At 70.7% G+C, this 43517-nt stretch carries 43 protein-coding genes; 30 read left to right on the top strand and 13 right to left on the bottom strand.

Features of this window, described 5'->3' with window-relative positions; all coding sequences use genetic code 11:
- Positions 1-338: 338 nt before the first annotated feature.
- Positions 339-920, top strand: a complete 582-nt coding sequence (locus ACZ60Q_RS34945; protein ID WP_469641593.1) for a hypothetical protein — start codon at positions 339-341, stop codon at positions 918-920.
- A 52-nt stretch (positions 921-972) separates the two neighbouring features.
- On the opposite strand, the gene ACZ60Q_RS34940 is transcribed toward ACZ60Q_RS34945, so the two are convergent.
- The gene (locus ACZ60Q_RS34940) at positions 973-1284 is read right to left on the bottom strand and encodes a ferredoxin (protein WP_073745426.1); all 312 of its coding nucleotides are present in this window, start codon (positions 1282-1284) and stop codon (positions 973-975) included.
- 240 nt (positions 1285-1524) lie between these two features.
- Between ACZ60Q_RS34940 and arc the strand changes: the two genes are divergently transcribed.
- The 6 genes from arc (at position 1525) to prcA (ending at position 7648) form a co-directional block, all read left to right on the top strand.
- Entirely contained in the window at positions 1525-3291 is a 1767-nt protein-coding gene (arc, locus tag ACZ60Q_RS34935; RefSeq protein ID WP_469641592.1) for a proteasome ATPase, read from the top strand.
- Between the two features lie 236 nt (positions 3292-3527).
- Positions 3528-5039: a depupylase/deamidase Dop gene (gene dop, locus ACZ60Q_RS34930; protein ID WP_469641591.1), complete on the top strand. Its 1512-nt coding sequence runs from the start codon at positions 3528-3530 to the stop codon at positions 5037-5039.
- Positions 5040-5169: 130 nt separating this feature from the next.
- The gene (locus ACZ60Q_RS34925; RefSeq protein WP_030583636.1) at positions 5170-5388 is read left to right on the top strand and encodes a ubiquitin-like protein Pup; all 219 of its coding nucleotides are present in this window, start codon (positions 5170-5172) and stop codon (positions 5386-5388) included.
- A 250-nt stretch (positions 5389-5638) separates the two neighbouring features.
- Complete coding sequence (locus ACZ60Q_RS34920; protein ID WP_469641590.1) at positions 5639-5998, top strand: endonuclease VII domain-containing protein; 360 nt, start codon at positions 5639-5641, stop codon at positions 5996-5998.
- Positions 5950-6795: a proteasome subunit beta gene (gene prcB / locus ACZ60Q_RS34915; protein ID WP_469641589.1), complete on the top strand. Its 846-nt coding sequence runs from the start codon at positions 5950-5952 to the stop codon at positions 6793-6795. Before ACZ60Q_RS34920 ends, prcB begins: the two co-directional genes overlap by 49 nt.
- Positions 6796-6844: 49 nt before the next feature.
- On the top strand, positions 6845-7648 hold the full coding sequence (gene prcA, locus ACZ60Q_RS34910) for a proteasome subunit alpha (protein WP_469641588.1): 804 nt from the start codon (positions 6845-6847) through the stop codon (positions 7646-7648).
- Between the two features lie 54 nt (positions 7649-7702).
- Here the strand turns inward: prcA and ACZ60Q_RS34905 are convergent, their stop codons facing one another.
- A complete protein-coding gene (locus ACZ60Q_RS34905; protein ID WP_469641587.1) occupies positions 7703-8737 on the bottom strand; it encodes a LacI family DNA-binding transcriptional regulator in 1035 nt (344 codons plus the stop codon).
- 134 nt (positions 8738-8871) lie between these two features.
- Between ACZ60Q_RS34905 and ACZ60Q_RS34900 the strand changes: the two genes are divergently transcribed.
- The 12 genes from ACZ60Q_RS34900 (at position 8872) to ACZ60Q_RS34845 (ending at position 21057) form a co-directional block, all read left to right on the top strand.
- The gene (locus ACZ60Q_RS34900; protein WP_469641586.1) at positions 8872-10131 is read left to right on the top strand and encodes an MFS transporter; all 1260 of its coding nucleotides are present in this window, start codon (positions 8872-8874) and stop codon (positions 10129-10131) included.
- 9 nt (positions 10132-10140) lie between these two features.
- Complete coding sequence (gene pafA / locus ACZ60Q_RS34895) at positions 10141-11502, top strand: Pup--protein ligase (protein ID WP_469641585.1); 1362 nt, start codon at positions 10141-10143, stop codon at positions 11500-11502.
- A 149-nt stretch (positions 11503-11651) separates the two neighbouring features.
- A complete protein-coding gene (locus tag ACZ60Q_RS34890; protein ID WP_469641584.1) occupies positions 11652-12590 on the top strand; it encodes an FKBP-type peptidyl-prolyl cis-trans isomerase in 939 nt (312 codons plus the stop codon).
- Between the two features lie 43 nt (positions 12591-12633).
- The gene (locus ACZ60Q_RS34885) at positions 12634-13005 is read left to right on the top strand and encodes an FKBP-type peptidyl-prolyl cis-trans isomerase (protein ID WP_469641583.1); all 372 of its coding nucleotides are present in this window, start codon (positions 12634-12636) and stop codon (positions 13003-13005) included.
- Positions 13006-13168: 163 nt separating this feature from the next.
- Entirely contained in the window at positions 13169-14122 is a 954-nt protein-coding gene (locus ACZ60Q_RS34880) for a helix-turn-helix transcriptional regulator (RefSeq protein WP_469641582.1), read from the top strand.
- Between the two features lie 13 nt (positions 14123-14135).
- Positions 14136-15092, top strand: coding sequence for a helix-turn-helix transcriptional regulator (locus tag ACZ60Q_RS34875; protein WP_469641581.1), 957 nt, complete (start codon positions 14136-14138; stop codon positions 15090-15092).
- Between the two features lie 22 nt (positions 15093-15114).
- A complete protein-coding gene (locus ACZ60Q_RS34870) occupies positions 15115-15423 on the top strand; it encodes a hypothetical protein (protein ID WP_469641580.1) in 309 nt (102 codons plus the stop codon).
- 63 nt (positions 15424-15486) lie between these two features.
- Positions 15487-15684 carry a hypothetical protein gene (locus ACZ60Q_RS34865; protein ID WP_469641579.1) on the top strand — a complete coding sequence of 66 codons (198 nt, stop codon included), beginning with the start codon at positions 15487-15489 and terminating at the stop codon, positions 15682-15684.
- A gap of 218 nt (positions 15685-15902) precedes the next feature.
- On the top strand, positions 15903-16199 hold the full coding sequence (gene tatA / locus ACZ60Q_RS34860; RefSeq protein WP_469641578.1) for a Sec-independent protein translocase subunit TatA: 297 nt from the start codon (positions 15903-15905) through the stop codon (positions 16197-16199).
- Positions 16200-16248: 49 nt separating this feature from the next.
- Positions 16249-17214: a twin-arginine translocase subunit TatC gene (gene tatC, locus ACZ60Q_RS34855; RefSeq protein ID WP_469641577.1), complete on the top strand. Its 966-nt coding sequence runs from the start codon at positions 16249-16251 to the stop codon at positions 17212-17214.
- 18 nt (positions 17215-17232) lie between these two features.
- Positions 17233-18123: a diacylglycerol kinase gene (locus ACZ60Q_RS34850; RefSeq protein ID WP_469641576.1), complete on the top strand. Its 891-nt coding sequence runs from the start codon at positions 17233-17235 to the stop codon at positions 18121-18123.
- Positions 18124-18216: 93 nt separating this feature from the next.
- Complete coding sequence (locus ACZ60Q_RS34845) at positions 18217-21057, top strand: DEAD/DEAH box helicase (RefSeq protein WP_469641575.1); 2841 nt, start codon at positions 18217-18219, stop codon at positions 21055-21057.
- Between the two features lie 301 nt (positions 21058-21358).
- Here the strand turns inward: ACZ60Q_RS34845 and ACZ60Q_RS34840 are convergent, their stop codons facing one another.
- From ACZ60Q_RS34840 to ACZ60Q_RS34830, 3 genes are all read right to left on the bottom strand, one after another.
- Positions 21359-21796 (bottom strand): SPW repeat protein, encoded by a 438-nt coding sequence (locus tag ACZ60Q_RS34840; protein ID WP_469641574.1) that lies wholly within the window; start codon positions 21794-21796, stop codon positions 21359-21361.
- Positions 21797-21909: 113 nt separating this feature from the next.
- Complete coding sequence (locus tag ACZ60Q_RS34835) at positions 21910-22884, bottom strand: ADP-ribosylglycohydrolase family protein (RefSeq protein ID WP_469641573.1); 975 nt, start codon at positions 22882-22884, stop codon at positions 21910-21912.
- Between the two features lie 96 nt (positions 22885-22980).
- Positions 22981-23628: a fasciclin domain-containing protein gene (locus ACZ60Q_RS34830; RefSeq protein ID WP_469641572.1), complete on the bottom strand. Its 648-nt coding sequence runs from the start codon at positions 23626-23628 to the stop codon at positions 22981-22983.
- A 304-nt stretch (positions 23629-23932) separates the two neighbouring features.
- On the opposite strand from ACZ60Q_RS34830, the gene ACZ60Q_RS34825 reads away from it, so the two are divergent.
- Genes ACZ60Q_RS34825 through ACZ60Q_RS34805 form a run of 5 tightly spaced genes read left to right on the top strand, consistent with a single transcriptional unit; the run spans position 23933 to position 29346 of the window.
- Positions 23933-25216: an NAD(P)/FAD-dependent oxidoreductase gene (locus ACZ60Q_RS34825; protein ID WP_469641571.1), complete on the top strand. Its 1284-nt coding sequence runs from the start codon at positions 23933-23935 to the stop codon at positions 25214-25216.
- Positions 25213-25935 (top strand): DUF1365 domain-containing protein, encoded by a 723-nt coding sequence (locus ACZ60Q_RS34820; RefSeq protein WP_469641570.1) that lies wholly within the window; start codon positions 25213-25215, stop codon positions 25933-25935. The genes ACZ60Q_RS34825 and ACZ60Q_RS34820 overlap by 4 nt, the downstream gene beginning before the upstream one ends.
- Positions 25932-27197, top strand: a complete 1266-nt coding sequence (locus ACZ60Q_RS34815; protein ID WP_469641569.1) for a class I SAM-dependent methyltransferase — start codon at positions 25932-25934, stop codon at positions 27195-27197. The genes ACZ60Q_RS34820 and ACZ60Q_RS34815 overlap by 4 nt, the downstream gene beginning before the upstream one ends.
- A complete protein-coding gene (locus ACZ60Q_RS34810; RefSeq protein WP_469641568.1) occupies positions 27194-28546 on the top strand; it encodes a class I SAM-dependent methyltransferase in 1353 nt (450 codons plus the stop codon). Before ACZ60Q_RS34815 ends, ACZ60Q_RS34810 begins: the two co-directional genes overlap by 4 nt.
- Complete coding sequence (locus tag ACZ60Q_RS34805; RefSeq protein WP_469641567.1) at positions 28543-29346, top strand: DUF1295 domain-containing protein; 804 nt, start codon at positions 28543-28545, stop codon at positions 29344-29346. Before ACZ60Q_RS34810 ends, ACZ60Q_RS34805 begins: the two co-directional genes overlap by 4 nt.
- Positions 29347-29413: 67 nt before the next feature.
- Here the strand turns inward: ACZ60Q_RS34805 and ACZ60Q_RS34800 are convergent, their stop codons facing one another.
- From ACZ60Q_RS34800 to ACZ60Q_RS34780, 5 genes are all read right to left on the bottom strand, one after another.
- Positions 29414-30781 (bottom strand): cryptochrome/photolyase family protein, encoded by a 1368-nt coding sequence (locus tag ACZ60Q_RS34800; protein WP_469641566.1) that lies wholly within the window; start codon positions 30779-30781, stop codon positions 29414-29416.
- A gap of 37 nt (positions 30782-30818) precedes the next feature.
- The gene (locus ACZ60Q_RS34795) at positions 30819-31571 is read right to left on the bottom strand and encodes an anti-sigma factor (protein ID WP_469641565.1); all 753 of its coding nucleotides are present in this window, start codon (positions 31569-31571) and stop codon (positions 30819-30821) included.
- Positions 31568-32152 (bottom strand): sigma-70 family RNA polymerase sigma factor, encoded by a 585-nt coding sequence (locus ACZ60Q_RS34790; protein ID WP_469641564.1) that lies wholly within the window; start codon positions 32150-32152, stop codon positions 31568-31570. The genes ACZ60Q_RS34795 and ACZ60Q_RS34790 overlap by 4 nt, the downstream gene beginning before the upstream one ends.
- Positions 32153-32265: 113 nt before the next feature.
- A complete protein-coding gene (locus tag ACZ60Q_RS34785; protein WP_469641563.1) occupies positions 32266-32703 on the bottom strand; it encodes an ABA4-like family protein in 438 nt (145 codons plus the stop codon).
- Positions 32700-33614, bottom strand: coding sequence for a hypothetical protein (locus ACZ60Q_RS34780; protein ID WP_469641596.1), 915 nt, complete (start codon positions 33612-33614; stop codon positions 32700-32702). The genes ACZ60Q_RS34785 and ACZ60Q_RS34780 overlap by 4 nt, the downstream gene beginning before the upstream one ends.
- A gap of 205 nt (positions 33615-33819) precedes the next feature.
- Between ACZ60Q_RS34780 and ACZ60Q_RS34775 the strand changes: the two genes are divergently transcribed.
- Positions 33820-34548 carry a MerR family transcriptional regulator gene (locus tag ACZ60Q_RS34775; protein ID WP_469641562.1) on the top strand — a complete coding sequence of 243 codons (729 nt, stop codon included), beginning with the start codon at positions 33820-33822 and terminating at the stop codon, positions 34546-34548.
- A gap of 279 nt (positions 34549-34827) precedes the next feature.
- On the opposite strand, the gene ACZ60Q_RS34770 is transcribed toward ACZ60Q_RS34775, so the two are convergent.
- Together ACZ60Q_RS34770 and ACZ60Q_RS34765 are read right to left on the bottom strand one after the other, a co-directional pair.
- A complete protein-coding gene (locus tag ACZ60Q_RS34770) occupies positions 34828-35679 on the bottom strand; it encodes a siderophore-interacting protein (RefSeq protein ID WP_469641561.1) in 852 nt (283 codons plus the stop codon).
- A gap of 52 nt (positions 35680-35731) precedes the next feature.
- The gene (locus ACZ60Q_RS34765; protein ID WP_469641595.1) at positions 35732-36640 is read right to left on the bottom strand and encodes a 5'-3' exonuclease; all 909 of its coding nucleotides are present in this window, start codon (positions 36638-36640) and stop codon (positions 35732-35734) included.
- Between the two features lie 320 nt (positions 36641-36960).
- Between ACZ60Q_RS34765 and ACZ60Q_RS34760 the strand changes: the two genes are divergently transcribed.
- The 4 genes from ACZ60Q_RS34760 to ACZ60Q_RS34745 all read left to right on the top strand — a co-directional run bounded on the left by ACZ60Q_RS34760 (position 36961) and on the right by ACZ60Q_RS34745 (position 42147).
- Complete coding sequence (locus ACZ60Q_RS34760; RefSeq protein WP_469641560.1) at positions 36961-38037, top strand: quaternary amine ABC transporter ATP-binding protein; 1077 nt, start codon at positions 36961-36963, stop codon at positions 38035-38037.
- Positions 38030-40651: an ABC transporter permease/substrate binding protein gene (locus ACZ60Q_RS34755; protein WP_469641559.1), complete on the top strand. Its 2622-nt coding sequence runs from the start codon at positions 38030-38032 to the stop codon at positions 40649-40651. Before ACZ60Q_RS34760 ends, ACZ60Q_RS34755 begins: the two co-directional genes overlap by 8 nt.
- Positions 40652-40813: 162 nt before the next feature.
- The gene (locus tag ACZ60Q_RS34750) at positions 40814-41359 is read left to right on the top strand and encodes a helix-turn-helix domain-containing protein (protein WP_469641558.1); all 546 of its coding nucleotides are present in this window, start codon (positions 40814-40816) and stop codon (positions 41357-41359) included.
- Positions 41360-41436: 77 nt separating this feature from the next.
- Entirely contained in the window at positions 41437-42147 is a 711-nt protein-coding gene (locus ACZ60Q_RS34745) for a helical backbone metal receptor (RefSeq protein ID WP_469641557.1), read from the top strand.
- Here the strand turns inward: ACZ60Q_RS34745 and ACZ60Q_RS34740 are convergent.
- A complete protein-coding gene (locus tag ACZ60Q_RS34740; RefSeq protein ID WP_469641556.1) occupies positions 42086-43273 on the bottom strand; it encodes a TDT family transporter in 1188 nt (395 codons plus the stop codon). The two genes, ACZ60Q_RS34745 and ACZ60Q_RS34740, sit on opposite strands and share 62 nt — an antisense overlap.
- Before the next feature lie 70 nt (positions 43274-43343).
- Here ACZ60Q_RS34740 and ACZ60Q_RS34735 point away from each other — a divergent pair.
- Positions 43344-43517 (top strand): helix-turn-helix domain-containing protein (locus ACZ60Q_RS34735; RefSeq protein ID WP_469641594.1); only part of this gene is annotated, 174 nt, incomplete at its 3' end.

Genomic DNA, 43517 nt, shown 5'->3' with positions numbered 1-43517 from the left:
GCGGCGCTGTGCGGGGCGCCACCCAACCTCGCGGCCCCCCCCCGCGCCCCCCCGCCCCCCCCCCGGGGGGGGGGGGGGGGCGGGGGGGCGGGGGGCGCCCCCCCCCCCCCCCCCCCCCCCCCCCCCCCCCCCCCCCCCCCCCGCGCCCGCCCCCCCCCCCCCCCCCCCCCGCCCCCCCCCCCCCCCCCCCCCCCCCCCGCCCCCCCCCCCGCCGCCCACGCCTTTTCGTTGCCCCGCCGTTCCGCCCCGGTGTGAGGTGTGGCACGATGCCGACAACCCCTCGGGGGTGTTCCCCACCCCCTCACCGGGCTTCCAGGAACCATCAGGAGACATACCGCGTGCAGACCCCCGCGCTCCCGGACCTCGCCCACACCGCCGCGAAGCCGGTGCACTGGCTCGCCACGGCCGCGGCGATGGCGGGAGTCGTCGCGCTGGCCGGGCTGCTCCAGCCCCGTACGGCCACCGCGACCGCCACGGACCCCGAGCAGCGGGCCACGACGCGGCACGGCGCCCCCGCCCCCGCCCCTGACCCGGCCGGCGTGGAGTTCCCGCTGGAGTGCGGCGGCGCCGGGACGACCGTCGCCAAGAAGGCCTCCGGGGACCTCGACGGCGACGGACGGCCGGAAACCGTCGCCGTGGTGCACTGCGCCGCCGGTTCGGGGACCCCGCCCGGCGGCATCTACGTCCTGACACGGAGCAGCGGGGCCGCACCCCGGGTCGTGGCGACCCTGGTGGACCCCGCTGACAGGAAGACGGTCGGGGACTTCGCCGTACGCGATGGCCTCGTCTCGGCGACCCTGCTCGGCTACTCCTCGCTCGACGTGCCCCGCTGCTGTCCCGACCAGGAGGAACAGGCCTCCTGGCGATGGAAGGGGAAGGCGTTCGTCCGCACCTCCGGGGAGCTCGCGCGCAGCGTCTGAGCGCGCTCCGCGGGGCTCCGGCCGACGTCGGGGCGCGAGCCCGGCGTATCGGCTAGTCGGCGTCGGGTCCGTACACCTCGACGCTGTCCTTGACGCGTCGCACGTGGATGCAGTCGCCGGGGCACTCCTTGGCCGAATCGACGACGTCCTGGAGCAGCGGCAGCGGCACCGGAGTGGTCGCTCCCGGGTTCTGGAGCAGCTCGTCGTCGCCGCTCTTCACATAGGCCAGGCCGTCGATGTCCAGCTCGAAGACGTCGGGGGCGTACTGCACACAGATGCCGTCGCCCGTACAGAGGTCCTGGTCGATCCAGACCTCCAGGTCCTGCGTGTCACTGTCGCCCGGCGAGTCCTGCTGCACGGTCATGTGTCCTGCCGTTCCTGCGTATCTGAACCAATTGGAGCCAGCCCTGACGGGTGTTGAACAGTTCGACGATACAACCGGCGGCTTTCCGGTGCCGAAGGGTGGGTATTCCCTTGACGTGAGGGAGAGCGCAAGGGTGAAGATCGGACACGCCCCGCAGTCTTTGTGATCTAGGGGTTTCAATCATCACCCACCCAGGTAGGGTCAGGAAGCGTCCAGCTCCCCATGGAGGAGGTGAGGACCGTGGCAGCCCACGACGACGACATCAACCGCGGCATCCGGCCCGCGCGAGGGTCAGAGGACCCAGCCGGCCAGGTTGCCTATCTCGAGCAGGAAATCGCCGTCCTGCGACGTAAGCTCGCCGACTCTCCGCGTCATACGAGGATTCTCGAAGAGCGGATCGTCGAGTTGCAGACGAACCTTGCAGGCGTGTCCGCACAGAACGAGCGGCTCGCCAACACGCTCCGTGAGGCGCGTGACCAGATCGTGGCACTGAAGGAGGAGGTCGACCGGCTCGCGCAGCCGCCGGCCGGTTTCGGAGTCTTCCTGCAGGCCAACGAGGACGGCACCTGCGACATCTTCACCGGGGGCCGCAAGCTCAGGGTGAACGTCAGCCCCAGTGTCGAGCTCCAGGACCTCCGGCGTGGCCAGGAGGTCATGCTCAACGAAGCGCTCAACGTGGTCGAGGCCATGCAGTTCGAGCGCGCCGGGGACATCGTCACCCTCAAGGAGATCCTTGAGGACGGCGAGCGAGCCCTGGTGGTCGGGCACACCGACGAGGAGAGGGTGGTGCGGCTCGCCGAGCCGCTGCTGGACATCACCATCCGCTCGGGCGACGCCCTGCTCCTGGACTCCAGGTCGGGTTACGTCTACGAGGTGGTCCCCAAGAGCGAGGTCGAGGAGCTCGTCCTCGAAGAGGTCCCGGACATCGACTACGACAAGATCGGCGGCCTGGGCGACCAGATCGAGCTGATCCGCGACGCGGTCGAGCTTCCGTACCTGCACCCCGACCTCTTCAAGGAACACGAGCTTCGCCCGCCGAAGGGCATCCTGCTCTACGGTCCGCCCGGCTGCGGCAAGACCCTCATCGCCAAGGCCGTCGCCAATTCGCTCGCCAAGAAGGTCGCCGAGGTCACCGGGCAGCCCACGGGAAAGAGCTACTTCCTCAATATCAAGGGCCCCGAGCTCCTCAACAAGTACGTCGGCGAGACCGAGCGTCACATCCGCCTGGTCTTCCAGCGTGCGAGGGAGAAGGCGAGCGAGGGCACCCCCGTCATCGTCTTCTTCGACGAGATGGAGTCCCTCTTCCGCACCCGCGGCAGTGGCGTCAGCTCGGACGTGGAGAACACCATCGTTCCGCAGCTGCTTGCAGAGATCGACGGGGTGGAGGGTCTGGAGAACGTCATCGTCATCGGCGCCTCCAACCGCGAGGACATGATCGACCCCGCCATCCTGCGACCGGGCCGTCTCGATGTGAAGATCAAGATCGAGCGTCCGGACGCCGAGGCGGCGAAGGACATCTTCGCGAAGTACCTGACCCCAGGGCTTCCGCTGCACGCGGACGATCTGGCCGAGCACGCCGGCTCCCGGCCGGCCGCCGCCAACGCCATGATCCAGTCCGTCGTGGAGCGGATGTACACGGAGTCCGAGGAGAACCGCTTCCTCGAGGTCACGTACGCCAACGGAGACAAGGAAGTCCTGTACTTCAAGGACTTCAACTCGGGCGCGATGATTCAGAACATCGTCGACCGGGCAAAGAAAATGGCCATCAAGGCATTCCTGGAGCAGGGCCAGAAGGGGCTGCGGGTCGCTCATCTCCTGCAGGCCTGCGTGGACGAGTTCAAGGAGAACGAGGACCTGCCGAACACGACCAACCCGGACGACTGGGCCAGGATTTCCGGCAAGAAGGGTGAGCGGATCGTCTTCATCCGCACACTCGTCACCGGAAAGCAGGGTGCGGACACCGGGCGTTCCATCGACACGGTGGCCAATACCGGACAGTACCTGTAATACGCGGACCGGCTGCGGAAGCCCCCAAGGGCGTCCGCGGCCGGTCTTATTCCCCCGTTCCGGCCGTGCCGGAACAATGTCGTAATTGATCTCCCCACCGGCGCAGAGGCGCTCTAGGCTCTGCGGTACCGCCGAGTCGCGCAGTGCGGTGACGGGCACCGCATACGCACCGGACTGAAGCAGCGGTACTTGAGCGTCGTTCCCGGAGGGGGCCGGCGCCGGGCAAGGAGGGCCGCATGACCGTACGGCGAGTAATGGGCATCGAGACGGAGTACGGGATCTCCGTCCCCGGCCACCCCAACGCCAATGCCATGCTCACCTCGTCCCAGATCGTCAACGCCTACGCGGCGGCGATGCACCGGGCGCGTCGCGCCCGCTGGGACTTCGAGGAGGAGAATCCGCTGCGTGACGCGCGAGGCTTCGACCTCGCCCGGGAGACCGCCGACTCCAGTCAGCTGACCGACGAGGACATCGGCCTGGCCAATGTCATCCTCACCAACGGCGCCCGGCTGTACGTCGACCACGCGCACCCCGAATACAGCTCCCCGGAGATCACCAATCCGCGCGACGCGGTGCTCTGGGACAAGGCCGGCGAACGGGTCATGGCGGAGGCCGCGGAGCGGGCGGCCGCCATCCCCGGCGCACAGCCGATCCACCTCTACAAGAACAACACCGACAACAAGGGCGCCTCCTACGGCACGCACGAGAACTACCTCATGCAGCGGCAGACGCCGTTCTCGGACATCGTGCGCCATCTGACGCCGTTCTTCGTCTCGCGCCAGGTCGTCACGGGCGCGGGCCGGGTCGGCATCGGCCAGGACGGCAACGAACACGGCTTCCAGATCAGTCAGCGCGCCGACTACTTCGAGGTCGAGGTCGGCCTGGAGACCACACTCAAGCGCCCCATCATCAACACCCGGGACGAGCCGCACTCCGACGCCGAGAAGTACCGCCGACTCCATGTGATCATCGGCGACGCCAACCTCTCGGAGATCTCCACCTATCTCAAGCTCGGCACCACGTCCCTGGTGCTGTCCATGATCGAGGACGCCTTCATCAACGTCGACCTCGCGGTCGACCAGCCCGTGCGCACCCTGCACCAGGTCTCCCACGACCCGGACCTCCGGCAGCTGATCACGCTCCGCAGCGGCCGGACGCTCACCGCGGTCCAGCTCCAGATGGAGTACTTCGAGCTGGCCCGCAAGTACGTCGACGAGCGGTACGGCGCGGACGCCGACGAACAGACCAAGGACATCCTGACCCGCTGGGAGGACACCCTCAACCGGCTGGAGACCGATCCGATGAGCCTGGCGGGCGAGCTGGACTGGATCGCCAAGCGGGAGCTCATGGAGGGCTACCGCCGCCGCGACGCGCTGGACTGGGACGCGCCCCGGCTGCATCTGGTGGATCTCCAGTACGCGGACGTTCGGCCCGACAAGGGCCTCTACAACCGCCTGGCGGCCCGCGGGAAGATGAAGCGCCTCCTGGACGAGGTCGAGGTCACCAGGGCCCGCACGAAGCCCCCTGAGGACACCAGGGCCTACTTCCGGGGGCGCTGCCTGGAGCAGTACGCCGACGACGTGGCGGCGGCCTCGTGGGACTCGGTGATCTTCGACCTGCCGGACCGCGACTCCCTGCAACGGGTGCCCACCCTGGAACCGCTGCGCGGTACGAAGGAACACGTCAAGGACCTGCTGGACCGCTGCCGGACGGCGGAAGAGCTGGTCCGTGTGCTGTCGGGCGGCTGAAAGGCCTCCGGGCTGGGAATCAATCACCTGAGGCGCGGGCGTTGCATCAACTACGGGGTCAAATGTCGGACCCCGTGGGTAGGGTCTGATCAAGAGCTTCGATTGCTTCGAACCGAGCGGGGTGAGCTACATGGCGACCAAGGACACCGGCGGCGGACAGCAGAAGGCGACGCGTTCCACCGAGGAGGCCGAGGAGCAGGCGCAGGACGCGCAGGCGTCCGAGGACCTCGCCGAGCGCCAGGAGAAGCTGAGCGACGACGTCGACTCGGTTCTGGACGAGATCGACGATGTCCTCGAAGAGAACGCCGAGGATTTCGTGAGGTCATTTGTCCAGAAGGGCGGGGAATAAGGGCTGAATGTTCGACTTCCCGCGGAGGGGCGACGCTCCCGCTGCCGGAAGGCTCTGCCGCGGCGGTCTTTCGCTGGTCACAGGGCCATGCGTGATGGCCTCCGGGCGTATTGCCGGAAGTGCTCTGCCGAGTACCGCCGGCAGCGTCGGGAGGCCAAGGGCAAGTCGGTCCGCGGCAAGGTGCCGGTGCCACGGGAGTAGGAGCGCTGACCGCAGTGCGGCGAGGTGAAGCCGCACGATCAGCGGGAGCGTGACAAGTCGTCCTCCGACGGCTGGTCGAGCTACTGCCGCGCATGCGGGGGCGAAGCGGAATCGGATCAGCTGCTTCCGGCGCAAGTGCGGCCTCGGTCCTGCCGAGCTGGACGCGGCTCAGCAGGGCGTGTGTTGTATCTGTCCAGTCGCTCCGGCTGAGCATGTGGATCACTGTCATGAGACGGGTAGGGTCCGTGGCGTACTGTGCTTCAGCTGCAACGCGGCCCTGGGGCAGTTCGCGGCCCTGGGGCAGTTCAAGGATCGGCCGGATGCCATAAGGCGTGCAGCCGCATATGTGGAGGGAAACGCGTGGAAGCCAACACTCGTAGCACCGGGCGTCTACCAGCTGCCTTCCTGACGCCGGGGTCGTCCTCGTTCATGGACTTCCTGTCCGACCAGTCGCCCGGGATGCTCCCGGGCAACCGGAGCCTGCCGCCGCTCCAGGGGGCCATCGAGGCGCCGCACGGGACGACCATCGTCTCGGCGTCCTTCCCCGGTGGCGTGGTCCTGGCCGGCGACCGGCGCGCCACCATGGGCAACATGATCGCGTCGCGCGACATGCAGAAAGTCTTCCCGGCCGACGAGTACTCCGCGGTGGGCATCGCAGGCACCGCCGGACTGGCTGTGGAGATGGTCAAGCTGTTCCAGCTGGAGCTGGAGCACTTCGAGAAGGTCGAGGGTGCCCAGCTCTCCCTGGAGGGCAAGGCCAACCGCCTCTCCACCATGATCCGCTCCAACCTCGCCATGGCCATGCAGGGCCTCGCCGTGGTGCCCCTCTTCGCCGGTTACGACGTCGACCGCGAGGAGGGCCGCATCTTCTCCTACGACGTCACCGGCGGCCGCACCGAGGAGAGCGGCTACGCGGCCACCGGCTCCGGGTCGATCTTCGCCCGCAACTCGATGAAGAAGCTCTACCACGAGGACCTGGCGGAGGAGCAGGCCCTCACCCTGGTCGTGCAGGCGCTGTACGACGCAGCGGACGACGACTCGGCGACCGGCGGCCCGGACATGGCCCGCCGTATCTTCCCGATCGTCACCGTCATCACCGACGAAGGCTTCCGGAGGCTGACCGACCAGGAGTCCTCCGAGATCGCGCGCTCCATCCTGGAACGCCGACTCGAGCAGCCCGACGGCCCGCGCGCCGCGCTGCTCTGATCCGGACCCCCAGACGCACTCGTCACTGACAGAAAGGGACGGATAGCCGGTGTCGACGCCGTTCTATGTCTCACCCCAGCAGGCCATGGCCGACCGGGCGGAATACGCCCGCAAGGGCATCGCCCGTGGTCGCAGCCTTGTTGTGCTGCAGTATGCCGACGGCATTGTGTTCGTCGGCGAGAACCCGTCCCGTGCCCTGCACAAGTTCAGCGAGATCTATGACCGGATCGGTTTCGCGGCCGCCGGCAAGTACAACGAGTACGAGAACCTCCGCATCGGCGGCGTGCGCTACGCCGATCTGCGCGGATACACCTACGACCGGGACGACGTGACGGCTCGTGGGCTGGCCAATGTCTACGCCCAGACGCTCGGCACCATCTTCTCCAGCGCGGCCGAGAAGCCGTACGAGGTGGAGTTGGTGGTCGCCGAGGTCGGCAGCGCGCCCGAAGGGGATCAGATCTACCGGCTGCCGCACGACGGTTCGATCGTGGACGAGCACGGCTCCGTCGCGGTCGGCGGCAACTCCGAACAGATCAGCAGCTTCCTCGACCAGCGCCACCGCGACGGCATGACGCTGGCCGAGGCGCTCAAGCTGGCCGTCCAGGCGCTCTCGCGGGAGCCGGGCGGCGGTGAGCGGGAGATCCCCGCCGAGCGCCTGGAGGTCGCGGTCCTGGACCGCACCCGTCCCCAGCAGCGCAAGTTCAAGCGGATCGTGGGCCGTCAGCTGGCCCGGCTGCTGGACACGGAAGCCGCCGGCAGCACGCCGACCGACGCCCCGTCCGACACCGAGGACACCGACAGCACGGACAGCACCGACAGCACCCCCGACTCCACGGAGGAGACGGACAAGTAGGCGAGCGGCGCCCCGAGGGCCGCGGTGCCCCCGGGCCGAGGCCCGGGGGCACCCTCATGCCCGGTCGGCGGGCGGCGGCGCCGTGGAACCGCGTACGACCAGCCGGACCGGCAGACCGCCCCGCTCGACGCGGCGGCTGTCCAGCACGGCGAGCAGCGCCTCCATGCCTCGCTCCCCGACCTGCTCCGCCGGCAGCCGTACCGTGGTCAGCTCCGGCTCCAGCGCGGTGGCCAGCGCCAGGTCGTCGAATCCGGTGACCGACAGTTCGTCCGGCACCCGCAGCCCGAGCCTGCGGGCCGCCTTGCAGGCGCCGGCGGCCAGAATGTCGTCGTCGCAGACGATCGCGGTGGGCCGGTACCCGGTGGCCGACAGGGCCTGTTCAACCGCCTTGCGCCCCGCCCGTGCGTCCAGCGGCGCCCGTACGGTGCGCACGGTCGTGTCCCCCGCCGCTCCCAGAGCGTCGTGCAGCGCCTCGGCGCGCACCGCGAACGTCCAGGTGTCCACAGCGGACGCCAGATGCAGGAAGCGGCGGTGGCCGAGCCCCAGCAGATGGTCCGTCACCTGCCGCATCCCGTCGGCGATGTCGAGATTCACATGGGCGGCGGGACCGGTGTCCGAGGGATCGCTGTCCAGCATCACCAGCGGCAGATCCGCCCCGTGCAGCGCGCCCAGCGCGTCGGCGGCCATCGAAGATGCGATGACCCCGTCGAGCGCGGCGCGGGCCGAGGCGAAGGGGTCCCGGGCCGGGCCCGTGCCGTCCGGCGAGGGGTAGAGCACCACGCCGAAGTCGTGTTCGGCGGCGAGCGCCGCCGCCCCGGCGTACACCCGCGCGAAGAACTCGTTGGTGAGCGCGGGCACCACCAGCAGCGCGGTCCTGGTGCGGCCGAGCCGCAGACTGCGCGCCGCCAGATTGGGCCGGTAGCCGATCTCCGCCGCGGCGTCCCGGACCCGCTGGGCCGTAGCCTCCGACACCCTGCCCGGCCACTTCTCACCGAGCACCAGGGAGACCGTCGCCTGGGAGACGCCCGCCGCACGGGCCACGTCGCGGCTGGTGGGCCGGGCGGGGCCGGGCTGCTGCGCGCTGGTCACTCGTGCCTCCGTGCGGGATTTTCCGTAACGCCGCGAGGTGGACCCGCGAACTGCGCACATGGTACGTATGAACCTCGACGTTATACGTAACACCTCGGGGGCGGCACGGTCGGCCGGGGCAGAGAGGGGCGGAAATGGCCGCGGGATATCTGGACATCCTCCGGGCGCGGCATGCCGCCCGGCTGCTGACGGGCACCCTGGTGGGGCGGCTGCCCAACGGCACCGCGCACATCGCGATCGTGCTGTTCACCCGGGCCGAGGGCGGCAGCTACACCCTGGCCGGCGCACTGGCGGCCGCCTACGGACTGGCCACCGCCGTCGGGCAGCCGCTGCTCGGCCGGGCGGTCGACCTCTACGGGCAGCCGCGCGTCCAGCTCCCGGCGGCCGTGGTCTCCGCGCTCGGCATGTCCCTGCTGGCCTTCACCGGCCTCTCCTCGCTCCCGTCGGCCTACCTCGCCGTCGTCGTCGCCGGAGTCGCCACACCGCCGCTGGAGGGCGGCCTGCGGGCCCTGTGGCCCAGCGTCCTCAAGGGGGAGGGCCAGGTGCATCGGGCCTACGCCCTGGACGCCGTGGCGCAGGAGATCATGTTCACCATCGGCCCGCTCCTGGTGACGCTGCTCGTCTCACTCTGGTCGCCGGCCGCCGCCCTGCTCGTCATCAACGCGATCGGCGTCCTCGGCGCGTTGTCGGTCGTCCTGTCCGAGCCCTCGCGCACCTGGCGCTCCGCGCCTCGTGAGGCGCACTGGCTCGGCGCCCTGCGCTCGCCCGGACTCCTCGCGCTGTTCGGCGCGTTCTTCTTCGTCGGGCTCGCCCTCGGCTCCATCACGGTGGCCGCGGTGGCCTACGCCGACGACCACGGCCGGGAATCGGTGTACGGCTGGCTGATGGCCGCACTCGGGCTCGGCGCGCTGATCGGCGGACTGGCCTACGGGGCGCGGCAGTGGGCCGGTGCGCCCGAGAAGCGGCTGCGCGTCATCGTCGGGCTGCTGGCACTGGGCTATCTGCCGTTGACACTCACCCCCTCGCTGCCCGTCATGGCCGCCCTCGCCGCCCTCGCCGGAGTGTTCCTCGCACCGGCCATCGCCTGCTCCTTCATCGTGGTCGACCGGCACGCCCCGCGCGGCACGGTGACCGAGGCGTTCTCCTGGCTCGTCACCACGTTCGGCGTAGGCGCGGCAGTCGGCACGGCCGTCGCGGGACCGGCGGTCGAACTCGGCTCGACCGCCTGGAGCTTCGCCGTCGCGGGGGCCGGGGGAGTGGCCGCCCTGGTGGTCCTGCTCGCCACCGGAAGCGTCCTCGCGGCTCCCTCCCGTACGCCCGCCGTCGTGACGGGATCGGAAAATGATCGGAACGGAGCCGTCGAACCCGGTTTCAGCTCAGGCCATAAGGCGTAATGTTCAGTCATGGACCGCCGCATTTTCGGGCTGGAGAACGAGTACGGCGTCACGTGCACGTTCAGGGGACAGCGCCGACTGTCACCTGACGAAGTGGCGCGCTACCTCTTCCGCCGTGTTGTGTCATGGGGCCGCAGCAGCAATGTCTTTCTGCGGAACGGCGCCCGCCTCTACCTCGACGTGGGATCGCATCCGGAATATGCAACCCCCGAATGCGACGACGTGACCGAACTGGTCACGCACGACAAGGCGGGCGAGCGCATTCTCGAAGGCCTGCTCGTCGACGCCGAACGCCGCCTGCACGAGGAGGGAATCGCGGGCGACGTCTATCTCTTCAAGAACAACACCGACTCGGCGGGAAACTCCTACGGCTGCCACGAGAACTACCTCGTCGCCCGCCACGGAGAATTCTCCCGGCTCGCGGACATCCTCATTCCGTTCCTCGTCACCAGGCAGCTGATCTGCGGTGCGGGCAAGGTGCTCCAGACCCCGCGCGGCGCGGTCTACTGCGTCAGCCAGCGTGCCGAGCACATCTGGGAGGGCGTCAGCTCCGCGACCACCCGCTCCCGGCCGATCATCAACACCCGCGACGAACCCCACGCCGACGCCGAGCGGTACCGCCGCCTCCACGTCATCGTCGGTGACTCGAACATGTCCGAGACGACCATGCTGCTCAAGGTCGGCGCCACCGACCTGGTGCTCCGCATGATCGAGGCGGGCACGGTGATGCGCGACCTGACCCTGGAGAACCCGATCCGGGCGATCCGTGAGGTCAGCCACGACCTCACGGGGCAGCGCAAGGTGCGCCTGGCCAGCGGCCGGGAGGCCTCGGCCATCGAGGTCCAGCGGGAGTACTACGAGAAAGCCGTGGACTTCGTCGAGCGCCGGGGCATCCGCACCGGCACCGTCGAGAAGGTCCTGGAGCTGTGGGGCCGCACCCTGGACGCGGTCGAGGCCGAGGACCTCGACCGGATCGACACCGAGATCGACTGGGTCATGAAGTACAAGCTCATCGAGCGGTACCGGGCCAAGCACAACATGACCATGTCGAATCCGCGGGTTGCCCAGATAGACCTCGCCTACCACGACATCCACCGCCGTCGAGGACTCTTCTACCTCCTGGAGCGCAAGGGGCAGACCGCCCGCATCTGCGACGACCTGAAAATCTTCGAGGGCAAGTCGGTGCCCCCGCAGACCACCCGGGCGCGGCTGCGCGGCGACTTCATCCGCAGGGCCCAGGAGCAGCGGCGGGACTTCACCGTCGACTGGGTCCACCTCAAGCTCAACGACCAGGCGCAGCGCACGGTGTTGTGCAAGGACCCGTTCCGTTCCGTGGACGAGCGGGTGGAGAAGCTGATCGCCGGCATGTGAGCAGACGTCACCGCAGCACGGCCCCGGCCCTCAGGACCCACCGGTCCTGGGGGCCGGGGCCGTCTGTGCGGGGTCCGGCTCCGAGTGAATCGGAGGGCCTAGAGTGTTGCGGGACCGATTCACCGTGCCCCCTGAGATCTGAGGAACCAGTGCGCCGAATTGCCGGCCTTCTTCTCGCCCCCCTCCTGCTGCTGACGGCAGTGGCGTGCGGCAGCGACGACAAGGCCTCCGACTCCGCCTCGTCCAAGAACGGCGTTCCCGCGATCACCGCGGGCGCCAAGTTCGGCGAGAAGCCCACCCTCTCCAAGGGTGAGGGTGACCCGCCCAAGGAGCTGAAGACCGAAGTCATCAGCGAGGGGGACGGCGCGAAGCTCAAGAACGGCGACGCGATCCAGGTCAACTACCTCGGCCAGGCGTGGGACTCCACCAAGCCGTTCGACAACAGCTTCGACCGCAAGCAGCCCTTCGACCTGACGCTCGGCGCGGGCATGGTCATCCAGGGCTGGGACAAGGGCCTGGTCGGCCAGAAGGTCGGCAGCCGCGTCGAGCTGGTCATTCCGCCGGAGCTCGGCTACGGCGAGCAGGGCCAGGGCGACATCAAGCCCAACGCCACGCTCACGTTCGTCGTCGACATCCTGAAGGTCACCCAGATCCCGGCTTCCGCCAAGGGCACCGAGGTCGCCCAGGACAACATCGACCTGCCCAAGGTCGGCGTGAAGACCGACGGCAAGGCCCCGACGGTCACCATCCCCAAGGGCGACCCGCCGAAGAAGCTCGTCTCCAACTACGTCCTGGAGTCCGACGGCGAGGTCGTCAAGGAGTCCGACAGTGTCGTCGTGAACTACGTCGGCATGATCTGGAAGGGCGCCAAGGAGTTCGACAACACGTACACCACGGGCAAGACCCAGACCTTCCCGCTGTCCCAGGTCACCCTCAAGGGTCTGAAGAACGGCCTGGTCGACAAGAAGGTCGGCAGCCGGGTGCTGCTCGTCATCCCGCCGGACCAGGCCTTCGGTGACCAGCAGCAGCAGGCCATTCCGAAGAACTCCACCCTGGTCTTCGCCGTGGACATCCTCGCCAAGGTGTAAGACTGTCCCGGTTGCCCAGTTCATCATTTAGAGGAGCAGTTCAGTGAGCATCGAGAAGCCCGAGGTCGACTTCCCGGGCGGCGAGCCGCCGGCCGACCTGGCGATCAAGGACATCTGGGAGGGCGACGGCCCGGTGGCCCAGGCCGGCCAGACCGTCTCCGTCCACTACGTGGGCGTGGCCTTCTCCACCGGCGAGGAGTTCGACGCCTCCTGGAACCGCGGCACCCCGCTGCAGTTCAAGCTCGGCGCCGGTCAGGTCATCTCCGGCTGGGACCAGGGCGTGCAGGGCATGAAGGTCGGCGGTCGCCGCGAGCTGATCATCCCCGCGCACCTCGCCTACGGCGAGCGCGGCGCCGGCGGCAAGATCGCCCCCGGCGAGACGCTGATCTTCGTCTGCGACCTCGTCGCGGTCTGATCCGTTCCGGTTGTGCGAATGAGGGCCCCCGCCGCACGGCGGGGGTCCTCACCGCTGTCCGGCGGGGCCTGTTACCGCGCTCCGGTCAGCGGCCCGCTTTTTGGTCCCCACACCCCGGGGCGGTACGGTCGACGGTCGTAGAGCAACAAGAGAAAGGGCGTCGATGGCGATTGCCAAGGCCGAGCGGTTGATGAACCTCGCGCTGTGCCTGCTGGGGACCCGGCGCCCGCTCAGCAAGCGCGAACTCCGCGAATCGATCGAGGCCTATCTCGAAGCGGGCTCCGACGAATCCTTCAACCGGATGTTCGAGCGCGACAAGGACGATCTTCGCGAGCTCGGCCTCGTCATCGAGACCGTCGAGAACCTCGACGGCGACACCGGATACCTGGCCCGCCGCGACAGCAACCGGCTGCCCCCGATCACCCTGGACGCCGAGGAGGCCGCGGCCCTCGGCCTCGCCGCCAAGGTCTGGCAACAGGCCCGCCTCGCCGGAGCCGCCAGCGGCGCCCTCCAGAAGCTGCGGGCCGCCGGAATGCCGGAGGCCGAGGACGCCTACGAGGTCCACAGCGCCCTCGAACCCCGCATCCCCGTCCACGAGGCCGCCTTCGAGCCCCTCATGCTGGCCTGCCGCGACCGCCGCCCCGTCACCTTCGACTACCGCAAGGCCAACTCCGCCCGCTCCGAGCAGCGCCAGGTCGAACCCTGGACCCTCGAATGCTGGCGCGGCCACTGGTATCTGGCGGGCTGGGACCGCGAGCGCGGTGCCGAACGCGTCTTCCGGCTCTCCCGCATCACCGGCAAGGTCCGCTCCCGCGCCGGGGCCTTCAGCGCCGAGGTGCCCGACGTCGTCACCGTCCGCGAGACCGTCGAGAGCTGGGCCGGCGAGACCGCGACCCGTACCGCCCGGATCAGGCTGCGCGCCGGAGCCGGCTACCCGCTGCGGTCGCGCGCGATAGCCGTGAGGGAACGCGGCGACGGCTGGGACGAGCTGGAGATCCCGTACGGGCACGGCCTCGACGCCTGGCTCGTCGAGTTCGGCCCGGACGTCGTCGTGGAGGAACCCGCCGATCTGCGGGCCGATGTGGTGGACCGGCTGCGCGCCGTGGCCAAGGACTAGGGGCAGGGAAACGATGGCCACGAACGCGATCGACCAGACCCGCCGGATGCTGTCCCTGGTGACGTATCTGCGCGAGCGCCCCGGCGCCCACGTCCAGGACGTGGCGCGGGCCTTCGGGATCACCGAGGACGAGCTGATCTCGGACCTCGACGTCCTGCCCATGTGCGGCACCAGCTTCCGCGGCGGCGACCTCCTCGACATCGACACCGACGGCGACCGGATCTGGTGGCACAACCCGGACGACGTCGCCGAGCCGCTCCGGCTCGCCGCCGACGAGGCCACCGCGCTGCTCGTCGCCGCCCGCGCCGTCGCCACCCTGCCCGGCCTGCGCGAGAGCGACCGGCTCGCCCTCGTCCGCGCCACCGCCAAAGTGGAGACGGCCGCCGGCGAGTCCGGCGCGGCCAGCTCCCGGCTCTCGGTGACCTTCGAGGCGGAGGGCGGCGTCTTCGCCGACGTCGACCGGGCCATCTCCGAGCGACGCCGGCTCTGGCTGCGCTACTACTCGCCCGCTCGCGACGAACTCACCGAGCGCGAGGTCGACCCGATCCGGCTCTTCGCCGTCGGCCACACCTATATGGAGGGCTGGTGCCGGCTCTCCGAGGCCCGCCGGACCTTCCGGCTGGACCGGGTCGCCGAGATCCGCCTCCTCGACGCCCCCGCCGCCCCGCCCGAGCTGGAGCTGCGCGACCTGTCCGCGGGGCTCGTCCAGCCCGCCGCCGAGGACCCGGAAGTCGTCATCGAGGTCGGCACCGGCGGCCGCTGGGTCGCGGAGTACTACCCGCACGACTCCGCCGAGGAACTGCCCGGCGGCGGCCTGCGGATCACCCTGCGCACCCCGGACCCGGCCTCCCTGCGCCGACTGGCCCTGCGCCTCGGCGGCGACGGCCGCATCGTCACCCCGCCGGAACTCGCGGACAGCGCCCGCGAGGCCGCCCGGGAGGCACTCGCCGCCTACGAGGACGCGGTCTGAGACCCGAGGAGGGGAGACAACGATGAACCGGACGCCCCTGTTTCCGGCCGCCACCGGGATCCGTCCGGCGACCCTGCCCGGCACCGGTCCCGTCCCCGTGCCGGTACCCGCCGCCGTACGGTTCCGGGCCGCCTGCCCCGACTGCCGCGGGCGCTTCGAGCTGGCCGCCTCGGCACTGCGCCTGGCGATCGGCGCCACCAGCCGCACCACCTTCTACACCTTCACCTGCCCCGAGTGCGGCGCCGCGGTCCGTAAACCCGCCGGGGAGCGCATCATCGAACTGCTCACCGGCGGCGGCGTACGGACACTGCGCCTGCACTCCGCCCGGTAGTGACCCGACCACAGCGCCCGCCACAAGCCCCGTGGGCAAGCCCGTAGGAAGAGGGACCGCCGTATGTTCTGGCCCATGCTCGCCATCGCCCTCGGATTCCTGGGCATCGCCGTGCTCGGTGTGCTCGGCGTCAAGGTCTTCGTCGAGGCCCAGCGTCTCGGCCGGCAGGTCACGGTCACCACGGAGCGGATCAACCGGGCGTCCGAAGACCTCGAACAGGCGGCCACCCGCTTCGCGGCCACCGGTGACGGCCTGCGATAACGGGCCCGGGGGCCTGCTGCTCGACAGCGCCGGGGGGTACGCTGCATGGGTCGGCCCAGGCAGGGAGGTGCGGGTCGCAAGCGGGAGTACGCACGGGCATTGCCTCGCGTTCACCCCTGCGGGTTACGATCGCTGGCAAGCGCAACGATCGGACGTATGCCCGGTCGAACGGGTAGCGAGCCCACCCTCCAGCCGCCTCAGTGAGAAGGAAGTCGCACATGATCGGCAATCTGAAGCCCCTCGAGATCGTTCTGATCATCGCTGTCATCCTGCTGCTCTTCGGTGCCAAGAAGCTTCCCGACATGGCGCGTTCGCTCGGCAAGTCGGCCCGCATCCTCAAGAGCGAGGCCAAGGCCATGAAGAAGGACGACGCGGCGACCGCGACGCCCACGACGGAGACCGTCGGGGACCCGACACCCCCGCAGTCCACCACCGCGCGCACCATCCAGGCCGCCCCGGGAGACGTCACCAGCTCCCGCCCGGTCAGCGAGGCCAAGCCCACCACCCAGAGCTGACAGCTGACGCGCTCCGCCGACAGCCGCCGCACGAGACGAGGGAAGTGGGTTGCTCAAGTCTGCCCGCAAGCAGGAGAAGGACGACGAGGGGCGGATGCCTCTCCTCGATCACCTGCGTGAGCTGCGTAACCGGCTGCTGAAGGCCGTGCTGGCGATCGTCGTGGTGATGATCGTGGCGGCGTTCTACCAGAAGGAGATCTACGAGTTCCTTCTGGCTCCCATCCAGGAGTCCGTCGGCTGTAGGAACGGTGTGGTCATCACCGTCGACGGCAAGTCCTGCGCACTGCTGAAGACCGACACCCTGATCGGGCCGTTCACCAACGCACTCAAGGTCGCGCTGATGTCCGGTGTCCTGCTGGCGACCCCGGTCTGGCTCTACCAGCTGTGGGCCTTCGTCGCCCCGGGACTGCACAAGGGCGAGAAGCGCTACGCCTACGCCTTCGCCGTCGTCGGCGCACCGCTCTTCCTGGCCGGCGGCTACCTCGCCTATGTGATCCTGCCGCAGACCGCCGAGATCATGCTCGGCTTCAGCCCCGATGATGTGCAGAACCAGATCGGTCTCGACAGCTATCTGGACCTGCTCGTTCGTATGGTGATCATCTTCGGGCTCGCCTTCGAGCTTCCGCTGCTGCTCATCGCGCTGAACATGACCGGAATCGTCTCCGGAAAGCGCATGCTCACCTGGTGGCGTGGGATGGTCGTCGGCCTCACCGCTTTCGCGGCCATCGCGACCCCCGGCGGCGAACCGGTCTCCATGCTGCTTCTCGCCGGCCCGCTCGCTGTCCTCTACTTCATCGCCGTCGGCTTCTCCCTGCTGAACGACAAGCGGCGCAACCGCAGGAACCCCGACGCCGAGCTCAGCGACGACGAGGCCTCGGATCTCGATCTGACGCCCGAGCCCGTCGGCAGCATCGAGAACGTCTCCGGCTCCCGCCCGGCACTTCCGGGCCAGGCGTCCGCTGAGGCGGACGGTCCGGGATCGCACCGGCTCAACGGTTACGACGACGTCACCTGACCTTGTAGGGTCCGGCGGGTGACCAGCGAGATCACCCTCTTCGTCAATCCCACCGCAGGACGCGGCCGGGGCGCGCAGGCCGCGCAGCCGGCCGCTTCCGCGTTGCGGGACGCCGGATTCTCCGTCCGTACGGTGCTGGGCGAGGACGCCGACGACGCCCTGCGCCGGGTCCGCGAGGCCGTCGCGGCGGGGACCGGGGCGCTGGTAGCCGTGGGCGGGGACGGACTGCTGTCCCTCGCCCTCCAGGCCGTCGCCGGGACCGCCACCCCGCTCGGCGTCGTCGCCGTCGGCACCGGCAACGACTTCGCCCGAGCGCTGGGCCTGCCGATACGTGACCCGGCCGCCGCCGGACGGCTGGCCGCACGGGCGCTCAAGGAAGGCGGCCACCGCGACGTCGACCTCGGGCGCGTCGGCGACCGCTGGTTCGGATCGGTCCTCGCCTCCGGCTTCGACTCCCGGGTCAACGACCGGGGCAACCGGATGCGCGTCGGCGGCCGGTTCACGTACGACCTCGCGATCCTCGCCGAACTGGCCGCCTTCCGGCCTGTCCCGTACCGGATCCGGCTCGACGGGGGAGAGGCCACCGAGATCGAGGCGACTCTCGTCGCGGTCGGCAACGGAACCACGTACGGCGGGGGCATGCGGATCTGCGCCGACGCGGAGATGGACGACGGGCTCTTCGACGTGACCGTGGTGGGGCAGTGCTCCCGCACCACGCTCCTCAAGATCTTCCCGAAGGTCTACAAGGGCACGCACCTGGGCCACCCCGCCGTCACGGTGCACCGGGTCTCCTCGATCGAGCTGGCGGCGGCCGGGGTCACGGCGTACGCGGACGGTGAACCGCTGGGCGCGCTGCCGCTCACCGCCACCTGTGTACCGGGTGCCGTGCGGGTGCTCACCGGGCGCTGAGCCGGCGCTGACCGGGCGTCGGGCGAGCGAACGGCCGAGGGCATTTAAAGATCGCGCTGAGTGTCGGAGGTGACGGGTAGGCTCGTATGCAAGATGACAGAGGACCTCTCACCAGCTGAGCGATACCAGGCTTCTCAGGTCCGTGCGGCCGAGATGGCGACGGCCCTCGGGCCCTTCCGCGAGATGTACGAGTTCGGACTGGACCCGTTCCAGATCGAGGCCTGCCAGGCACTGGAGGCGGGCAAGGGGGTGCTGGTCGCGGCCCCCACCGGGTCGGGCAAGACGATCGTCGGTGAGTTCGCCGTGCATCTGGCCCTGGAGCAGGGCCGCAAGTGCTTCTACACGACACCGATCAAGGCGCTCTCCAACCAGAAGTTCGCCGATCTGGTCAAGCGGTACGGCGCCGACAAGGTCGGCCTGCTGACCGGCGACAACAGTGTCAACTCCGAGGCACCGGTGGTCGTGATGACCACCGAGGTCCTGCGGAACATGCTGTACGCGGGCTCCCAGTCGCTGTCCGGACTCGGCTATGTGGTCATGGACGAGGTGCACTACCTCTCCGACCGCTTCCGGGGCGCGGTGTGGGAGGAAGTGATCATTCACCTCCCGGAGTCGGTGACGCTGGTATCCCTGTCGGCGACCGTCTCCAACGCGGAGGAGTTCGGCGACTGGCTGGACACCGTGCGCGGCGACACCGAGGTGATCGTCTCGGAGCACCGTCCGGTGCCGCTCTGGCAGCACGTGATGGCCGGCCGCAAGATGTACGACCTCTTCGAGGAGGCGACCGACCACGGGGGGCGCGGCGCCGGACGGCGTGAGGTCAACCCGGACCTGGTCCGTCTTGCCCGGCAGGAGAGCCAGAACGTCTACAACCCCCGGGACCGCCGCCGGGGCAAGATGGTGCGCGAGGCCGACCGTGAGCGCGAGCGGCGCCAGCGCGGCCGGATCTGGACGCCCGGCCGGCCCGAGGTCATCGACCGGCTGGACAACGAGGGCCTGCTGCCCGCCATCACCTTCATCTTCAGCCGGGCCGGCTGCGAGGCCGCCGTCCAGCAGTGCCTGTACGCCGGCCTGCGGCTCAACGATGAGGACAAGCGACGGCTGGTCCGCGAGATCGTCGAGGAGCGGACCGCGTCCATCCCCGGCGAGGACCTGCACGTCCTGGGCTACTACGAGTGGCTCGAAGGCCTGGAGCGGGGCATCGCCGCGCACCATGCGGGCATGCTGCCGACGTTCAAGGAAGTCGTCGAGGAGCTGTTCGTCCGCGGTCTGGTGAAGGCCGTCTTCGCCACCGAGACGCTGGCGCTCGGCATCAACATGCCCGCGCGTTCCGTGGTGCTGGAGAAGCTCGTCAAGTGGAACGGCGAGCAGCACGCCGACATCACTCCCGGCGAGTACACCCAGCTCACCGGCCGGGCCGGGCGCCGCGGCATCGACGTCGAGGGCCACGCGGTGGTCCTGTGGCAGCGCGGCATGGACCCGACGGCGCTGGCCGGCCTCGCCGGGACGCGTACGTATCCGCTGCGCTCCAGCTTCCGTCCTTCGTACAACATGGCGGTCAACCTGGTGCAGCAGTTCGGGCGGCACCGCTCGCGCGAGCTGCTGGAGACCTCGTTCGCCCAGTTCCAAGCGGATAGGTCCGTCGTCGGGATCTCCCGGCAGGTGCAGCGCAACGAGGAGGGTCTGGAGGGCTACAAGGAGGGCATGACCTGCCACCTCGGCGACTTCGAGGAGTACGCGCGCCTGCGGCGCGACCTCAAGGACCGCGAGACGGAGCTGGCCAAACAGGGTGCGGCGCAGCGGCGGGCGTCGGCGGCCTCCTCGCTGGAGAAGCTGAAGCCGGGGGATGTCATCCATGTGCCCACCGGGAAGTTCGCCGGGCTCGCCCTGGTGCTCGACCCCGGGCTGCCCGCCGGACGGGCCAACGGCCACCGCGGGTTCGACCAGCACGACGGGCCGCGCCCGCTGGTACTGACCGCCGAGCGGCAGGTCAAGCGGCTGGCCTCGATGGACTTCCCGGTGCCGGTGGAGGCGCTGGACCGGATGCACGTCCCGAAGTCGTTCAACCCGCGCTCGCCGCAGTCCCGGCGCGATCTGGCCTCCGCGCTGCGGACGAAGGCCGGGCACATCGTGCCCGACCGGCACCACAAGGGGCGGGCGCCGGCCGCCGACGACCGCGAGATCAGCCGGCTGCGGACCGAGCTGCGCGCCCACCCCTGCCACGGGTGCGACGAGCGGGAGGACCACGCGCGGTGGGCCGAGCGTTACCACCGGTTGCAGCGGGACACACGGCAGCTGGAGAATCGGATCGAGGGGCGGACGAACACGATCGCCCGGACCTTCGACCGGATTGTCGCGCTCCTCACCGAGCTGGACTACCTCCGGGGCAACGAGGTCACCGCGAACGGGCGGCGGCTGGCCCGGCTGTACGGGGAGCTGGATCTGCTCGCCAGCGAGTGCCTGCGCGAGGGTGTGTGGGAGGGCCTCAACCCCGCCGAACTCGCCGCGTGTGTCTCGGCGCTGGTGTACGAGGCGCGGCAGGCCGATGACGCCGTCGCACCGAAGCTGCCGTCCGGCCCCGCCAAGCTCGCCATGGGCGAGATGGTGCGGATCTGGGGGCGGCTGGACGCGCTGGAGGAGGACTTCAAGATCAACCAGACGGAAGGGGTCGGGCAGCGCGAGCCCGATCTCGGCTTCGCCTGGGCGGTCTACATGTGGGCCTCCGGCCGGACGCTGGACGAGGTGCTGCGCGAGGCGGAGATGCCGGCGGGGGACTTCGTACGGTGGTGCAAGCAGGTGATCGATGTGCTGGGGCAGGTGGCCGCGGCGGCTCCCCGGGATGCGGGGGAGGGGGCGGGTTCCGTGGCGAAGAACGCGCGCAAGGCGGTGGACGCGGTGTTGCGGGGAGTGGTGGCGTACAGCTCTGTCGGCTGACGCGACGGGTGTCGGGCGTGCCTGTGCCTGGCGGGGGTGGGGCGGGTGGTGCGGGTGCGCCTGCGGCGGGCTTGGTCCCCTACCCACCCCTTCCCGAAACCGGGGCTCTGCCCCGGACCCCGCTCCTCGAGCGCCGGAGCGGCTGGAAGGACCCGGACCCCGCTCCTCGAGCGCCAAAGGGGCTGGAAGGGCCTGGGCCCTGCTCCTCAAGCGCCAAAGGGGCTGGGGAAGGACCGGACACCCCGCTCCTCAGGCGCCAAAGGGGCTGGAGGAGGGGCGGGGCTGTCGGGGCGTGCCGGGGTCAGGTGCTGCGTGTTCTGGCCGCTGCTCCCGCGCAGACCATGCCCAGCAGTACGGTCAATCCGCCGACGATGATGTTGCTGATCACGATTCCGGTGTCCGGGCTGCTGCCCACCACCCAGCTCGACACGATGATCCACGCACCCATGGCGCAGATCGCCCAGCTCAGGCCGTACATGCGCGCCGGCATCGCGGTGAAGCCGAGAGCCAGTACCGCGATGGCGATGCCCATCACCAGATTGTGTGCTGCCAGGGTCGGCTGGCTGGCCGTGAAGTGGAGCACCCACGGGGAAACGGCGCAGTAGAGGCCGACGAGGAACACCGGCGCGTCCACCAGCGCCACATCGCGACCGCCCATCACCCGGTCGTACCGCGCACGCATTTCGGAGGCATCGGGGTGGCCCGATATATCGCTCCTCGCGTGTGAGACGTTGCTCATGAGATTTCGTCTCCTTCGTCGTGCGGGCCCCGCCGTCGTGCGGATGGATGCGGCAGGCACCCTCATCCCCATAGTGCTCTTATATTTCGCTTATGCGTACTTTTCGGGCGAAATTACTGGAGGGATCCTCGGGAGCTCCGAGGACCTTCGGAGTCCAGTCGGCCGGCCAGGACGAGAAGGTCCTCCGTGGTCAGTCGGCGGTCCCCGTGGCCGGGCAGGGTTACGTGCAGGGGCTCGGTCCAGCGGGCGGGGATCGTCCCGATGCCGTACACCGCTCCCGCCAGGCCACCCGTCACGGCTGCCACCGTGTCGGTGTCCCCGCCCACGTCGACAGCGGCCGCCAGGGCCCGTTCGAAGGTGTCCGTCGTGCGCAGCGCCCAGAGCGCTGTGCCCAGGCAGGGCCACACCGCGCCGTTGAACTCGGTCGCCAGGCCCGGGTGCCAGTCGGGCGCCAGCACCGTCGCCCAGCGGGCCCGGTGGGCGGCGTGCACCTCGGCCAGCGTCGTGGGCAGGGCGGCGAGAGGGTCCTCGCCCGCGAGCGCGACCCGGATCAGTTCGTGGAAGACCGCGGTGCCCTCCCAGGCCGCCCGGTCGCCGTGGGTCAGCGCCGCGATGCGGCGGGCCGCCTCCATCGTCGCCGGGCGGCCCGCGTGCGCGAAGTACACCGCCGATGTGGTCGCCCGCATCAGTGAACCGTTGCCCGCGGCCCGCCCGTTGAGTTGGAAGTGCAGGGCCGCCGCCAGGTCCCACGGTTCGCCATTGGTCAGCACGTCCTCGGTCTGGAGGCCGATGTCCTTCGGCCCGCCCGCGGCCCACCGCCGGAACCGGTCGAACATGTCCGGCAGGTCCAGGCCGCACCGCTCCAGCAGCGAATCCCCGACCAGCACGGCCATCTGCGTGTCGTCCGTCGTCTCGCCCGGGTCCCAGCCGCCGCCCCCGCACAGCGCCCCGACGCCGTCCGGGAAGCGGGCGGTGAACACGCCGGCGGGGCCGAATTCGAACGGGGCGCCGAGCGCGTCCCCGGCGGCGGATCCGACCACGGATCCGGCCACACGGTCGCCACGGCCCATGGGTTCACGGTGCGTCATCCGGTCAGGCTAAGGCAGCGCCCGCGCACGACGAGGGGCGGGGAGCCGCGGTACACCGCGGCTCCCCGCCCCTCGTCCGTGGGGGATCGGTGGGGGTTACTTCGGGGGCATCAGGACCGTGTCGACGATGTAGACCGTCGCGTTGGCGGTCGGGACGTTGCCGCAGACGACCTTCGAGGAGTCGTTCACGGTGTACTCGACGCCCGAGCCGGCCGTGGTCAGCCTGCTCTTCTCCAGCGTGTCGAAGGACCCCTTCTCCAGCTGCTGCGGCGTCAGTTTCTCGCCCACCACGTGGTACGTGAGGACCTTGGTGAGCTCGGCCTTGTTCGCCAGGAGTGCGTCCAGGTCGGCCTTCGGGATCTTGGCGAAGGCGTCGTTGGTCGGGGCGAAAACCGTGATGTTCTCCGCGTTGTTGAGCGTGTCGACCAGGCCTGCCTGCTTCACGGCGGCCACCAGCGTCGACAGCTCCTCGTTGTTCGAGGCTGCCGTGGCGACCGGGTCCTTCGCCATGCCGCTGAACGAGCCCGCACCTTCCTTCGGCACCGACGAACAGGCCGGGCCGAACGGCTCGTCCATGGTCGCCGAATCGTCGGCCGAGGGGCTCGCCGGCGTGGACGCGCTGGGAGCCGAGCCTGCCGCCGAGTCCTTGGAGGAGTCGTCCGACGAGCAGGCGGTCAGTGCCAGCGGCAGCACGACCGCTGCGGACACGGCGACGGCTGCGCGGCGGAAGAGGAGCGTGTTCATGGCGTTTCTCCTGGGTCGAAGGTCTTGTGCGGAGAGAGAAAGAAGAAGAGATAGCGGAAGTGGGGCAGGCGCTGGGCGGGACGGCCCGGGCGGAAGTGCCCCGGCCGTCCGCGCGTCGTTCCGCTCTGCTCTCACACAAGGGGTTCGGCGCCGGTCGGGCGGCGGATTGGTCCCGGGCCCTTGTTCACTTGTTCGGAGTAGATCCGATGACCGACCAATCCAGGCGCCCATCGGCCACGAATGGAGGGTGGAGGAGCACTCCAGCAGCGCTCCGACCAGTGCGGAAGGACCGGAGGGAGCCGAAATGGCAGGGGAACGACGGCGGACGGCCGTGGTCGGATCCGGAGTGGCGGGACTGACCGCCGCCCATGTTCTCCGGGACGCCCACGAGGTGACGCTGTACGAGGCGGAGGACCGCGTCGGGGGCCACGCCCACACGCACGACCTGGGCGCGTCCGACGGCCGCGTGCACCACGTCGACTCCGGGTTCATCGTGCACAACCGGCGGACCTACCCCCACCTGCTGCGGCTCTTCGACGAACTGGGTGTCACCACACAGGAGTCCGAGATGTCGATGTCCGTACGGTGTGAGGGATGCGGCCTCGAATACGCCGGGGCGCGCGGCCCGGCCGGGCTCTTCGCGCAGCCGCGCTCGGCCGTGCGCGGCCCCTATCTGCGGATGCTCGCCGAGGTGCCACGTTTCCACCGTGCGGCGCGGGCCCTTCTTGAACTGCCTCAGAGCGGTACGGGCGACACGAGCGGGATGACGCTGGGGGAGTTCGCCCGGCGAGGGCGCTTCTCGCCCTACTTCCACGCCCACTTCCTCACTCCCACGGTCTCCGCCGTCTGGTCCTGCGACCCGGTCACCGCCCTGCGCTACCCGGCCCGCTATCTCTTCCGTTTCCTCGACCACCACGGGATGCTCGCCGTCGGCGGCTCCCCGGTCTGGCGTACCGTCACCGGCGGCTCGCGCGCTTACGTCGACCTCCTCGTCAAGCGGCTCACCGCCGTGCGCACCTCGACCCCGGTGCGCGCCATCACCCGGCACCCGGACGGCGTCGAGGTCACCACCGAGGACGGCACGAGAACCCCGTACGACTCCGTCGTCATCGCCACCCACCCCGACCAGGCGCTGCGGCTCCTCACCGACCCGACCGACGCCGAGCACGGCACGCTCGGCGCGTTCCGGTACTCCCGCAACCCGACCCTGCTGCACACGGACACCACGCTCCTGCCGCGCTCCCGGGGGGCCAGGGCCTCCTGGAACTACCTGATGCCCTCGTGCGCCGCCGACGCGGACCGCGTCACCGTCAGCTACGACATGAACCGGCTCCAGCGGCTCGACACGCCCGAGACCTTCGTGGTCACGCTGAACGGCTCCGACCGCGTCGACCCCGCCTCCGTACGCGCCCGCATGGTCTACGAGCACCCCGTCTACACCCCGGAGTCCGTCGCCGCCCAGGACCGGCTGCACATACTGTCCGGTCCGGTCACCGCCTACGCGGGGGCGTACCACGGCTGGGGGTTCCACGAGGACGGCTGCCGTTCGGGGGTCGAGGCCGCGGCGGCCCTGGGGGTGAGGTGGTGAACGCCCTCTATCCGTGCACCATCACGCACGTGCGTAACCGGCCGATGACGTACGCGTTCCGGCACCGTACGTATCTGTGGCTCATCGACCCCGACCGGCCGCCCCGGCTGCCACGCCTCGTGCGACCGCTGGCCCGGTTCGACCCCCGCGATCACTTCGGGGGCACCGCCCCCACCATCCGGGCCGGTCTGGAGCGCTTCCTGCGGGCCCGGGATGTCGAACTCGGCGACGGAACCGTCACCATGCTCACCCAGGCCCGGGTGTTCGGATACGTCTTCAACCCGATCACCGTCTACTGGTGCCACCGTGCCGACGGCAGCCCCCTCTGCGTCGTCGCCGAGGTGCACAACACGTACGGCGGACGGCACGGCTACCTCCTGCGCCCCGACGGGAACGACCAGGCCGCAGCCGACAAGGAGTTCTACGTCTCGCCGTTCTTCCCCGTGGACGGCGGCTACCGGATGCGGCTGCCCGAGCCAGGGCCCCGGCTCGACCTGAGTATCCATCTGGAGCGCGACGGGGCCCGTCCGTTCACCGCGACCGTACGGGGCAGCCGCCGGCCCGCCGGCCCCCGGGAGCTGGTGCGGCTCGCCCTGCGCCACCCCCTCTCCACCGTCCTCGTCTCCGCCGCGATCCGCCTGCACGGCATCCGGCTCTACCTGCGCGGGCTCCCCGTGCAACCCCGCCCCCCGCACCGACCACAGGAAGGCATGCAGTGACCGCGCCCACCTCCGCGCTGCCGGCGGAGCACACCCCCGGGACCGATCCGGAACGCTGGCCCGACATCATCGCGCTGCCCCGGGCCTCCCGCACCCGGACCGCCGTCGCCGAGCGGATCGTCCGCCACGCGCTCGGCCGTCTCCCCCTGCGTGCCCGGCTCGCGGGGAGGGAGGACATCGGCCTCGGCGGGCCGCTCATGGACATCCGCGACCCCGACGCCTTCTTCCGGCGGATCGGCGCGAGCGGACTCATCGGCTTCGGCGAGTCCTACATGGCGGGGGAGTGGGACGCGCCCGACCTGGTCGGCGTGCTGACCGTGCTGGCCGACCACGCGGCCGACCTCGTCCCCCGGTCGCTGCAACGCCTGCGCGGCATCTGGGCGCTGCGCAGGCCCACCGCGCAGATGAATACCCCCGAAGGCTCCCGGGACAACATCAGCCACCACTACGACCTGTCCAACGAACTGTTCGCCCTCTTCCTCGACGAGACGCTCTCCTACTCCTCCGCCGTCTTCCGCGGCTTCCCCGCCGAACACGACCTGCTGCCGGCCGCCCAGCACCGCAAGATCGACCGGCTGCTGGACGCCGCCGGGGTCACGGAGGGCACCCGGCTCCTGGAGATCGGCACCGGCTGGGGCGAACTCGCCGTCCGCGCGGCCGCCCGCGGCGCCCGGGTCATCACCGTCACCCTCTCCTGCGAACAGCGCGAACTGGCCCGTGCCCGGATCAGCGGGGCGGGCTACGCGGACCGTGTCGAGGTGCGGCTGAGCGACTACCGCCAGGTCACCGGCGACTACGACGCGATCGTCAGCGTCGAGATGGTCGAGGCGGTCGGCGAGGAGTTCTGGCCGGTCTACTTCGAGACCCTGGACCGGCTGCTCGCCCCCGGCGGCCGGATCGCCCTCCAGGCCATCACCATGCCCGACGACCGGCTGCGCGCCAGCCGCTCCACGTACACCTGGATCCAGAAGTACATCTTCCCCGGCGGACTCCTGCCCTCCACCGAAGCCGTGGAGCGGATCACCACCGGCCACACCCGCCTGCGCACCACGCAGCGCATCCGCTTCGGCGCGCACTACGCCGAGACGCTCCGGCTCTGGCGGGAAAGGTTCACCGACCGGGCGGCCGAGGTCGACGCCCTCGGCTTCGACGCCGTCTTCCGCCGGATGTGGACCTTCTACCTCGCCTACTCCGAAGCGGGCTTCCGCTCCGGCTATCTCGATGTACAGCAACTGCTTCTGACCCGCGAGGAGACCGCGTGACCACGACCGCAGCCAAGCCCCCCGCCCGGCGCACCGGGACCGGGGCAGCCCAGCGCGTCGAACCGCTGATCGAGCGGTTCCTCGGCGGCCCGCCACCGGTCCGGGTACGGATGTGGGACGGCAGCGAGACCGGACCCCGGGATGCTCCCACCGTCCATGTACGGACCCGCAGAGCGCTGCGCCGCCTCCTGTGGGAGCCGGGCGAACTCGGTCTCGCCGAGGCCTACATCACCGGCGACATCGACCTCGACGCCGACCTCGGCGACGGGCTGCGCGCCATGCGCCGAGCCGCGCGCGACCGCGGCCTCACCCCGCCCGCACCCGCCATCGCGGACCGGGTCAGGGCGGCGGGCCTCGCCCTGCGTCTCGGCGCGGTCGGCCCCCGGCCGCCGGTCCCCGCCGCCCGCGCCGGACTGCGCGGCACCCTGCACAGCAAGGCCCGGGACCGGGCGGCGATCAGCCACCACTACGACCTGTCCAACGCCTTCTACGCGCTGCTCCTCGACGAGACGATGGCGTACTCCTGCGGCTACTGGACCAGCGGGGCGCCCGGCTACGGAGCGGGCGACGCGCAGCGCGACAAGCTGGAGCTGATCTGCCGAAAGCTCGGACTGCGGCCCGGTGCGCGGCTGCTGGACATCGGCTGCGGCTGGGGTTCGCTGACCCTGTATGCGGCCGAGCGCCACGGCGTCCACGTCACCGCCGTCACCCTCGCCGCCGAACAGGCCGCGCACGTACGGGAGCAGGTCACCGCACGCGGCCTCGATGATCGTGTCGAGGTGCTGAACATCGACTACCGGGACATCGCGGCGCGGCCGGAGACCCGGGGCGCGTACGACGCCGTGTCCACCATCGAGATGGGCGAGCACGTCGGGGACGCCGAGTACCCGGCGTTCACCGCGATCCTGCACGACGCGCTGCGGCCGAAGGGCCGGGCCCTGGTCCAGCAGATGTCCCGGGGGACGAGCGCGCCGGGCGGCGGCGCGTTCATCGAGTCGTACATCGCCCCCGACATGCACATGCGGCCGCTCGGCGAGACCGTCGCCCTGCTGGAGGGGGCCGGGCTGGAGGTGCGTGACGTCGAATCGCTGCGCGAGCACTACGTGTGGACGGTGGAGGCCTGGCGGCGCACCCTGGAAGAGCGCTGGGCGGAGTTCGTCGCACTGGTGGGAGAGGAGACCGCGCGGGTGTGGCGGCTCTACCTCGTCGGTGGCGCGCTCGCTTTCGAGGAACGCCGGATGGGCGTCGACCAGATCCTGTCCGTCAGGCCCGACCCGGTCGGCTCCGCCGCGATGCCCGCCACCCGGCGCGACTGGTACGCACCGGGGGACCCGGGAGCGGACCGGTGAGCGGCTTCGCCTGGGCCGCGTTCGCGAACGGGCTCGCGGGCGCGGCCGTCGCCGCCCTCGGGGTCATGCTCGTCACCTTCGCCGTCGCCCTCAAGAAGGGTGTGCACCGGGTCGTCGACATCGCCTGGGGCATCGGGTTCGCCGCCGTCGCCCTGGTCTCCTACGCCCTGTCGGCGGGCGTAGGAGACGACGGCCGCCGGCTCCTGGTCACCGCGCTGACCGTGATCTGGGGGCTGCGCCTCGCGATCCACATCGGCCGGCGCGGCCGGGGCCACGGGGAGGACCCGCGCTACGCGAAGATGCTGGCCAAGGCTCCCGGCAACCCGAACCTCTACGCCCTGCGCAAGGTGTATCTGCTCCAGGGCGCGCTGGTCTGGCTGGTCTCGCTCCCGGTGCAGGCCGCGCAATACCTCATCGCGCCGCTCGCCTGGTGGGCCTGGGCGGGGACCGTCCTGTGGGCGGCCGGTCTCGCCTTCGAGGCGATCGGCGACGCGCAGCTCGCCCGCTTCAAGGCCGACCCCGCCAACCGGGGGAAGATCATGGACCGGGGCCTGTGGTCCTGGACCCGCCACCCGAACTACTTCGGTGACTTCTGCGTCTGGTGGGGCCTCTTCCTCCTCGTCTGCCAGGCCCCCGCCGCCGCTGCCGCCACCGTCGTCGCCCCGCTGGTGATGAGCTTCCTGCTGACCAGGGGCAGCGGCGCGGCCCTGCTGGAACGTCATATGGCCGACCGGCCCGGGTTCGACGCGTACGTGGCGCGGACCAGCGGCTTCCTTCCCCGGCCGCCGCGCCGGGCATGACGTCAGGCGAAAGGGGCCCGTCCCGCGTCCGCGGTACGGGCCCCTTTCGTGTCGAGTCGTCGTACGGTCAGTCCAGGCCTCGGGCGCGTTCGAAGCGGGTCCGTGCCTCGGCCAGCTCCACCACCGGGTCCGGGTAGTCCAGGCCCGCGCGGTCCAGGCCCTGAAGCTTCCAGGGCTCGTGGATCGCGGACCCCTCCAGCTCGGCCAGCTCCGGAACCCAGCGCCGTACGTAGTCACCGCGCGGATCGAAGCGCTTGCCCTGGATCACCGGGTTGAGCACCCGGTTGGGCCGGGTGTCCGTGCCGGTGCCCGCCACCCACTGCCAGTTGAGCTGGTTGTTCGCCACGTCGCCGTCGACCAGCAGGTCCAGGAAGTGCCGGGCGCCCACCCGCCAGTCCACGTACAGCGTCTTGGCCAGGAAGCTCGCGGCCAGCATCCGGCCCCGGTTGTGCATCCAGCCCTCGTGCGTGAGCTGCCGCATCGCCGCGTCCACCAGCGGGTAGCCCGTCCGCCCGGACTTCCAGGCGTCGATCTCGTCCTCGTCGGAGCGCCAGCGGTCCCGGCGCGGCCGGTAGTCGGACCAGGAGGCGTCGGGGCGGGCCGCGAGGACCTGGTGGTGGAAGTCGCGCCAGGCCAGTTGCCGCACGAACGCCTCACCGCCGGGCCCGCCCTTCTCCTGGGCGCGGCGCACCAGTTCGGCGGCGGAGACCGTACCGAAGTGCAGATGGGGGGAGAGCCGGGACGTCGCGTCCCCGGCCAGGTCGTCGTGGCCGTCCACGTAGCCGGCCATCGGCCCGTTCAGCCAGGACGTCACCAGCTTGCGGCCCACGTCCTCGCCGCCCCGGGCGAGAGCGGGGGAGAGGTGCTCGACGGCGTCCCGGTCCGGGAGCGGGTCGCTCGCCACACCGTCCGGCACCCGCACTGTGCGGGGAGCGGTCAGTGTGCCCCGTACTCCCTCCGCCTCCCAACGGCGGAAGTACGGGGTGAACACCGCGAAGTGGTCCTTGCCGCCCGTCGGGACCACCTGGCCCGGAGCGAGCGCGGTGACCACCGCGTCATGGACGCGCAGCTCACGGCCGGTGCCCGCGAGGGCCTCCCGGATCCGTTCCTCGCGCCGCGCCGCGTACCGGCTGACCCCGGCGGCGATGTGCACCGAGGCGGCCCCGGTCTCCTCGCACACCCGCCGCACCTCGGCGGCCGTCCCGCCCCGGCGGACGATCAGCCGACCGCCCCGGTGCCGGAGCCCGGCGTCCAGGGCGGCCAGACAGTCGGCGAGGAACGCCAACCGGTTGGGCGCGTCGAACCCGGCGCGGTGGACGGCGTCGTCCCGGACGAACAGCGGGACGACGTCGTCCGCGTCCCGCAGGGCGGCACACAGCACCGGGTTGTCGTGCAGCCTCAGATCGGAGGTGAACAGCACCACCGCGACACTCATGGAACGGGCGCTCCTCGCATGGTTCGTGGGTGAGTGGTCAGACAGTCGGGAAGTCCATCAGCGCCACCGGGGACGAGGTCGGTTCGTCGGAGCCTTTGGCGGGTTCGACGGTGATGCCCATCCCGGACGCCCGGTCCACGGGCCCGTTCAGCAGGACGGCGTCGTCGCTCGCCTTCGGGTCCATCAGACCGGCCGAGCGCATCGTGCCCTCGTCGTTGAACCAGAGCTGGTAGACCTTGCCGCTCGGCGGCCGTTCCATCCCGGATGCCAGGAACACCGCACGGTTCTGGCTCTGCGAGACGACGACCGCGCCGTGCGCGCCGCCTGCCAGCTCACTCGACGTGGTCTTCGCGTCCGGGGCGGAGAGCACCTGGGCCAACTGCTCGTTCTGCCGCTGCGCCTGGTTCGCCTCCTGCCGGGCGTCCCGCGCCACCTGGTTCTGCCAGACCGCTACCCCGCCGAACGCGCCGGCCGCGGCGACGCAGGCGGCGAGCGCGTAGGCGTAACCCCGGCCGGTGCGCGCGCCCCCGCCGGTCCGCGCCCGCCTGCCGGGCGCCGGAGCCTCCTGGCGTACGGTCGTGATCTCCCGCAGCACCCGGTCGCGCAGGTCGCGCGGAGGGGTCTCGGAGACGGCGAGGCCGAGCCGGGCGGCGGTGGCCGACAGCTCCCGCACCTCCTGGGTGCAGGCCTCGCAGTCCTCCAGATGCCGTTCGAACGCCTGCCGTTCGCTCTCCGGCAGCGCATGCAGTGCGTAGGCCCCGGTCAGCGTGTGCAGTTCGGCCGCGCTCATGTGCTCACCCCCAGGCAGTCGCGAAGGCGGATGAGGCCGTCGCGGAGTCGTGTCTTGATGGTGCCCAGCGGCACGGCGAGCAGCTCGGAGACCTCGCGGTAGGTCAGGCCCCGGTAGTAGGCCAGGGTCACCGACTCCCGTTGCAGCTCGGACAGGGTGCGCATACAGCGCCGTACCTGTTCTCTCTCCAGCCGGGTCTCGACCTGTTCGGACACCTCGTCGAAGGCGGGCGTCCGGTCCAGCAGCGCCGCCTTGTGCTCCCGGGCGGCGGCGGCCTCGGCCGAGCGGACCCGGTCGACGGCCCGGTGGTGGGCCAGGGTCAGCACCCAGTTCATCGCACTGCCCCGGGAGGCCTGGAAACGGGGTGCGGTCCGCCACACCTCCACCAGTACCTCCTGCGCCACCTCCTCCGACTGGGCCGGATCGCGGAGCACACTGCGCACCAGCCCGAGCACGGGCCCGCTCACCGCGTCGTACACAGCGGCGAACGCGGCCTGATCGCCCCGCGAGACCCGCACCAGGAGTTCCTGGAGATCGGGACCGGGCGAGGGCACCCCACTGATGTGTACGGCTTCCTTCACGCGGGTTTCCTCCCGGGACGATCGTCGCTTCCGGCAGTGATTCGGAGCCGAGGACCGTGCGGATTGGTCGGATGCCCGCGATCTTTCCAGACCCGGCCCCGGAAGGACGCGGCTCAGCCGGTGAGCGTTTCGCGTCGTCGCAGGCGGACGGCGCGGACGGCGAGGAAGATCACCAGCCCGAACGGCGACAGCAGGATCGTCAGGACCAGCAGCGGCCCCATCAGCAGCGGCGACAGCCCCAGCTTGCGGCTCTGGAGGTACATCCACTGCCCGAGCAGCAGGTCCCAGGCGATCACCTGCGCCCACATGGCCGTCGCTCCGCCGGCCAGCGCCGTCAGATCACGGAAGGTGTCGATGTCCGGACTGCTCACCGCCGTCCAGAGCTCCGGGAAGACGGGCACGGCCATGACGACGTAGACGGCGAGCACGGGCAGCACGGTCAGCGGCGAGGCGGCGACGCGGGCGGTGCCGGACCAGGTGGGGGCGAAGATCATCAGCAGCCAGAAGGGGGCGGCCAGATAGAACGTGATCACGAAGAGTGTGCCGGTCATGCCACGGGCTCCTTGTCGTCGGCGGTGCGGGACGGGCGGCCGGAAGCGGCCGGGCGCAGCGCGATCCAGGTTCCGGACGCCACCGCCGCGAGGAGGACTCCGGCTGCGGCCAGCGTGGCCCCGTCCGGGTGGATCAGGGACTGGCCCCGGAGCGCCTGCCAGGTGATGAGCGCGACGAGCGCCGCATAGCCGCCGGTGGCGACCCGTACGAGACGCAGCCGCACCCCGGCGTCGCGCAGCGGGGCGAGACGGGGGGCGAGGAGCACCAGGGCGATCAGCAGGAGCGGCAGCAACTGGAGGGCGTGCATGCCGACGAAGTGGGGGGCCCGCAGATCGCCGCCGGTCGTCGACCAGCCGGTCAGGGGCATGTCCGGGCCGCCGTCCGGCACCCCCACGGAGTGCGCGCCGATCACATCGGCGGTGTCGAGGTTCCCGGCGGCCCGCTGGCTCTCGCTCGGCCCCGTCATCAGGAAGCCGAGGGCCGCGCCGGCCATCGCGATCACCAGGCCGCCCCGGACGGCCAGGGTTGTCGCCCGGTCGGCGATGGGGGTGCGCAGCAGCAGGACGGCTATCACCAGGGTGGCCGCCCACAGGACGACGATGGTCATCCCCATCGCGTTCCACAGCGCCGAGTCGAGGGGGGTGGCGGTGTTGAAGTGGCTGCGCTTCCCGCGGACCACCTGCACCGTGATGATCACCATCTCGGCCAGACCCGTCAGCACGACGAGATGTCCCGCCCACCGGCCGGTCCGCCGTCCCCGGGTGAGGTGCGTCAGCATCCAGGCCAGGGTCATGCAGTACGCGACGAAGGACACGGCGAACTTGAACGGCTTCGCCCAGATCGGCGCGCCCACCAGGACCCGGTCGTCGACCACGAGGCCCACGGCGGAAACGAGGGCCATAACGGCCATCGCGGCGGAGAAGACGACTAATGGGCGATGCCAGGAACGCCACGACGACATGAGAGACCCCCTACGATGATGCGATCAATATGGATAGCCGCACTGTCCGCTATCCGATAGAGGGACTATCTATGATGAGCACGGTTTCTGGCAAGGGTGAAAGGGCGAATACGCGGTGCGCATCGGTGAGTTGAGTCGCAGATCCGGGGTCCCGGTGCCGACGATCAAGTACTACCTACGGGAAGGACTCCTGCCCGCAGGGGAGCTGACCAGACCGAACCAGGCCCACTACGGCCCCGGACACGAGCGCCGACTGCGCCTGATCCGGGCGCTGCTGGACGTCGGCGGCCTCTCACTCGCCGGTATCGGTGAGGTCCTGGAGGCCATGGACGACCCCGAACAGCCGGTGCACAAGGTGCTCGGTGCCGCGGCGGACGGTGTCACGCCGACCGGCGAGGAGGAGGCGGGGCCCGAACTGGAGGACGCGCGCGAGGAGGTGGCCGCACTGGTGCGGCGCCGAGGCTGGGAGGTGGACGAGCGGGGCTCCGCCGCCGAATCGCTGGCGGGTGTGCTGTGTGCGCTGCGCAGGGCCGGGCACGGCGGGTATGTCGACCTGCTGGACGTCTACGCGGATGCCGCCGAGCCGGTCGCCCGCGCCGACCTCGACTACGTGCAGCGGCGGGTGGCCCGCGAGGACCTGGTCGAGACCGTCGTCGTGGGGACCGTCCTCGGCGAGGCGATGTTCGGCGCGCTGCGGAGGCTGGCGCACATCGACGTGTCCTTCCGGCGCTTCGAGTCCCCGCTGGACCTCTCGGGGCCGGTCGAGCCGGAGGGCTCCCACGCCGAGGAGGAGAGCGGGGGCGGAACGCGTGGCGCCGGGGCTTGTGGCGGTGATGCGGAGGCGGGCGGTGGCGGTGCGGAGGCGGGCCCTCCGGGCGCCTGAGGCCGGGGGCGGACCCGACGGGCCGAACTCCGTGGGCGGTCCGGTGGGCGGTCCGTTGTGCGACCCGGTGGGCGGGCGTGGTGGTCCCGGCCCGGGGTCGCACCGGACCCCGTCCGCCGCACCCCCGACGCGCGGACCCCGTCCGCCGCGGGCGCGGCGGACGGGGTCCGGTGGTCTGCTCGGCCGGGCCACCCGGGGCGGAGCCGGCGGGTGGTTCGGAGGGTGGCCGGCATTGGGACGGGCGGGTGGCCCAGAGGGTGGCCGGCATCGTGGCGGGTACTACGGAGCGGTCGTGCCGCTCTCCTGCTCACGCTCCACCTGCTCGTTCCATTCGCGCTTGACGGCGCGCCAGGCGTCGTCGTTCTGGCCGAGACGCCAGTAGCCCGAGATCGACAGCCGTGCCAGCGGGATCTGCCGCTCCACGCGCAGATACCGGCGGATCTCCTTCACGAAGCCCGCCTCCCCGTGCACGAAGGCCTGGATCTCGCCCTCCGGGAAGTCCAGCCCCTTCACGGCGGCGGTCAGCAGTTCGCCGACGGGCCGGTCACCGCGGTGCAGCCAGGTCACGGACACCCCGTCGGGCGTCACGATCTTCTGCTCCTCGGCGGCGTCCGACACCTCCACGAAGGCGTGCACCGACGCACCCGACGGCATCTGCTCCAGCGCCGCCGCGATCGCCGGCAGTGCGCTCTCGTCGCCGACCAGCAGGTGCCAGTCCGCCGACGCCTCGGGACCGTAACCGCCGCCGGGTCCGAGGAAGGTCACCTGCTCGCCCACCCGGGCGCGCTGCGCCCACGGCCCGGCGAGGCCCGCGTCGCCGTGCACGACGAAGTCGACGGCCATCTCCCGGGCGACCGGGTCCCACGAGCGCACCGTGTACGTACGGGTGGTGGGCCACAGGTCGCGTGGGTAGCGCTCCCGGATCGTGGCCATGTCGAAGGGGTGCGCGTAGTCCGCGCCCTCGGGCGCGAAGCACAGCTTGATGTAGTGGTCGGTGAAGCCGGAGAGGGTGAAGTCCGCGAGCCCTTCGCCGCCGAGGACCACGCGCACCATGTGCGGGGTGATCTGCTCGGTGCGCACGACCTGCGCCCCTTGAGCCGTGGGCCCCTGACGGGCCGGCCGCTCTGCCACGAGGTACTCCCTGGTTCGAAAACTTGAGCTTAGGTATGCCTAAGTTAACACCTCAGTGCTGAAGGGTGGTCAGCAGCCGCTGAAGCGCTCCGCCCAGCCCCCACTGCTCCGCCAGCGCCTCCAGGGCGGCCGGGTCGCGCGGCTCGCGGGGCAGCGCCGGGTCGAAGTCGGGCAGGGGGACGTCCCCGGCCACCCGGACCACCTTCGGCGCGACGGCCACATAGGCGCGCGACTCGTCCAGCCGCTTGCGCTGCGAAGGGGTCAGCTTCGCCTTCGGGTCGTCCACCGCCGCCATGATCCCGTCGAGATCGCCGTACGCGTCCAGCAGCTTCGCCGCCGTCTTCTCGCCGATGCCGGGGACGCCCGGGAGCCCGTCGCTCGGGTCGCCGCGGAGCAGCGCCAGATCGACGTAGCCCGCGCCGTCCACGCCGTACTTCTCGCGCAGCCAGGCCTCGTCGGTCATCTGGAGGGTGCCGACACCCTTGAGCGGGTAGAGCACGCGCACCTGGCGGGCGTCGTCGACCAGCTGGTACAGATCGCGGTCGCCGGTGACGATGTCCACCGGTCCCGTCGCCCGCCCCGTGAGGGTGCCGATGACGTCGTCCGCCTCGTACGGGGTGACGCCGACCCGGGCGATGCCGAGCGCCGCCAGCACGTCCTCGATGATCGGGACCTGCGGGGACAGCGTGTCGGGGATCTCCTCCTCGTCGCTCTGCCCGGCGGGGGTCTCCTCGGCGACCCGGTGTGCCTTGTACGTCGGGATCAGGTCGACCCGCCACTGCGGACGCCAGTCGTTGTCCCAGCAGGCGACCAGGTCGTCCGGCCGGTGGTCCTGTACCAGGCGGCCGATGAAGTCGAGGAGGCCGCGCACGGCGTTCACGGGCGTACCGTCCGGCGCGCGCACCGAATCGGGCACGCCGAAGTAGGCGCGGAAGTAGAGGGAAGCGGTGTCGAGGAGCATCAGGCGTCGCGTCACAGACCCGATGATGCCCCACCGTGCCGACAGTCGCTCCGGGTAACCGCTTACTGCCGTTCCGTCGCAGGTCGGTGACCTGGGTCACTGTTGTGTTTGGTCTGGGTAAGCGAGGGCAGGCGCGCCATCGGAGCGAACCACGTCGCATTTTCAACTAGTGCATGTGCCACGCGGACAGAACCCGCACCGCTCCACGGTCTGCCGGAGGGGGTGGCAGACCGTTTTTCGGTTCAACGCGTGAGGTGTATGTGTCCAGGCTGCAAGCCGAACACCTGTACAAAGTCTTCGGCAGACGACCCGATGAAGCAGTGCGGAAGCTCGAAAGCGGCTCCGACCGCGACGAGTTGCGCGCCGAGGGAACGACCGCAGCGGTGATCGACGCCTCGTTCACCGTGGAGCCGGGCCAGATCTTCGTCGTCATGGGGTTGTCCGGCTCGGGCAAGTCCACCCTGTTGCGGATGCTCAACGGTCTGCTCGACCCCACCGCGGGCCGGGTGCTCTTCGACGGCCAGGACCTGACCGCCCTGAGCCCCCGCGACCTGCGGCACGTCCGCTCCACCAAGATCAGCATGGTGTTCCAGCACTTCGCGCTCTTCCCTCACCGGAGCGTCCTGGAGAACGCCGCGTACGGCCTGGAGGTCCAGGGCGTGGCGCGTGAGGCGCGCGAGGTGCGCGCCGCCGAGGCGCTGCGGCTGACCGGCCTCGAAGGCTGGGAGAAGTCCTGGCCCGACGAGCTGTCCGGCGGTATGCAGCAGCGCGTGGGCCTCGCCCGCGCGCTGGCCACCGACGCCGATCTGCTGCTCATGGACGAGTCCTTCAGCGCGCTCGACCCGCTGATCCGCCGTGACATGCAGGACCAGCTGCTGGAGCTCCAGAAGCGCCTGAAGAAGACCATCGTCTTCATCACCCACGACCTCAACGAGGCCATGCGCCTGGGCGACCGGATCGCCGTGATGCGCGACGGGGAGATCGTCCAGCTCGGCACCGCCGAGGACATCCTCGTCACCCCGGCCAACGACTACGTCGCCTCCTTCACCCAGGACGTCGACCGCTCCCGGGTGCTCACCGCGGGCGCGATCATGGCCGAGGCGCACACCGTGATGGGCGCCAGGGCGGCGGACGGCACGGAACTGCGCAGCCCGCAGGACGTGCTGGCCGCGGCCCCCGCCACGGTCCTGGAGTCCACGCCGATCATCGATCTGTTCACGCCCTGCTCGCAGAGCTCGAACCCGGTCGCCGTGACCGACGCCAAGGGCAGGCTCGTCGGCGTCGTCCCCAGCTCCCGGCTGCTCGCCGTCCTCGGCGAGCCGATGACTCCGGCCGAGGCCCCCCGCGACACCGAACCCGCGGCAGCGGCCGACCTGAAGAAGGTGGCCGGTGTTTAGGCTCCCCCTCGGCGAATGGGTCGACTCCGCGGTCGACTGGCTGCAGACCCACCTCGCCTGGCTCTTCGACGCCATCAGCTCCATCGTCAGCGGCATGTTCGACGGCATAGCCGCCGTCCTGTCCACCCCCGCACCACTGCTCTTCGCGGGCATCGTCGCCATCATCGCCTGGTGGCTGCGCGGCCCGCCCGCGGCACTGCTCACCTTCGTCGGGTTCGCCCTCATCGACTCCGTCGAACTGTGGGACGAAGCGATGGACACCCTCACCCTGGTGCTCGTCGCGACACTCGTCACCCTGGTCATCGCCGTGCCCCTGGGCATCTGGGCCTCCCGGTCCAGGACGGTCAGCGCGATCACCCGGCCGGTCCTGGACTTCATGCAGACCATGCCCGCCATGGTCTACCTGATCCCCGGCGTCATCTTCTTCGGCGTCGGCGTGGTCCCCGGCATCATCGCCACCATCATCTTCGCGCTGCCCCCGGGCGTCCGGATGACCGAACTCGGCATCCGCCAGGTCGACGGCGAACTCGTCGAGGCGGCCGAGGCCTTCGGCACCACCTCGCGCAACACCCTGCTGCGCGTCCAGCTGCCGCTCGCCCTGCCCACGATCATGGCCGGAATCAACCAGGTCATCATGCTCGGCCTGTCCATGGTCGTCATCGCGGGCATGGTCGGCGGCGGCGGCCTCGGCGGCTCCGTCTACCGGGCCATCGGCAACGTCGACGTCGGCCTCGGTTTCGAGGCGGGCATCTCCATCGTCATCCTCGCCATGTACCTGGACCGGATGACCGGTGCGCTGGGCACCGAGGTCTCCCCGCTGGGCCGCCGCGCGGTCGCCAAGGCCCAGGCCATGGCCGAGGGCTGGAAGATCTGGACCTACCGCCCGCAGCCCCGCGTCGCGGCCGTCGGCATCGTCGTCCTCGCGCTCGTCGCGGGCGGCATGAGCATGTTCGGTGGTTCCAAGGACGAGACCGCCGGCAAGGCCGCGAGGATCGGCGACGGCAAGAAGGTCAGCATCGGCTACATCCCGTGGGACGAGGGCATCGCCTCCACCTTCCTCTGGAAGGAGATGCTGGAGCGGCGCGGCTTCGAGGTCGACGTCAAGCAGTACGAGGCCGGCGCGCTGTACACCGGTATGGCCAACGGGCAGATCGACTTCCAGACCGACTCCTGGCTGCCGGTCACCCACGCCAGCTACTGGGCGAAGTACAAGGACCGCCTGGAGGACCTCGGCGCGTGGTACGCCCCGACCTCGCTGGAGCTGGCCGTCCCCGCGTACATGAAGGACGTCCGGACCATGGACGACCTGAAGGGCCGGGCGTCCGAGTTCAAGGGCCGGATCGTCGGCATCGAGCCGAGCGCCGGCGAGATGGGCCTGCTCAAGGACAAGCTGCTGCCGGGCTACGGCCTGGACAAGGAGTACAAGCTCATCGACGGCTCCACGCCGTCCATGCTGGCCGAGCTGAAGCGCGCGTACGCCAAGAAGGAACCGATCGTCGTTCCGCTCTGGTCGCCGCACTGGGCGTACAACGAGTACGACCTCACCAAGCTCAAGGACCCCAAGAAGCTCTGGGGTGAGGGCGACGGCGTCCACACCCTGGCGCGCAAGGGCTTCTCCGCCGAGAACCCGGTGGTCGCCACGTGGATCAAGAACTTCAAGATGAGCGAGGACCAGCTCACCAGTCTTGAGGCCGAGATCCAGAAGTCCGGCTCCGGCAAGGAGCAGGAGGCCGTCCGCACCTGGCTGAAGGACAACCCGGGCGTCGCCGACAAGTGGTCCCCGGTTCCGAAGGACGCCCAGGCCGACGGCGGCAAGGACGAGCGCGACCGCGCCGTCGAGGTCGCCTGGTTCCCCTGGGAGGAGGACATCGCCGCCACGTATCTGTGGAAGGCGGTCCTGGAGGAGCGCGGCTACAAGATCAACCTGAAGCAGTTCGAGGTCGGCCCGATGTACGCCGCCATGTCGCGCGGCCAGATCGACGTGCAGTTCGACGGCTGGCTGCCGTACACCCAGAAGAACTACTGGGACAAGTACGGCGACAAGCTGACCGACATCGGCTCCTGGTACGGGCCGACCTCCATCGAGGTGGCCGTCCCCGACTACGTCAAGGACGTCAAGACCCTCGACGACCTCTTGGGCAAGGGCTCCGACTTCAAGGGCCGGATCGTCGGCATCGAGCCCGGCACCGCCACCATGGAGAACCTCAAGAAGAACGTCCTGCCGAGTTACGGCCTGGACAAGGAGTACAAGGTCCTCGACTCCTCCACGCCCGGCATGCTGGCCGAGCTGAAGCGCGCGTACGCCAAGAAGGAGCCCATCGCGGTCCTGCTGTGGACCCCGCACTGGGCGTACAACGAGTACGGCATGACCAAACTGAAGGACCCGAAGAAGGCGTTCGGTGAGGGCGACCGGCTGCACACCATCGCCTCCAAGGAGTTCCCGAAGCAGTACCCGCGGCTGACGAAGTGGTTCAAGGACTTCAAGCTCACCGAGAAGCAGCTCGGCGGCCTGGAGAACGAGATCCAGAAGCGCGGCGCGGGTCACGAGGAGGAAGCCGTGAAGGCCTGGATGGACGACAACCCGGGCATCGCGGACACCATGGCGCCCCAGTAGGGCCCACGGGCACGAAAGCAGCAGGTCGAAAGGGGTGGCTCCCGCCTTCGGGCGGGGCCACCCCTTCCGGCTGCCCGGGGGCGTTTACCGGACGTCGTGCGCAACCATGTGCGTAAGGTGCTGGCAACCGGGAGGATGGCGGAGGCGGGAGGGAGCCGGGACATGGACGACAAGGACACACCGCGAGTGGGCGCCGCCGTCCGCCGACGGCGCAGAACCCTGGGACTCACGCTGGCCGCGGTCGCCTCGCGCAGCGGCCTGTCCGTACCCTTCCTCAGCCAGATCGAGAACGAGCGCGCCCGCCCCAGCGCCCGCTCCCTCGACCGGGTCGCCGAAGCACTGGAGACCACCACCGGGCGCCTGCGGGCCGCCGCCGACTCCGCGCGCGCCGTCGACGTCGTCCGGGCCGAGGAGGGCGAGGGCGTACGCCGCCTGGTGCGCGGCCGGCATCAGCTCAGCGCCCTGGAGTTCACCGGCGAACCGGACCTGGGGCGCGAGTTCCAGCACCGCAACGACGAACTGATGTACGTCGTCGAGGGCGCCGTCGACGTCGAGGCCGAGGGCCAGGTCCACCGCCTGGAGCACGGCGACACCCTGTTCCTCTCCGGCGGGGTCCGCCACCGCTGGCGCGCCACCGTGCCCGGCACCCGACTGCTGGTCGTCGCGGTGGCCGAGCACATCGACGCCACGTTCGACTCGCGTCGCTGAGCCGTACGCCGTCCGTACGGACGGCGTACGGGGGCGATCCCGCCCCGCCACCCGTTTCCGCCGCGAAAGGTCCGTCCGTGCGCGTCGTCTCCCTGGTCCCCTCGCTCACCGAGGCGGTCGCCCGCACCGCACCCGGGCTGCTCATCGGCGTCACCGACTGGTGCACACACCCCGCGGATCTCACCGCCGCCCGCATCGGCGGCACGAAGAACCCGGACGTGGCCGCGATCGCCGCCCTCGCCCCCGACCTCGTGATCGCCAACGAGGAGGAGAACCGGGCCCCCGACCTCGACGCGCTCCGGGCGGCCGGGCTCGACGTCCTGGTCACCGAGGTCCGCACCCTGGATCAGGCCTTCGCCGAACTGCACCGCGTCCTTGTCGACGGCTGCGGGCTCACCCGGCCCCGCTGGCTGGATACGGCCGAGGCCGCCTGGGCCGCGCTGCCCGTGCCCTCCGGGAGCCCGCGCCCCGCCGCCGTACCCATCTGGCGCAGGCCCTGGATGGTGCTGGGCCACGACACCTTCGCCGGCGACCTCCTCGCCCGCCTCGGCATCCGCAACGTGTACGCCGACCATGCCGAGCGCTACCCGCGCATCCCGCCCGACGAGCTGAACGCCTCCGGGGCCGAGCTGATCGTGCTGCCCGACGAGCCCTACCGCTTCACCGCCGACGACGGGCCCGAGGCCTTCCCCGCCCTGCCCGCCGCACTCGTCGACGGGCGGCTGCTCACGTGGTACGGGCCGTCGCTGGCCGAGGCGGCACGGGCGCTGCCGTCAGCGCTCCGCTGAGCACCCCCAGCACCGTCCGCGTCCCGGCCGCCGCCCACGCCGCGACCAGGGCCACGTACAGCGCCACCGCCAGCCAGGTCAGGGCGTCGAGCCCGGTGTGCCGCGCCAGACCGGCCGCGCCTGTCACACACGTACCGACGGGGAAGGTGAACGCCCACCACGTCATCGCGAAGCCCATGCCGTTCCGGGCGGCCCGCACCACCATCGCGGTCGCCAGGGCCAGCCACAGCAGCGCGAAGCCCATCACCGGCACCCCGTACAGCACGGCGAACGCGCCGAACGCGGAGGCGTAGGGGGCCCCGACCGCGCCCGGGGCGGCGTCGGCCAGCTGGTTGACGGCGGTCGCCGACTGTCCGAGCGGCCCCAGCACCAGAAACAGCGTCGGGGTCAGCGCCAGCGGCAGCGGACCGTGGTGGACCAGCCGGGAGAAGATCAGCGGCAGCACCACCAGCGTGGCCAGCAGCGACAGGCCGAACATCGCGTAGCAGGCCAGCAGCAGCGCCTCGCGCCCCTGCCCGGCGGAGACATGGGGTACCAGCAGCGCGCCCTGCGAGGCCGACACCATCGGGGCGACCAGCGGCAGCAGCCAGACCGGCGACGCGGTCCCGGGTGCGGGACGGTGGCGTACGACCATCAGATACGGCACCACGACGGCGGCCACCAGACCGATCGCCGTACCCGCCACGAACAGCACCACGTCCACCGCGAGCGCCGCCTGTACGCCCACCACGTCCCGGCCCACCGTCAGGGTGGCGCCGCCGACGGCCAGCAGCGCCATCGACAGACAGCCGTAGAACGGGGCGACGGCCGGGTCCAACAGGTGGACGCGGGCCTGGTCGCGGTGGCAGAGCCAGTGCCCGGCCCGAGCGGTGAGGACGGCCAGGAGCAGCAGGGCCGACAGCGCCCACACGACGGTGCACGCGGCGCGCAGCCCGGGCACGTCCCCCGGAAGCATCGCGCCGGCGCTCGCGACGATCGCGGTGCCCATGACGCTCGCGTACCAGTTCGGGCCGATGTGCCGCAGGGACGGCAGCCGCGCCCCGCCGCCGGACCCCTCCACCGGAGGGGGTGAAAGCGCGGCGGGAGGCGACGGAACGGCGGTCCGGGTCCCCGGAAAGATGGCCATGCCACGATTCTTCGCGGCCGGGCCCCCGCCCACCAGGGACCCCGTCCCTATGAGGTCATAAGCTGGCTTTATGGCCGGCGACGACGCACACGCACCCCACATCCCCCTCTCCCACCGGGTCCCTGATCTCGGGGCGCTGCAACTGCTGTTCGCCGTCGCCCGGCACGGCAGCCTCGGGCGGGCCGCCCGGGACGTCGGCATCACCCAGCCCGCCGCCTCCAGCCGCGTCCGGTCCATGGAGCGA

It is taken from the genome of Streptomyces sp. NPDC104313, from assembly GCF_055583985.1.
This window is presented reverse-complemented; position numbering and strand designations above follow the sequence as displayed.

Bases quoted from the DNA above. Each gene is read 5' to 3' on its own strand.
- dop (WP_469641591.1), top strand. From the start codon at position 3,528: ATGACCGTACGGCGAGTAATGGGCATCGAGACGGAGTACGGGATCTCC.
- ACZ60Q_RS34825 (WP_469641571.1), top strand. From the start codon at position 23,933: ATGGCAGGGGAACGACGGCGGACGGCCGTGGTCGGATCCGGAGTGGCG.
- ACZ60Q_RS34880 (WP_469641582.1), top strand. From the start codon at position 13,169: ATGGCGATTGCCAAGGCCGAGCGGTTGATGAACCTCGCGCTGTGCCTG.
- ACZ60Q_RS34785 (WP_469641563.1), bottom strand. From the start codon at position 32,703: ATGACCGGCACACTCTTCGTGATCACGTTCTATCTGGCCGCCCCCTTC.
- ACZ60Q_RS34835 (WP_469641573.1), bottom strand. From the start codon at position 22,884: ATGACGCACCGTGAACCCATGGGCCGTGGCGACCGTGTGGCCGGATCC.
- ACZ60Q_RS34800 (WP_469641566.1), bottom strand. From the start codon at position 30,781: ATGAGTGTCGCGGTGGTGCTGTTCACCTCCGATCTGAGGCTGCACGAC.
- ACZ60Q_RS34845 (WP_469641575.1), top strand. From the start codon at position 18,217: ATGACAGAGGACCTCTCACCAGCTGAGCGATACCAGGCTTCTCAGGTC.
- ACZ60Q_RS34780 (WP_469641596.1), bottom strand. From the start codon at position 33,614: ATGGCCGTTATGGCCCTCGTTTCCGCCGTGGGCCTCGTGGTCGACGAC.
- ACZ60Q_RS34840 (WP_469641574.1), bottom strand. From the start codon at position 21,796: ATGAGCAACGTCTCACACGCGAGGAGCGATATATCGGGCCACCCCGAT.
- ACZ60Q_RS34750 (WP_469641558.1), top strand. From the start codon at position 40,814: ATGGACGACAAGGACACACCGCGAGTGGGCGCCGCCGTCCGCCGACGG.
- tatA (WP_469641578.1), top strand. From the start codon at position 15,903: ATGATCGGCAATCTGAAGCCCCTCGAGATCGTTCTGATCATCGCTGTC.
- ACZ60Q_RS34900 (WP_469641586.1), top strand. From the start codon at position 8,872: ATGGCCGCGGGATATCTGGACATCCTCCGGGCGCGGCATGCCGCCCGG.
- ACZ60Q_RS34740 (WP_469641556.1), bottom strand. From the start codon at position 43,273: ATGGCCATCTTTCCGGGGACCCGGACCGCCGTTCCGTCGCCTCCCGCC.
- ACZ60Q_RS34875 (WP_469641581.1), top strand. From the start codon at position 14,136: ATGGCCACGAACGCGATCGACCAGACCCGCCGGATGCTGTCCCTGGTG.
- ACZ60Q_RS34865 (WP_469641579.1), top strand. From the start codon at position 15,487: ATGTTCTGGCCCATGCTCGCCATCGCCCTCGGATTCCTGGGCATCGCC.
- ACZ60Q_RS34940 (WP_073745426.1), bottom strand. From the start codon at position 1,284: ATGACCGTGCAGCAGGACTCGCCGGGCGACAGTGACACGCAGGACCTG.
- ACZ60Q_RS34795 (WP_469641565.1), bottom strand. From the start codon at position 31,571: ATGAGCGCGGCCGAACTGCACACGCTGACCGGGGCCTACGCACTGCAT.
- pafA (WP_469641585.1), top strand. From the start codon at position 10,141: ATGGACCGCCGCATTTTCGGGCTGGAGAACGAGTACGGCGTCACGTGC.
- ACZ60Q_RS34765 (WP_469641595.1), bottom strand. From the start codon at position 36,640: ATGCTCCTCGACACCGCTTCCCTCTACTTCCGCGCCTACTTCGGCGTG.
- ACZ60Q_RS34925 (WP_030583636.1), top strand. From the start codon at position 5,170: ATGGCGACCAAGGACACCGGCGGCGGACAGCAGAAGGCGACGCGTTCC.
- ACZ60Q_RS34870 (WP_469641580.1), top strand. From the start codon at position 15,115: ATGAACCGGACGCCCCTGTTTCCGGCCGCCACCGGGATCCGTCCGGCG.
- ACZ60Q_RS34830 (WP_469641572.1), bottom strand. From the start codon at position 23,628: ATGAACACGCTCCTCTTCCGCCGCGCAGCCGTCGCCGTGTCCGCAGCG.